Source organism: Streptomyces sp. NPDC002935, assembly GCF_040611295.1.
In the GTDB taxonomy this organism is placed as follows: domain Bacteria; phylum Actinomycetota; class Actinomycetes; order Streptomycetales; family Streptomycetaceae; genus Streptomyces.
Window position 1 is genome coordinate 57,114 of sequence record NZ_JBEXNW010000012.1, and the last position, 55,529, is coordinate 112,642.

Genomic DNA, 55,529 nt, shown 5'->3' on the forward strand with positions numbered 1-55,529 from the left:
ACTCGGTCAGCCACGCCGAGACGAGCCCGCTCCAGTCCGTGCCGAAGCCGATCGACAGCGCGTGCCGGTCGGGCGTGTAGGGCTCGGTGCGGATCTTGCGGATCGGGTCGAGGACGAGGAAGGTCTCGTCGGAGTCGACGTTGGCGTGCATGAGGTCGCCGACCCGCTCGTCGGCGGTGAGGAAGTAGTAGTAGCGCCGGTAGGTGGTGTTGGCGATGCGCTGCTGTTTGGCGCTGTCGGCGTAGTGCTGCACACCGTGCCGGGTGCCGAGTCCCGCCCACTGACCGAGGTGGTAGACGTCGACCTCGCCGGTGTGCCGGGTCATCGCCTCGGCGAAGCGGAAGATGTCCGCGCGGCCGCTGCGGAGGTAGGCGAACCACAGCCAGAGGTCCGGCGACAGTTCGGAGTTGTCCCAGGCGTAGCCGCCGACGTCGTAGCGCCACTGGTGCCGGACCGGGTCGTACGAGTGCATGATGTCGCCGTAGTCCCAGAAGCCGTACCAACGGCGCATCTCCACCTGGTCCTTGTAGTAGGTGAAGAGGAAGTCGAGGTGGTCCTCGATCTTCGCCTTGGCGGGCGTGGACCGGTCGGGCTCGGAGTAGAGGCCGGGGCCGAAGACCTGCGCCCCGATGAGCTGCTTGGGCGGGGCGGCGAGCTGGGGCAACACGCGTACGGCGTCGACCTGTTCGGCGAACTTCTCGGGCGTGGGTGTCGACTCGTTGGCCCAGAAGAGCAGTTCGGAGGTGCGGGCGATGCCGTAGGGGGTTCCGAAGCCCGGCTCGTAGTCCTCGTAGGTGATGTTGAGGCCTTCGAGCTGTTCGGCGTAGGTGTCCTGACCCATGCCGTCGTGGTAGAAGCGCAGGTCCATGGGCTGTGCCTCGGGCGACCAGAGCCAGAGGGTGACCTCGGCCTCGTCGGTGTGGGCGTCCCGGATGTCGAGCTGGGCGGGGAACTTCTCCCAGAAGTCCCGCAGTCCGAAGGAGAATCCGCCGCTCGGCCCGCCGACGTAGCCGAAGCCGGAGGCGCGTCGGCCGCCGCCGGCGCCGATCCAGCCGTGCCCCTTCTTCGTGCGCTTGCGCAGGGTGAAGCCGTCGGCGGAGAGCTGGGAGAGGGTGTAGTCGCCCCACTCGGGGATGTACTGGAGCCGGGTGGTGACCCGCTGGTCCCAGGTGGACGGGTCGGGCAGCTTCTCCCCCGCGAACTGGGCGGCCTGGACGGCCGCTCCGGGGTCGCGGCGCAGACCGGTGACGCCCTTGACGGCCTCGCGCAGCAGACCGGTGCCGTCGCCGCCGATCCGGATGTGCCGGTCGTAGGCGGCGTCCCGCATCGGCACGGTGAAGCGGACGCCGAGCCCGCGGACGAAGTCGCCGCTGCTCTTCCCGGGCTCCTGCTTTCCGTCGAAGGTGATCGTGTGCACCATGCGGAAGGAGTCGGCGCCCGCGTAGAAGTAGAGGCGGACCGAGAACGGCAGCCAGCTCCGGTCGCCCTTGCGGTGTTTGCCGTCGACGCGGACGACGGCCCGCACCGGGCCCTCCTGTTCGACCTCGACCGCGGAGATCGCGCTATCGAAGCGCTCGGACTTCTCGGCGCCCTGGTCCTCGTCCTCGATCTCCGGCCGGCGGATGAGGACGAGGCGGCCGTTCCTGGCGATCTCGGTCGTGCCGCGTGTCACGGACTTGACCAGCGTGGAGCCGCTCGTGCCGATCTTCGCGGTGATGACGCCGGTCGATACGCCGATGGTGCCGCCGCTCCTGTCGACGGTGACCTTCCGCTCCGGCGCGGCGGGTTCTCCCGCTGTCAGCGTGAGTTTCCCGGTGTCCGAACTCACCGCGTGCGCGGTCCATTTGAGGGAGCCGTCCGGCCAGTAGGCGATCGGCCAGGACTGCACGGGGACGGCCTTGCCGTCGGCATCCGTGAGCGCGAACGTCTGGTCCTGCTGGTACGTGCCCTTCGGCCAGGGAACGCCGACGGTGGAGCCGGGGGCGGCGCCGAGGCCGCCGTCCTCCAGCCAGTCCAGGGTCACCGGATCCGCGTCGGCGGACTCGGCTCCGGGGGCGGCCTGCGCGTTCGTGGTTCCCAGGGCCCAGCTGAACTGGGCGGCGGCTCCGGCGACGGCGGCCGCCTTGAGAAGGGACCTGCGGGGGATGGGGGACATGACCTTTCCTTTCCGTACGGGATGGTCAGGGGCATGACAGAGCCGAAGCGAGGGGCGAGGGCATGGTGGAGGGAGGCCGGGCGCTCAGGACGCCGGCCCGGGGTAGTGCGGACTCATCGGCGCCGTCGGCGCTCCTCGACGGCGACGGCCGCCGCCGCGACGGCCCCCAGGACGGGGACCGCCAACGGCGCGACGAGCAGGGCGGAGCAGGCCACCACGACCAGCCCGCCGACGAGCAGGAAGGACCCGGCGGGATCGAGGACGGTACGGCGCCCGGCGTCCGCGAGCAGGTCGCGCCACAGCGCCCCCGGCTCCCACACCGCGGCCGCGCGCAGTCCTGCGACGGCTCCCCCGATCAGCGCGAGGAGCCCGACGGCCCCGACGAGCGGACCACCGGGGATTCCGGCGCGCACGGCCTGGACGTCCACCCAGACCGCCGCCGCCCCGGCCCATCCGGCGACGCCGACGAGCCAGCCGCCGCGGACGGCCGCCCGGAAGTCGGTCACGAACTCCCGTGCACCGCCGCCCTCATGAGCCGTACGCCGGCGCAGATGCCGCGCGCCGGCCGCGAACGCGGCGGGAACGGTGACGAGGGGCAGCGAGGCCACCGCGATCCACACGCCGGTGAGCAGACACTCCGCGAAGACGGCGAACCTCTCGGCGAGGACGGATTCCCGAGGTGCCCTGCGGGCCTCGGCCGCCCTGCCGCGCCGCGTCGCACCGTTCCGCCGCATCGCACCGTTCCGCCGCGTCGCACGGCCCCGCGCGGTCGCCCCGGCTCCGGCCCGCGATCTCGGCTGGGTGACGGCCATCTCAGCCCTTCAATCCCGACGTCGCCATACCGTCGATCAGATACCGCTGGAAGGCGAGGAAGAAGAGGAGCACCGGCAGCAGCGCCACCAGCGACATCGCGATCATGCCGCCGTAGTTGGCGACCCCCTCCTGGTCGCGGAACATCATCATGCCGAGCGAGACCGTGTACTTGCCGGGCTCGTTGAGGTAGATCAGCGGGCCCATGAAGTCGTTCCAGGCGTTGATGAAGGTGAAGATCGCGCTGGTGATGAGGGCCGGGCGGCACAGCGGCAGCACGATCGACCAGTAGATCCGCGGATGGCCGCAGCCGTCGAGCCGCGCCGCCTCGTCCAGCTCGCGCGGCAGGTTCCGCATGAACTGCACCATGAGGAAGACGAAGAACGCCTCGGTGGCCAGGTATTTGCCGATCAGCAGCGGCACATAGGTGTTGACCAGCTCCACCTTCTGGAACATCACGTACTGCGGGATGAGCAGCACGTGATACGGCAGCAGAAGCGTGCCGATCATCAGCGAGAAGAGCAGGTTCCGGCCGGCGAACCGGATCTTGGCGAAGGCGTACGCCGTCAGCGAGCAGGAGATCAGGATGCCGACGACGGAACCGAGCGCGTAGAAGAGGGAGTTCTGGAAGAAGGTGGCGATCGAGATGTCGGCGATGCCGTCGGCCAGCCCCTTGAAGTTCGCGAGGATCGGACTCGTCGGGAACAGGTCCAGGCTGCCGATGATCTCGCGGCTCGGCTTGAACGAGGCACCGAGGACCCAGAGCACGGGGTAGAGGACGACCGCGAGGACCAGCAGGGCCCCGATGTGCCAGGCGATCGAGCCGGTGCGCTTGCGTCCCGGCTCGCGTGAGCGCCTTGAGGTGGTCGCGGTGCCGGAGCCGAACGCCTTGCCGGTGATGCTGCTCATCGGGCGTCCTCCTCGTAGTGCACCCAGCGCTTCTGCGACCAGAAGAGGACGGCCGTCACCAGCGCGACGGCGAGCAGCAGCATCCAGGCCATGGCGGAGGCGAAGCCCATCTGGGACTCCTTAAAGCCCTTTTGGTAGAGGTAGCAGGTGTAGACGAGCGTGGCGTCGGCCGGACCGCAGGTGGTGTTGGAGACCACGTACGCCGACCCGAAGATCTGGAACGAGTGGATGGTCTCCAGGAGCACGTTGAAGAACAGCACCGGTGAAATCATCGGCAGCGTGATGCTCCAGAACCTTCGCAGCGGTCCAGCGCCGTCCACCTCGGCCGCCTCGTACAGCTCCTTCGGGACCTGCTTGAGCCCGGCCAGGAAGATGACCATGGGGGCGCCGAACTGCCAGACAGTGAGCGCGACCAGGCTGTAGAGCACCCAGTTCGGGTCACCGACCCAGCCTCCGGTGTGCAGGCCGAAGAACGACTGGGCACGGTCCACGACGGCGTCGTCGGAGAACAGCGCGCGCCACACGAAGCCGACCGAGACGCTCGCGCCGATCAGCGACGGGGCGTAGAACGCGGCCCGGTAGAAGGCCTGGCCGCGGCGGCTCTGCGCGAGGAGCAGAGCCACGCCGAGCGCCAGCAACAGCTTGAGCGGTGTGCCGATGACGACGTACTTGGCCGTCACCTCGACCGACTTCTGCCACCGGGGGTCGTCGAACATCGTGGTGAAGTTGTCGAAGCCGATCCACTTCGGCGAACTGAAGAGGTTGTAGTCGGTGAAGGCGAAGTAGAGGGAGGCGGCCATCGGGCCCGCGGTCAGCAGCAGGAAGCCCGCGATCCACGGCGACATGAAGAGGTAGCCGGCGAGATTCTCCCGGCGCCCCCGCCGCCTCTCGGCGACGGGTGCTGCGGGGCTTGTCTCCGGTGCGTCGGCCGGAGAGTCCTTGACGAGCGTCACGGCGGTTCCCATCAGGCGGCGAGGGCGGTCTTCGCCTCGGAGAAGAACTGCTTCACCGCGTCGGAGACCTTGGTCGTGCCCTGCGACATGTCACCGCCGATGCGCAGGAAAGCGGATTCGACGGTGTCGGCACCGGCCGGGTGCGGGGTGATGGTGCCGAGCACACCGGCCGCGGCGACATCCTGCTCGTACTGCGCGATGGCCTTGCTGGGGGCGTCGGCCGGCTGGAACGCGTCGAACTGTTCGGTGGTGGCGAGGATGCCCCGGTCGTAACCCATGATCTTGCCGACCTCGGGGTCGTGGACCATGAAGTCGATGAACTGCGCGACTTCCTTGGGGTGCTTGGTGCGCGCCGAAGCGCTGAGCATCAGGGAGGCGAGGTACTGGCCGGTCTGCTTGCCGTCGGTCGTCGGGATCGGCGCCAGACCGTAACTGCTGTCGCCTTCCGCCGTGTAACGGACCGTGAAGTTGTCCCAGGTGAACTCGGAGGCCGCGTGGCCCGCCGAGAGCGAGGACTTGGGCTTGTCCTGCTCCACCCGCTTGGGATCGGTGATGATGCCGGCCTTGACGCGGTTGTATCCGTCGGTCCACCACTCCGTCAGATCGGCCTCGTCGAAACCGAGTCCGTCCTCGGTGAAGAACGCCTTGCCGTTCTGCCGGAGGTAGAGGTCGTACAGGTACATGATGCTGAAGTAGCCGGTGTCGCCCGCCGTCTTCCGGCTGTCGTGAATCTTCTTGAGCGCGGCGAAGTACTCGTCCCAGGTCCAGCCCTGCTTCGGCTTGACACCGGCCTTCTCGAACACCTTCTCGTCGATGACAAGTGACATGGTGTTGGATCCGACGGGAATGCCGAGCTGCTTTCCGTCGACCTGGCCGACCTTCTCGACTCCGGCACGGAAGTTTTCCAGGCTGAGATTTCCGGCGTCTATCTGGGACTTGAGGTCGAGCAGGATCCCTCGCTTGTCGTACTTCCGCAGAAATCCGACGGCGTTCTGGAATACGTCCGGCGGATTTCCGCCCGCGGCCTGGGTCTGGAACTTCTCCCAAAAGGCCACATAATCCTGGAAGTCCGTCTTCACCTTGATCTTCGGATACTTCTTCTCGAAGAGCGCGATGGACTGGTTGATCCGCTTCGCCCGCTCGTCCGCACCCCACCAGGCGTAACGGATCGTCACCGTCCCGTCCCCGGCACCATCGCTGTCCCCACCGCAGCCCGTCGTCGCGGCCAGCCCCAGCGTGGCCAGCGAAGCCCCGGCCACCTTGAGAACCGTCCGCCTCTCGACACTCCCGTTGTTTCCCACTGTCGGGCCTCCCCGCAACGTCGCCGCCGCCTGCATGAATCGTTTCAAGTAAGCGCTTGCTGGCACAAGGTACGGAGGGCTTCCGGGCGCGTCAATGATTCGGACAGGAATTGATGTGCGGCGCTTCGATCCCGTCGCTCCGGCCCCCGCGGCAGGACCCGCGCACCCGGACAGGAGTACGCAGGTCGGGAGTACGCGGTCGACCTGCCGAACATTCCCGTGACGGACGGGCGAGGTGAGAACGCGGCCGAAAACGTACTACCGCCGGGGGCCTTGAGGGCGGGAGAGAGCGGGCGAGGGAACAGAGCGTGAGGGGTGGGGGGCGATGTCGGGAGGGTCGAGGGCCGGAGGGGGTGGGGCGTGATGGGGCGTCGGGTGAGGGACATGGCCCGAACGGCCTGACCCTGCGGGGGCTCGGCTCGACGCTGCGGGCTTGACGTCGGGCGGCCTGGATGGGTTCGGCGTGGTCCTGCGGGACTTGGCTTGGTGTTGCGGGGCTTGGCTCGGCTCGGCCTGGCCCTGCGGGGCTTGGCTCGGCTCGGCCTGGCCCTGCGGGGCTTGGCTCGGCTCGGCCTGGCCCTGCGGGGCTTGGCTCGGCTCGGCCGGCTCGGTCCTGGGGGCTCGATCAGGTCGGCCCGGCGCTGCGGGGGGGGTGGGCGGGCGAGCCCGTCCTGTGTGCGTCGGCTTGGCTCGACCCTGTTGGTTCGGCCCTGTGCGTCGCTCGGCCCTGTGCGCTCGGCCCTGTTGGGCTCGGCCCTGTTGGGCTCGACCGGACTCGGCTGGATCGGCGATTCCTGCCGAATTCACTCGGGCGACTCAAGTGCCCAGGGCATGCAGCAAGGTGCAGTTCAGCGACGGCGAGCCGATCTGAAGGGCCATCAACGGTGCGTCGATCGGCGCGTCGTGAGCCCACGCCCGAGCGGCCGGGGTGGACCACCGACCTCCTGGATCAGCGCAGGTCAGGCGGCCGACCGACCCATTCAGACGGACCGCGAATCCGCCGCCGTACGGCAGAACGCGCGCGCCGCACCGCAACGCCCGCACGCCGTACGGAGGTGCCCCCACGCCGACACCCAACCGCCTGCCTGCTGCCCGCCTGCCTGCCTGCCTGCCGTACGACGATCTCCGCACCCGACCTCGAATCGACAGCGCCGGTCACCGCGCCGCGTACTGACCGCGCTGCCCCGCCACCCACCCCACACTCGCAACAGCGACGCCAATGCCAATGCCAATGCCAGCAGGAAGAGCACCGCGACGCGACAGCGACAGCGACAGCGGCTGGTCTTACCCCGGATCGAAACCGGGCCGGAGCTCCCATCCCGGAGACCGGGACGACAACGTACTGATCTTGACCATGCCGGTGACCGTCACGAACGGGGCGGGTTTCCTGCGGCACCGAGCGGCGAGCGTCACGCCCGAGCTCACGGCACCGGGCCGCCGGCCGGTCCGCCCCGGTCGGGACAGTCCGCCGGGCCGCGCGACAACGAGAACGGCCCCGGTCCACGGTGTCGTGGGCCGGAGCCGTCTGTCGTATGTGTGGGCGATACTGGGTTCGAACCAGTGACCTCTTCGGTGTGAACGAAGCGCTCTCCCGCTGAGCTAATCGCCCGGGCGCAGGGAGAACATTACCCCATGTCAGGGGGTGGCTTCGACCAGCGGAGACGGCTCGCAGGAGCCCCTGGGCGGCCTCGTCATTCCTTGATGTTCCAGGGCATCTCGAAGCCGAACTTCCAGAGGTACACGCCGACCAGGACGGCCACGATCACGAGGCCGATGGCGGTGAGGATGATGTTGCGGCGCCGGACCTTGGGGTCGAGTGCCCGCTGCGTGGCCTCCGTGACCTTGCGCTTCGTCCAGCGGAGCACCAGCTGGGCCCAGACGAACTCGGTCGCCCAGATCGCCATGCCGCCGAAGATCACCAGCCAGCCGGGACCCGGCAGCGGGAGCATGACCACGCCCGCCGCGACCACCGCGAGCCCGACGATGAAAACACCCACCTGCCAGCTCACGTGCAGCGCGCGGCGCGCCTTGATGAATTGCGGCGCCCGCGAACCGAGCGCTCGCTCATTCTTCGCCTCGTCGTCCGCCATGGCGACCTCGCCCGGCTCGTCACTCCCCGTATTCATACGACCAAACCCTACCCGAGAGAAACCGGTCACCGGAATGGCCCTATCCGGCGAACGCGCCCTCGGCCGGATGAGTTACATAAAGACACGCAAAACACTCAGAGGGGTTTACAACGGCACCGTAGGTGGCATGTCGATTTCGCCGACGTGCGAATCCCCGAGCGCACACTGAGCGAAAGGCCCTGGCGCTTATGAACACCACGGTCAGCTGCGAGCTGCACCTGCGCCTCGTTGTGTCGAGCGAGTCCTCACTGCCTGTACCCGCAGGACTGCGGTATGACACGGCCGATCCCTACGCCGTGCACGCCACCTTCCACACCGGAGCCGAGGAAACCGTCGAGTGGGTGTTCGCCCGCGACCTCCTCGCCGAGGGCCTGCACCGGCCCACCGGTACCGGCGACGTCCGAGTCTGGCCGTCCCGAAGCCACGGCCAGGGCGTCGTATGCATCGCCCTGAGCTCTCCGGAGGGTGAAGCCCTGCTCGAAGCCCCTGCGAGGGCCCTGGAGTCATTCCTGAAGCGAACGGACGCAGCCGTGCCGCCCGGCACGGAACACCGGCACTTCGATCTCGACACGGAGCTCTCACACATCCTGGCCGAGAGCTGACGCGTCACCAGAGCCGCCCGGCGCCGTCCACTCGGGGAGACGGCTCGGGCCTAGACAACCGCATAAGGAAGACATCGGCGCCGGCGTCGCGGAAAGTCCGCGACGGCGGCGCCGATGTGCGCCCACCGACCCGCCCCCAACAAGGCCGGGGCCCTTCGTGCGCCTACCCGACCTCAAGGCCGGAGACCTTGGCGCGCCGACCCGCCCCCCACAGCCGGGCACCTCCGTGCGGCGACCCGCCCCCACAACCGCGGGCACCTCCGTGCGCCGACCCGCCCCCCACAGCCGGGCACCTCCGCCCGACAATCTGATCCCACGGCCGGGCACCTCCGCCCGACAATCTGATCCCACGGCCGGGCACCTCCGCCCGACAACCTGATCCCACGGCCGGGCACCTCCCCCGGCGACCCGCCTCACATCCGGGCACCTCCCCCCGGCGACCTGTCCTCGGCGCGGCCCGGGTCGGGCCCCCGCTCTCCCCGCTCCCCCGCGATCACCGCCCGTCGCTCCTCGGATTCGTCGCCTCGGGCACCGACGGTCCCTCCCCGGAGTCGCTCCCCTCGGGCACCGACCGTCACCCCCGGAGTCGCTTCCCCTCGGGCATCGACCGTCGCCCCCGCAGGCGCCCCTCTCGGGCACAGCCCCTCGCCCCTCCTCAGGCACTGCCCGTCCGGGCCGCCCCAGGAGCTCGGCCGGGCATCCCCTCAGGGCCTTCCGGGCGCGGGCTCCCCGCTCTCGCGGACCCTCGCCCGTCTCCGCCGCGCCGGGAAGCCACTACGATCGGCCAGCATCGGGCGGGCGCCCTCGCCCGACCCCCAGGCCAGGGAGCGAAACGTGCTGATCACCCACGACACCCGGTGTGCGCTCGACGCCGTGGTGGATCTGGTGAACACCGCGCCGGAGGACGAGACGGCGGACGGGCTCGCCGATGTTCCGTCCCTCGCCGATTTCGTACGAAAGCACGAGATCAGCGATGTCGGTGTGCTGTCGGAGCGCGATCTCGCGGCCGTGCACGACATCCGCGGCCGGTTCGCCGGGATCTTCGCCGCCGACGATCCGCGGGTCGCCGCCTCGCTCATCAACGAGCTGGTCGCCGCCGCCGGCACCACACCGCGGCTGACGGACCACGACGGCTACGACTGGCACGTCCACTACTTCGCGCCGGGCGCGTCGGTCTCCGACCACCTCGCGGCCGACTGCGGGATGGCGCTGGCCTTCTTCGTGGTCGCCGGAGAGCAGGAGCGGCTGCGCCGCTGTGAGGCCCCGGACTGCCGTCGGGCCTTCGTCGATCTCTCCCGCAACCGCTCCCGCCGCTACTGCGACAGCCGCACCTGCGGGAACCGGCTCCACGTGGCCGCCTACCGGGCGCGTCGCAAGGAAGCCGCGGGCTGACGGGCCTGCGTCACCGGAACCGCGGCGACAGCGGCGACAGCGGCGACAGCGGCGACAGCGGCGACAGCGGCGAGCGTGACAACACCTGGGGCAGCGGGCGCCGACAGAGCACAGGGCTTTCTGCGGGTACCCGTGCCGGTCGCGTGACGAGTGACGAGAGGGTCGGCCGACGCTCCTGAGAGGCCGGACCGACGGAGCCCTCGGCGGGTGACGCCAGGGGCTCCGTGTACAGCTCAGAGCAGCAGCAGGTCGTGCAGCGAAGCCATGAGCAGCAGACAGCCGATCACCGCAAGGAAGATCATCAGCGGCGGCTGGGAGAGCGCGAAGAGACAACCACGCCGCTCCTCGGGCGGAGCAGCGGTGTCGCTCGGTGTTGTGTCCAGCATCTCGCGGGCGATGATGACGCAGGCGGCACCCGCTTGGCGATCAACACGCTCGGAATATACGGGAGTTCGCTGGATCATGTGACGGGGGCGCTCGAACGTGAACGGTTCCGCGCGTTCCGTGCGACGCGCGTGCGATCTTGTGTCGCGTCAGCCGGTCATATGCCGTGCTTCTTCAGGATCGCCTCGATGTCGCTGAAGTCGTCCCCGGAGCCGTTGGCCCGAGGGGTGGCGGCGGGCCGGACGGCGGCGCCCGTGCCCTGGCCCAGCGACGGGGCCGAAGCCGCGGGAGCCACCGGCTCACGCTGCGCGGCGGCCTTCGCGGCCTTGCGCTGCTTGCGCGTCCCGCCACCGCGACGCTCCACGGCACGGGTGATCATGAACAGCAGCCAGGCGCCGCCGAGCACCACGAAGCCTGCCCACGCGGTCGGACTGAACGCGGTGTCGGCCAGCCAGCCGACCACTCCGGTCATGACCAGGCCGATCGGCACCAGGGAGTAGGCCGCTATGCGAGCGGCCTTCAGGAAACGCTTCCGGTAGGCCGTCACCGCGGCGATGCCCAGGCCGGCGACGGAGACGGCGGAACAGACGGTCTCTGCGATCATTCCGGTCCTCCAGGCAGGGCTCGGTGGGACAGGGCCTCGTTCGTCCCTTCCATCCTGCACCGCAACATGCCCGGTATGCCATGGTCCGGGCAGACCTCAGGGACATCTCGGGGTCGCCGTCCTCCCCAGGTCCCGGTTGGGCCGCCCCCCTCCAGGGCTGGGAGACTGGATCCCATGAACGACTCCTCCGCCTCCTCCGACTCCTCGGCCGCGCGCCCGGCCCCCGTCGTCCTCGACGTGTGGTGCGAACTTCAGTGCCCGGACTGCCGTGGCGCTCTCGCCGACCTGCGCGCGCTGCGTGCCCGCTACGGCGACCGGCTGGAGCTGCGGCTGCGGCACTTCCCCCTGGAGAAGCACAAGCACGCCTTCGCCGCGGCACAGGCCGCCGAGGAGGCCGTCGAGCAGGGCAGTGCCTGGCCGTACATCGAGGCCGTGCTCGGTCGCGTGGAGGAGCTGGACCGCGAGGGCGAGGCCTTCCTGGTCGAGGTCGCGCGGGAACTCGGCCTGGACGCGGAGGAGTTCGACACGGCCCTGATCGACGGCCGGCACATCCTGATCGTGGACGCGGACCAGGCCGAGGGCAAGGCGATCGGCGTCACCGGCACCCCGACGTACGTCATCGGCGGTGAGCGTCTGGACGGCGGAAAGAGCCAGGAGGGACTGCGCGAGCGCATCGAGGAGATCACCGACCGGCTGCTCGCCGAGCAGGCCTGACACCAGCGCCGCGCGCCCCACAACCTGCCTGCCGCAAGGACTCCTTGCCGAGCCGCACGACCGGCGCGCGGCAAGGAACCCTCGCCGAGCCTTGCAACCGGCTTGCCGCAAGCGGTCGTTGTGGGGGTGGGTCCGGGGGCGGGGCCGTCGCTACAGAAGCTCCTTGCACAGGAAGTACTCCGTCGTCTCGTAGCCGAGTGACTCGTAGAGCCGCTCGGCCGGGGTGTTCCCCGCGAAGACGTTGAGACCGATGCGGTTCGATCCGGCGGCCGCCGCCTGTGCCTCGGCGAGCCGCATGAGCGTCCGGCCGTGACCGTGTCCGCGCCGGTCGGCGCGGACGCCGACGTCGTAGACGAAGGCGCGCCCGTCCCGGAGTCCCAGCCAGAGTTCGCCCACGGGGACGCCCTCGTGCTCCAGGACGCTCAGCCGCGTGTTCGCGGTGGCCGGGCCCTGCGGCAGCGCGCCGCCGAAGTCACGGCTCGCCTTGGCGAGCGCCTCGGCCTCCGGCAGACCACGCCGTATCCAGTTCTCGGCGTACGCCTGCCTGCCCGTCCTTTCCCAGATCTCGTACTCGTCCCAGGTCATGGGCCGGTCGGTGCTGCCGGCGGGCAGCACGGGCGCGGGGCCGTCGAGCGCCTTCTCCATCCTGCGGTTGCGCAGGACGTAACCGAGCGCCCTGGTGAGCTCCAGCGCCCCGGCGGCGTCGCCGGGGACGGTCACCTCGATCTGCCGGCAGCCCCAGCCGCGCGCCACCTCCTCGGCGGCCAGCGCGGCCACGGTGCCCCTGCCGCGCCCACGGTCCGGCTCCTCGATACGGAGCTCATGGATCTTGGCGACGGTGGGTCCGAAGCCGGGGTCCGTCGCGAGGTGTACCGCGCCCACGGGACGGCTGTTCACACACACGTGGAAGCGGCGTGAACGCGTCCCGTCGGCGGCGTGCTGAAGCGGCTCGGTCGGCCGCAGGGTCGTGGTCATCAGGGCTGTTGTACCCGCTGACGCGTGCGAGGGCAGCCGAATTACCCGACGATCGAAGGCAGGTGGCCGGAGGCAGGTGGCCGGTGACCCCGGGACCGGGACCGGTCAGGGATCGAGGTCGTCCCCCGCGCGCTCGTCGAAGACGCGCATCGCCTTGGCGGTCACCGGGCCCGGCGCGCCCGGCAGTTCACGGGCGTCGACCCGGTGCACGGCCTGCACATCGCGCAGCGTGGAGGTCAGGAAGATCTCGTCGGCGCGCTCGAGGACGTCCAGCGGCAGGTCGGTCTCCCGGGCACCGGTCCATTCGACCGCGAGGGCGCGGGTGATGCCGGCGAGGCAGCCGGAGGCGACCGGCGGGGTGTGGATCTCGCCGTCGAGGACGACGAAGACGTTGGACCCGGTGCCCTCGCAGAGTTGGCCCACCGTGTTGGCGAACAGCGCCTCGGACGCGCCGTGTTCGCGCGCGCGGGCCAGGGCGACGACGTTCTCGGCGTACGAGGTGGTCTTGAGGCCGGTCAGGGCGCCGCGCTCGTTGCGGGTCCAGGGGACGGTGACGACGGCGGTGGAGTCGGGGCGCCGGTCGGAGGCACCGAGTGCGACGACGAGGGTCGGACCGTGCTCACCGCGGTCGGAGCCGAGCGGGCCGTGGCCGCCGGTGTAGGTGATGCGGAGCCGGCCGAGCGGCATCGGGTTGGCGTCGAGGACGGCGGCGCAGGCACGGCGCACCTCGTCGGCGTCGGGTTCGGGCAGACCGAGGCCACGCGCCGAGCGGGCCAGCCGGTCGAGGTGGCGGGTCAGCGCGAAGGGCCGGCCGTCGACCGCCTTCACGGTCTCGAAGATGCCGTCACCCACGGTCAGTCCGTGATCGAAGACGGAGACGCGGGCGGCCTCGATGTCCTGCAGCCCGCCGTCGAGCCAAAGCTTCACTGGTCCCTACCTCGCATGATGTGCCGGAGCGTCGTCCGGCGTGGCGTTGCGGCCGCGGTCCGGGCACGGTCCCCGGGATCGGTTCAGGACGGGGGAGTCCCGTCACCCGCCTCGTACTTTCCCGACGCTACCGCGAGCAGCCGGGACGCCTTCAGCTCGGTCTCCCGCCACTCCCCCTCCGGGTCGGACCCCCACGTGATGCCGGCTCCCGTACCGAAGCGCAGGACGCCCTCGGCGCGGTCGATCCAGAAGGTCCGGATACCGACGGCCAGCTCTCCGGTGCCGCGGTCGGCGTCGACCCAGCCGATGCCCCCGCAGTACGGGCCGCGCGGCACGGTCTCCAGGGCGTCGATGATCCGCAGGGCGCTGGACTTCGGTGCACCGGTGACGGAACCGGGCGGGAAGGCGGCGGCGAGGAGTCCGGGCCAGCCGACGTCCTCGCGCAGCTCGCCGTGGACGGTGGAGACGAGGTGCACGAGCCCCGGGTGCTTCTCGACGACGCACAGGTCGGGCACGGTCACGGTGCCGGTGGCGCACACCCGGCCGATGTCGTTGCGGACGAGGTCCACGATCATCACGTTCTCGGCGTAGTCCTTGTCCAGGAGGTCCGCCTCGGTGCGTCCGGTGCCCTTGATCGGGCCCGACTCGACGGAACGGCCCCTGCGGCGCAGGAAGAGTTCCGGGGAGGCGGTGGCGATCTCCACGCCGTGCGCGGGCAGCCGAATCGTTCCCGCGTACGGTGCCGGGTTGCCGCGGGCCAGCAGAGCGGTCAGCGCGTCCACGTCCGCGTCGGCGGGGACGGTTGCGTGGAGCACACGGCAGAGGTTCGCCTGGTAGACCTCGCCGGCCGCGATGTGCTCGCGTATGCGTCGTACACCGGTGGTGTACTCGGCGTGGTCGAGGGACGACTTCCAGTCACCTGCCGCCGGGCCGTGCCACCGCCCGGGCACCGGCGCGGGCACCGGCTCCTCTCGTACGTCCTGGAAGCGGGCGCAGGTCAGACGCCCCTCGAAGTCGGCGGAGACGGCCCAGAAGCCGGTCGAGTCCAGGGCCGCGGGATCACTGGTGACATCGAGGAGACCGGTCGCGACGAGGCCACCGAAGCGGGCGAGAGGAGGGAGGTCGAGCACGCAGACGAGTCTAGGGCGGGTGTGCGGCAGGTGCCCTGACCATGTCCTCGGGGGGACAGACCGCAGCACGCTGCACAAACGCGTTTTTGTGCTGGCCCGGGAATCCGCTAGAGTTCAACTCGTCGCCGGGACGCGCAAGCGCAACGGAAACGACAAGCGGACGTAGCTCAGTTGGTAGAGCGCAACCTTGCCAAGGTTGAGGTCGCCAGTTCGAACCTGGTCGTCCGCTCGCAGGATGAGGGGGATCTTCCCGAACCCCCGCACTCCTGGTGGAGTGGCCGAGAGGCGAGGCAACGGCCTGCAAAGCCGTCTACACGGGTTCAAATCCCGTCTCCACCTCCAAGGACGATTAGCTCAGCGGGAGAGCGCTTCCCTGACACGGAAGAGGTCACTGGTTCAATCCCAGTATCGTCCACTGGTCCGCAAGGACTCGATCCGCGAGGATCCCCGCGCGATTAGCTCAGCGGGAGAGCGCTTCCCTGACACGGAAGAGGTCACTGGTTCAATCCCAGTATCGCGCACGCAGCACCAGCAGCAAGCGAGGCTCCGGCCCCGTGACCCGCGCGATTAGCTCAGCGGGAGAGCGCTTCCCTGACACGGAAGAGGTCACTGGTTCAATCCCAGTATCGCGCACCAGCAAAGCCCCCGGCCGTCTCGTACGGTCGGGGGCTTCGTCGTGTTCCGGACACGACGGCCCGTGTCCGGAACACCGAAGCGCCGAATCGCCGAATCGCCGAATCGCCGAATCGCCGAATCGCCGAAGCACGGAGCACGGAGCACCGGAACGCGACGAAGGGGCCCCTCCGCTCGGAGAAGGCCCCTTCGGTCGTTCAGGACGATTCAGGACGAGAAGAGCATGTGGCCGAAGCTCTTGTGCCGGTGGTGGCTGCCGTGGCCGCCGTAGTGACCACCGTGGCCGCCGCCGTGCTGCGGGGCGCCCCAGGCCGGCGCCGGGGTGGACGGGTAGGCCTGCGGGGCGCCCTGGGGCGGCGGCGCGGGCTGGGACCACTGCGACTCCACGCGGGTCAGTGCCTCCAGCTCGCCGTAGTCGAGAAATATCCCGCGGCAGCCGCTGCACTGCTCGATCTGGACGCCATTGCGGTTGTACGTGTGCATCGGCGCATGGCATTTCGGACACTGCATGCTCGGCTCAACTCCTCGCCAGTCGGTACTGCTTCCGCCAGGACAGACTCTGCCCCGCTCCGGTCGGTTGCACCCTACGTTGCGAAACCTTGCGTCAACTCGGGCGGGACCGCACTCATTCGGTCACAGGCGTCGACAACGGCCCGCTGCACCTCGTCCAACGGGCGGTCCGCGGCGGCGGATTTGGCGACGGCCAGGGCCGCGGTCTGCACGGTGAGAGCGCGGGCCGCGACATCCAGGGCGGGCCAGGGATCGCCCGCGGCGGGAACGGCCGGGCCGCCCGCGCCCCGGTAGGCGCTCAGGAAGCGGAGCCACTCGTCGGGCGGGAGCAGCCCGCAGGCGTACCAGGCGGCCGGACGGGCCAGGTCCCAGGTCGGGTCGCCGACGCCCAGGTCGTCGACGTCGATGAGGGCCCAGGGACCGTCCGGCGCGGGGTGGCGTACGAGCTGGCCGAGATGCAGGTCACCGTGGCACAGCGTCTTGGCGTCCGGCATCGGGGCCTCCGCCCGCGCCCAGCCGGGCAGGGCGGCCCAGGCGCGCAGCACCGGGACGGCGCCCGGGTGCGGTCCCGCCGCGCGCAGGCGGGCGATCGCGCGGGCCGCCTTGACGGGGCCCCGCATGGGCGGCAGGCCCTCCGGGGCCGGGGCCCGGTGCAGGTGGGCCAGCAGGGTCGCGGCGGCCTCCCAGGGGGCCGCGTCGGGGGTGTCGGGGTCGACGGGGCCGCCGTACGGCCAGAGCGTCATCCGGCGGCCGAGAAGGTCGGCGGGGGTGGGGTTCAGCGGCGGCAGGAGGATGCCGGGGAGGCTCGCGGCCACGGAGACACGGAGCGCGAGCGCGGCGGGGTCCGTGTCCGGAGCGTGGGCCTTGGCGACGATGTCGCCGTGGCGGACCACTGTGCCGTCGTCCCGGTCCGCGAGGAGCGCGTCCTCGGCGCCGCAGGGGCAGGCCGGAGCCGTCGCCGGGTGGGCCGCGTGGCGTACCGCGGCGGTGAGTGCGGGCAGCAGGGTGTCTGCGGTCACGGGTCCCCCTGAGGCTGTACGACGTCTGTCGGTGAGGGTACGCAGGTGGGGGCGCCCCCGGTGGCCGGCAGCACTCCAGCGCTCCGTCACCGCGTCACTCCAGCACCCCGGCGCCCGTCACCCCGGCGCACCCGGCGCCCGTCATCACAGCACCCCGGCACCCCGGCGCCCCGTCATCACAGACCCCCAGCACCCCGTCACCCCGCAGCACCCGGCACCCGTCACCCGTCACCCGTCACCCCCGCACCCCCGCACCCGGAAAAAGAAGAATGCCCGCGCAGCTCCCCAGCTGCGCGGGCATTCTTCGTGCCGTCCGCCGCACCCCCGTCCCCACGGGGTTTCATGGCCGGATGTCCCCGCCCGGACCGCTCTTCCGGGCCTGGGGCGCCGCTCAGCGCCCCAGCATCACGCCCACGGACGACGCCTGTGTGACCACCGCGTCCCAGCCGCCGAAGACGACTACGAGCAGGGCCGCCAGGGGAAGGACCATCGCTGTCGCCACCAAGGGGTGGCGCTGACCCTGGCGGGTGCCGAACGCGGCGCTGTACGCCTTGCGTCCCTGCGTGCGGAGCGCTGTCCGCGGTGCCGTGTGGGCCATGGTCCCTCTCCTGACCGAGCTTCTGTTGTGTCTGGCAGCGGCGGGTGTCTGACCTCGGGGGACGAGTGCTGCACCCGCCGCTTGACTTCAAATCTAGGCGCGCGGCGAGGGCGGGTCGTCATGCCCTCGTACCGATTGCCAGGCCTCCCGGAGGATGAGCGATGACCTGCGGAGTACTCCCCTGGGTGGAGACGAGGACCTAGGTCTCAGGGTCTTCCCGGAGGGGGCGCCCGATGTGCCCCTACTGTTCCGAGCTGTCCTCCCGGGGGACCGGCTGCTCGACGAGCGCCAGCACCCGAGTCGCCATGAAGCGGGCGGTCCGTACCACTGATCCGCTTCGGGTGACTTCGCTCACTTCTACTACACCTCGGCGCACCGCCGTCTCCACCCGGCGACCCGCCCTGCTCGCCACCACCTCGTACGTACGCGTCGTGTCCCCTGCGTCCACGACTATCTCCACGCGGTCACCCTTCACGGGCTCAATCCCCCTTCTGCGATGGATGGTTGGGATCACAGGAAGCCCAAAGAGGCTCTGTTCGTACGCTCCCTGACCACCTCTCAAGTTTCCCACCCGGCACTGACAATCGATCGGAACGAGAGGGCGCGGCCTCTGCGCGCACCCGGCCGGGGAAACGTAAGCTGTGGCTCGTCAAACGGACCGGGCAGCGGGGATGGACATGGCGATGATGCGCCTGAGGCGCGAGGACCCGCGTGTCGTCGGCTCGTTCAGGCTTCACCGACGGCTCGGCGCGGGCGGGATGGGTGTTGTCTACCTGGGCTCCGACCGGCGTGGCCAGCGGGTCGCCCTGAAGGTGATCCGGCCCGATCTGGCGGAGGATCAGGAGTTCCGCTCACGGTTCGCACGCGAGGTCTCGGCGGCACGGCGGATCAGGGGCGGCTGCACGGCCCGGCTCGTCGCCGCCGACCTGGAGGCGGACCGGCCCTGGTTCGCCACGCAGTACGTGCCCGGACCCTCGCTGCACGACAAGGTCGCCGAGGAGGGGCCGCTGTCGGCCTCCGACGTGGCCGCCGTCGGTGCCGCCCTCTCCGAGGGGCTGGTCGCGGTGCACGAGGCCGGGGTGGTCCACCGCGACCTCAAGCCGTCCAACATCCTGCTGTCCCCGAAGGGGCCGCGGATCATCGACTTCGGCATCGCGTGGGCGACCGGGGCCAGCACGCTCACCCATGTCGGCACGGCGGTCGGGTCCCCCGGCTTCCTGGCGCCCGAGCAGGTGCGCGGCGCCGCTGTCACCCCGGCCACGGACGTGTTCGCGCTCGGGGCGACGCTCGCTTACGCGGCGACCCAGGACTCGCCCTTCGGACAGGGCAGTTCCGAAGTGATGCTCTACCGGGTCGTGCACGAGGAGCCCCACCTGCACGGGGTTCCGGACGCCCTCGCACCGCTCGTCCGGGCCTGTCTGGCGAAGGATCCCGAGGAGCGGCCCACGACGCTCCAACTGTCCTTGCGGCTCAAGGAGATCGCGGCCCGCGAGGCCCACGGCATGACGGACGTGCGGCCCCCCGCGCCGCGCACGGACCCGGACCGGCCGACAGGGCGCCTGGCCGAGCAGTACGCCGAGCAGCGCACCCAGCGGCGCCCGGGGACCACTCCCCCACCGCGCACCGGCGGGACGAACGGCGGATCGCGGTCGGGATCCCGCCCGGCGCCCGTCCGCAACACCGGCCGTTCCGGGAGCAGGCCCGCGCCCCGCAGCGGCACCGGGCGGCCCGGGCCTCGGACCACAGGAACCGGCAGACGGCCCGCCAATCCGCGGCTGCTGCGCCAGCGGCTCGTCGTGTTCGTGGTGGTGACGCTGCTGGTCGCGCTCGGGATCGCGGCGGCCCAGGGGTGCCAGGGACCGGCCCGGGGGCTCGGCGGCGGGGTCCCGCGCGAGGACGTACGTCAGGAGCAGTCGTCGTACGAGCCACCGGCCACCTCCGGCTCGACGGCCGAGCAGGACCGGAGCGAGCTCCACCAGGACGACTAGGACCTGTCCGGTCGCTCACACCGAAGATGTGGGGTCCGGCCCGCGGTTCCGGGGTGCGGGCGGCACAGGCGCCCGCGCGACGGTCGGCTCCCGGGGGCAGGCGTCAGCACTGCCGACGGGTCAGCTTGCCGGGCGGCCCGTCGCCACCGCGTAGAAGGCGACCGCGGCCGCCGCGCCGACGTTCAGGGAGTCGACGCCGTGGGCCATCGGGATGCGGACCCATTCGTCGGCCGCCATCAGGGCCTGGGTGGACAGGCCGTCGCCCTCCGCGCCGAGCATCAGCGCGACCCGGTCCATGCGGTGCGGGGCGGCCTCGTCGAGGGAGCTGGCCTTCTCGTCCGGAGTGAGGGCGAGCAGGTTGAACCCGGCCTCGCGCACCGACTCCAGGCCTTTGGGCCAGGCTTCGAGACGGGCGTAGGGGACCGAGAAGACCGCGCCCATCGAGACCTTCACGGAGCGGCGGTACAGGGGGTCCGCGCAGTCCGGGGAGAGCAGGACCGCGTCCATGCCGAGGGCGGCGGCGGAGCGGAAGATGGCGCCGATGTTGGTGTGGTCGTTGACCGACTCCATGACGACGACCCGGCGCGTGGACCGCAGCAGTTCCTCCGCCGTCGGCAGCGGCTTGCGCTGCATCGAGGCGAGCGCTCCCCGGTGCACGTGATAGCCGGTGACCTGCTCGGCGAGCTCCGGGCTGACCGCGTAGACGGGGGCCGGGAGTTCGTCGATGACGTCGCGCATGACGTCGACCCACTTGGCGGACAGCAGCATCGAACGCATCTCGTACCCGGCGTCCTTGGCCCGTCTGATGACCTTCTCGCCCTCGGCGATGAACAGGCCTTCGGCGGGTTCGCGCTTGCGGCGCAGTTCCACGTCGGTCAGGCCCGTGTAGTCGCGCAGACGCGGGTCGTCGGGGTTCTCGACGGTGATGAGATCGGCCACAGGGTGATACTGCCTTGTCCTGGGTGCGGTGCCAACGGCTGGGAACGGGTGGGTTACCCGTGGTTACTCGGGAAGTCCGGAGCCGACGTTCACGACCTCGCCGATGACGATGACCGCGGGCGGCCGCACGTCCTCGGCGCGAACGGTCTCGGCGACGGTGGCCAGGGTGGCGTCGACGCGGCGCTGTGCGGCGGTCGTGCCCTCCTGGACGAGGGCGACGGGGGTGTCGGCCGGCTTGCCGTGTGCCACGAGGGTGTCGGCGATCCTGCCGATCTTGTCGACGCCCATGAGGACGACGAGGGTGCCGCGCAGCTTGGCGAGGGCCGGCCAGTCGACGAGGGAGCGCTCGTCGTCGGGGGCGACATGACCGCTGACCACGGTGAACTCATGTGCGACACCCCGGTGGGTGACGGGGATGCCCGCCGCGCCCGGAACCGAGATCGAGCTGGAGATGCCGGGGACGATCGTGCAGGCGATGCCCGCCTCGGCGAGCGCCTGGGCCTCCTCCATGCCCCGGCCGAAGACGAACGGGTCGCCGCCCTTCAGCCGGACGACGGACTTGCCCTGCCTCGCATGCTCGATGAGCGCGTTGTTGATGGCCTCCTGGGCCATGAACCGGCCGTACGGGATCTTCGCCGCGTCGATCACCTCTACGTGCGGCGGGAGTTCGGCGAGCAGGTCACGGGGACCGAGGCGGTCGGCGATGACCACGTCGGCCTCGGCGAGCAGCCGACGGCCGCGGACCGTGATCAGGTCGGGGTCGCCGGGACCTCCGCCGACCAGGGCGACGCCGGGGGTACGGCTGCGGTGGTGCGGCGCGACGAGGGTGCCGTCGCGCAGGCCCTCGACCACGGCGTCGCGGATCGCGGCGGTGTGGCGGGGGTCGCGGCCCTTGGCGTTCGTGGTGAGGACGGCGACGGTCACGCCCTCGCTGTGGCCGGTGGCCGGGGTCCAGGCCGTCGCCGCGTCGGCGTCGTCCGAGCGGACGCACCAGACGCGGTTGCGCTCCGCCTCGGCCGAGGCGTCGGCGCCGGCCTGGGGATCGCTCGTGGCGATCAGCGCGTACCAGGCGTCGGCGAGGTCGCCCTCCTGGTACGGGCGCCGCGTCCAGGTGATCTCGCCCGCGTCCGCCATCGCTTCGACGGACGGTGTCGCCTGCGGTGAGACGAGGTGGATGTCCGCCCCCGCCGCGATGAGCGCGGGGAGCCGGCGCTGGGCCACCTGGCCACCGCCGAGGACGACGACGCGACGGCCGGCGAGGCGGAGGCCTACGGGGTAGGCGGGGTGTTCGGCCATGGAGGTGCGGCTCCCTCGTACGGGCAGGCGGTGCGGGCGGGCGCGCTGCGGCTCTGGAGCGGCCCTGACGTGGGGTTTTTCGGTAGGTGTCCAGACTACGGCGGGGCCGGGTGGGCAGCTCGGAACACCTGCCCACCCCGTCGGCCCCGCCGGCCTACTTCTCGGTCACCCCGGCCGAGTCGAACGTCGCGACCTCGTGCATCGCCCGCGCCGCGCTCTGGACGATGGGAAGGGCCAGCAGGGCGCCGGTGCCCTCGCCCAGACGCAGATCGAGGTCGATCAGGGGGCGCAGGCCCAGCTTGTTCAGAGCGGCCACATGACCGGGCTCCGCGCTGCGGTGACCCGCGATGCAGGCGGCCAGGACCTCGGGGGCGATGGCGCGGGCCACCAGTGCGGCGGCGCCGGCGCTGACGCCGTCCAGGATCACCGGCGTCCGCAGGGACGCGCCGCCGAGGAGGAGGCCGACCATGGCGGCGTGTTCGAGGCCGCCGATCGCCGCGAGGACGCCGATCGGGTCGGCCGGGTCCGGCTGGTGGAAGTCGATGGCGCGGCGGACGACCTCGGTCTTGCGGGCCAGGGTCTCGTCGTTGATGCCGGTACCGCGGCCGGTCACCTCGGCGGGGTCGGCGCCGGTGAAGACCGAGATCAGGGCCGCCGAGGCAGTGGTGTTCGCGATCCCCATCTCACCGGTCAGCAGTGCCTTGTTACCAGCGGCGACCAGGTCGCGGGCCGTCTCGATGCCCACCTCCAGCGCCGCGATGGCCTCTTCCCGGGTCATGGCGGGACCGGTCGTCATGTCGGCGGTGCCCGCGCGGACCTTGCGCGGCAGCAGGCCCGGCGTGGCCGGCAGGTCGGAGGCGACGCCCACGTCGATGACACAGACCTCGGCGCCCACCTGGTTGGCGAACGCGTTGCAGACAGCGCCGCCGCCCAGGAAGTTGGCCACCATCTGCCCGGTGACCTCCTGCGGCCAGGGGGTGACGCCCTGGGCGTGCACACCGTGGTCGCCCGCGAAGATCGCGACGGCGGCCGGCTCCGGGATGGGCGGCGGGCACATCCGGGACAGGCCCGACAACTGCGCGGAGATGATCTCCAGCATGCCGAGGGCGCCCGCGGGCTTGGTCATCCGCTTCTGGCGCTCCCACGCCTCGCCCAGCGCCTTGGCGTCGAGGGGGCGGATGTTGGAGACCGTCTCGGCGAGCAGGTCGTGCGGCTCCTCGCCGGGCAGGGCACGGCGGCCGTACGTCTCCTCGTGCACGACCCACGACAGGGGGCGGCGCTTGGACCAGCCGGCCTGCATCAGCTCGGGCTCGTCGGGGAACTCGTCGACGTAGCCGACGCAGAGGTAGGCGACCACGTCGAGGTGGTCGGGCAGGCCCAGCGCGCGGACCATCTCCCGCTCGTCGAAGAAGCTGACCCAGCCGACGCCGAGACCCTCGGCGCGGGCCGCGAGCCACAGGTTCTCGACCGCGAGGGCGGAGGAGTAGGGCGCCATCTGCGGCTGGGTGTGCCGGCCCAGGGTGTGGCGGCCGCCCCGAGTCGGGTCGGCGGTCACGACGATGTTGACCGGGGTGTCGAGGATGGCCTCGATCTTCAGTTCCTTGAACTGCTTGGCGCGGCCCTTGGGAAGCGACTTGGCGTAGGCCTCGCGCTGGCGCTGGGCGAGTTCGTGCATGCTGCGCCGGGTGTCGGCGGAGCGGATGACGACGAAGTCCCAGGGCTGGGAGTGGCCGACGGACGGCGCGGTGTGCGCGGCCTCCAGGACACGGAGCAGCACGTCGTGCGGGATCGGGTCGCTGCGGAAGCCGTTGCGGATGTCACGGCGCTCGCGCATCACGCGCAGGACGGCCTCGCGCTCGGCGTCGTCGTAGCCGGGGGCCGCAGGGCCGGTGGACTCTCGTACGTCTTCCACTGCGGCCGTGCTCTCTTCCTGGTCGGCGACCTGGGTGCGCAGGTCCTCCGCTTGCTGTGCGACTACGGGTTCCGGCTCCGCGGTGAGCGGTTCCGGTACGGGGGTGGGCTCGGGAGTGACCTCGGGCGCGGCCTCCGCTTCCCGGGGGGCGGGCACGGGTGCCGGGGCGATCGGCTCCGCCTGTGCCGCGTCGGTCTCCGCGACCGCTTCGGTGGTCTCCTCGACCGGCGCGGGTGTCACGACGATCGCGGGCTCCTGGACCGTCGGCTGCTCCTCCTCGACGGGGAGGGGCGGCACGGTCATGGGGTGCGGCGGGGTCGGGGCCAGGTGCGGAGTCGTCGGCACCGTGCCCTCCACGGGTACGAACCGGCCGAGGCTCTGGTCGGCCAGGGGCACCGGGGGCGCGCCGGGGAATCCGGGGGCGACCTGCGCGTCCAGGGCACTCGCGTAGTGCTGGTCGCCGTGGGACTGGCCGGCGGTCGGGTGGGAGGCCTCGGCGTGCGCGGCCACGCCCACCGGTACGCCGTGCAGGGCCTCGGCGGTGCCGGGTTCGGGGTGGGCGACGCCGTTGTGGGCGAAGGCACCGTCGGCGGGGAGAGCGGCGGCGTCCTCGGAGGGGGCGGCTCCGTTCCCGGCGAACGCGGCCTGGTCCGTGAACTGCTGGGCCTGGAACTCTTCGGAGCCGGCGTCCGGCCCGCCGTGCGAGGCCTCCGCCGAGCGCGCGGAGAGTGCCGACAGCGCGGATTCCGGGGCCTCGAAAGCGTGCGGGGCGGCGACCGTGAGGGGCTGCTCGGCCTCCGACTGCGGCACCTCGTCCACGAATCGGACGGCCGGTTCCGGCATGTGGACATCGGGTTCGGCGAACAGGGCGTCCGCGGCTCCCGGCTCGGCCGGGTCCGCTCCGTACATGTCCTGGTCGGCGATCTGCGGCGGGGCCGCGTGCTGGGCCTGCGCGGCGGCGAGGTCCTCGGCCGGGGTGAAGTGCTGCGCGGGCGTGACGTGCTCCACGTCCGCGGGGATCTGCGCCGGTGCGGCCTCGTGCGCGGGCGGCTCCTCGGCGGCGGCCTGCTCGGCGAATCCGGCCGGCTCGGCGGCCTCGGGGGTGTCCGGCGTGCCGAGAGTGTGAGGGGCGTCCGGGAACTGCGGGGCGTCGGGCGTCTGCGGGGCCGGCGAGCCGTCCGCCACGGGCGCGGCCTCGGGAGCCTGTCCGTCCGCGAGGTCGTGGAGGTCGAGCGACACGTCGTCGGCCTGCGGCACCGGCACCTGGACGGCATCCTGCGCGAGAGCCACGTCATGGGCGAAGGGCGCCGCCACGAATCCGGGCGCCTGCTCGGCTTCCGCGGCCTGCGGGGCCTCGGGGACCGGTCCGGCCGCCACGCCCACCACGGCCCCGGGCAGCTGTCCCGCCTCCGGGACGACCGTTTCTGCGGCCGTCGCCTCAGACCCGACCTGCGGAGTCCCCCACGGGACCGCGCCCAGGGGCGGAGCCTCGCCGAGCTGGGGCACGTCCAAGTACTCGGGACCGGCCGTCGGCGGGCCGGCGTGGCGCACGGGAGTGACCGGAGCGGCCACGGAGCCCCGGCGCGAGCCCGCGGGTCCGCGGTCGGCCAGGGAGCGCACCGGGCTGGAGGAGCCGTCCGGCGTGGGCGGGCCGAGGTGCAGCGGGCGGCGCGGCTGCACGGGCTGCGGGGCGGGCACCGGGTTCGGCGCGCGGACGGCGCCGAGGTCGACCGCGCCGCTGTCCCGTCCGGCCGTCTCGTGCGGGCCGGGCTCGTCGGTGAACGGCATCGGGGCCGGCGGCGGTACCTCGTTGCCCCAGGCACCCTGGGCGCCGGGCGCGCCCGGCATCAGAAGAAGGTCGTCGTCCTCGGCGGGGTTCTCGGAGGGGTCGAGGAAGGTGTACGCGCCCGGCGTGGTGACGCCCGGCTGCTCCACCATGCCTGCGTTCTCCGGCAATCCCTCGCCCGGGACCTGGCCGGTGTCGGTCATGCGTACCCCTCGCCCATCGGTTAGTGCTTCCAAGTCCAGCTCGCCCGGAACGGCGCACCGACCGCCCCACAGTGAAGAACGAGCGTGCGTGCCCAGCGGCACGAATGACCGGCCAACAAAGACGACAAAGCCATTAACTGGCATTGTCCCGGTCATCCCGCCCTCGCGACAGCGTGATCCGCGAGTGCCCGCTGTGGACTGCGCCACGTTGCGCGTCCCCCGGTTCTGCCGTACCACACACGCCTCAAAACGGGCGGGTTTTCCGGACATTGGCCTACGAAAGGCCGACACCCCGGGAGCGGTACAACGATCGGCCAGCCTACCGCGCGCAGTACGACAACAGGATCACGGGGCGCGATCCGGCAAACGGCCGCTGAGCAGGAACGCGACGCTCCGCTCCTTCTCCGTCCAGGCCCTTGTATCGAGTTCTACGGACTGAATGAGGGCGCACTCGACCTCATAGCCGTGCTCGGTCAGGTCGCGGCCGATGAGTTCGGCGGCGTCACGGGTGGCGGCGTGCGTGACGATGCGCTGCGGCCGGCGGTCGGCGACGGCGGAGACGACCGCCGCTCCCCCGCCGCCGATGCGGACGACATCGGGTTCGGGCAGGTCTTCCAGGACGTGCGGGGCGCTGCCGTGCACGATCTGCATCTGGACGCCGAAACGGCGGGCGGAGTGCTCGGTGCGGGTGCAGGCGCCCGGGCTGCGGTCGACCGCGATGACGGCGGCGCCGGTGCGGGCGGCCTCGGTGGCGAAGGCGCCGCTGCCGGAGCCGATGTCCCAGACCAGGTCGCCGACGCGGGGCCCCAGACGGGCGAGTTGGGCGGCCCGCAGCAGATCCGTCTCCCCCTCGCCGAGTGCGCCGCCGTACGCTCCGGCGGGCAGCGCCCAGCCGCGCGGTCCGCCGGCGGGCTCCCGGCCGGCGATCCAGCCGCCCCCTTCGGCCGCGGCCACGAAGCCGCCGATGACGATCACGACGTTCGGGTCGCGCCAGGTGTGGTCGGCCGCCTTGTCGGAGGTCAGGATCGTGACCTGTTCGCGGGTGGTGCCGAGCTCCTCGCAGATCACGAAGGTGCGGTGGACACCTTCGAGAAGCAGCCCGAGTTCGGCGGGTCCGGCGCCGGGTGAGGTGAGGACAGCGACTTTGGTGTGGGCTCGGCATACATTCACCGCGCGTCGCAGGGTGCGGCTATGTGCGACGACCACTTGTGCGTCGTCCCAGGGCATTCCGGCGCGGGCGAAGGCGGCGGCCACCGGGGAGACGGCGGGCACGACTTCGACCTCCAGGCCGAACTCCGGTGCGCGCAGGGTGCGTACGACGCCGAAGAATCCCGGGTCCCCGTCGGCGAAGACGACGGCGGAGCCCCGGTGGCCCGCGATCCGGCGGGCGGCGAGGGCGACGCTGCCGAGACGCATGCGTTCGGCGCTCTCGGGCACTTCGGGGAGTGCGAGATGGTGTGCCGCGCCGGCCACCAGCGTGGCGGCACCGAGAGCGGAGCGCGCCGCGACGGTCAGCGGCGAGCCGTCCCAGCCGATCACCGTGACCCGGTCGGCCATCGTCGTCAGTCTCCAGAGGGTCTTCGCAGGTCGTCAGGTGCAGCCCGGGCGGGCTTCGTGAGGGTACCTGGTCGCCGCCCGGCGGCGCCGTGCCGGGATGCGTGGCGTTGGGAGCGGTCCCGCCGTTCCCGGACCGTGGTTCCGGTCCATGGCACCGGGGGGCCGGGGAGAGGAATCCCGTACACGCATATGACTCGACGCGGCCGGTTGTGACGCGACGCGACCGTTCCCGTTCGTCGGTGAGGGACCGGCACACGCAGTGTCGTGCGCCTGCCCGGCCCGTTCAGCTCCAGTCGGAGAACGATGTGTAACCGCCGGTGTCGGCGAGGCGCCCGCCCACACCGTCGAGGTCCTCGGGCAGCAGGCTCCACACGATGAAGTCGGTGCGCAGGTCGACCCAGCCGCCGTCCTCGGTCCGGGTGCGGGCTATGCAGGCATTGCGCAGCACGCCCTCGCTGATGCAGCCGATCTTCTGGGCGACCTGCTGCGAGGCGGTGTTGTCGGCGGCCGTGCGCAGCTCGATGCGCTCGAACTTCTGGTCACGGAAGAGCCATCGGGCGGTGGCGAGCGCGGCCTCGGACGCGTAGCCCTCGCCGCGCGCCCAGGGGGCGATGATGTAGGAGAGTTCGGTGGAGCGAACGCGCCAGTTGGTCTTGCCGAGTTGGATGATGCCGACCAGGCGCTGGGTGAGGAACTCGGTGACGGCGAGGTCGAGTCCGCGGCCCTCCGCGCGTTCCGTGGGCGCGTAGTCGGTGACCCAGTCGCGGGCACCGTCCTCCGTGAACGGCTGCGGGATCGACGTCCAGGCCGCGACCATCTCGTCGTTCATCATCTCGGCCAGCGCGGGCACGTCGTCCTCGTCGAGCGCACGCAGGACCAACCGCTCCGTGCTGATGGAGATGTCGGGGAAGGTGCTCGTCATGCGACGCTCCGTAACCGTCGGGGACTTCGGACCTGATATACCGTCGGGTCCGCTGAACTGCCCAGCATGCAGCATGAAACCACTGAACGGCACAACGGGGTCCACTCCGGGTAATGGAGTGGACCCCGTGCGGTGACGAGGGAGGCCGCCGGCCGTAAGTGGCCCTCGGGGCCGGGCTCTTGTCCCTGCCCCCGTCCCTGCCCTCGGCTCTGTTCTTCCCCCGGTTCCGGTCCTACTTGAAGGACGGGATGACGGAGCCGGCGTACTTGTCCTCGATGAACTTCTTGACCTCGGGCGAGGTGAGGAGCTTCGCGAGCTTCTTCACGCGCGGGTCGTCCTCGTTGCCCTTCTTGACGGCGAGGAAGTTGCCGTAGGGGTTGTTCGTCGCAGACTCCAGGACGAGGGCGTCCTTGGCGGGCTTGAGGTCGGACTCGATGGCGTAGTTGCCGTTGATCACCGCGGCGTCGACGTCGTCCAGGGAGCGCGGGGTCTGGGCCGCCTCCAGCTCCGTGAACTTGAGGTTCTTCGGGTTCTTCGCGATGTCGTTGGGCGTCGCGCTGTTGCCCGCCCCGTCCTTGAGCGTGATGATCCCGTTGGCCGCGAGCAGCTTGAGCGCGCGGGCCTCGTTGACCGTGTCGTTCGGGACGGCGATCGTCGCACCGCTCTTCAGGGCGTCGACGCTCTTCACCTTGTGGGAGTAGAGGCCGAGGGGCTCCAGGTGCACCGTGACGACGGGCGCGATGTGCGTGCCCTTCTTCTGGTTGAAGTCGTCGAGGTACGGCTGGTTCTGGAAGTAGTTGGCGTCCACGGACCCGTCCTCGGTCGCCGTGTTCGGCGTGACGTAGTCGGTGAACTCCTTGACCTCCAGGTCCAGTCCGGCCTTCTTCGCCAGGTGGTCCTTGACGTAGTCGAGGATCTCGGCGTGCGGGACCGGGCTGGCGGCCACGACCAGCGGGCCGCTGGTGTCCGAGGAGGCGGAGGAGGCGGAGTCCTTGTCGGAACCGCAGGCGCTGAGGCCGAGGGTGAGGGCTCCGGCAGCGAGGACGGCGGTGGTGATCTTGGCGGTGTTACGCACGAAAAGTGCCTTTCCATAAGGGTGGAGCGACCCCGCGAAGGGTGTGCGGGGAAACTGGGGGGATGCGCGCAGGACGCTCAGGCGACCTTGCCGATGTCGGTGGCCGAGGGCTTCTTCGCCTTCAGCAGCCGGAGTTTCGGTGCGGGGCCCGATCGGCCGCCGCGGCGGTCCAGGGTGCGGGCCGCGTAGTCGCCCGCGAACTGGATGGCGGAGATGACCACGGCCAGGATGGCCACGATGATCCACATCAGCTCGGTCTCGAAGCGCTGGTAGCCGTAGCGGATGGCCAGGTCTCCGAGGCCGCCGGCGCCGACGGTGCCGGCCATCGCGGAGTAGCCGATGAGCGCGACGATCGTCGTGGTGGTGCTGGAGATCAGCGACGGCAGGGACTCGGGGACGAGCACCTTGCGGACGACGGTCCAGACATTGCCGCCCATCGCCTGCACGGCCTCCACGAGCCCGCCGTCCACTTCGCGGACGGCCGTCTCGACCAGGCGCGCGAAGAACGGGATCGCGCCGATGGCGAGCGGCACGATGGCCGCCTCACGGCCGATGGTGGTGCCGGTGATCCAGCGGGTGAAGCCCATCAGCGCGACCATCAGGATGATGAACGGCATCGAGCGGGCCACGTTCACGATCTGCCCGATCACCCGGTTGGCGAGGACGTTCTGCAGCAGGCCCCCACGGTCCGTGAGGACCAGCAGGACGCCGAGCGGCAGGCCTCCGACGATCGCGATGAGGGTGGACCAGCCGACCATGTAGAGCGTGTTCCAACACTCCTCGGACAGCAGCGGCTGCATCTCCGACCAGGTCACAGGGCACCTTCCTTCACCAGAACGGGCTCCTGGCCCTGGATGTCGATCTGCAGGCCCTGCTCGCGGAGGAAGCCGATGGGCACGACGTTGTCCTCGTAGCGGCCGGGCAGTTCGATGCGCATCCGGCCGACCTGCTTGCCCGCGACGGTGTCCATCGCGGCGCCGAGGATCGAGATGTCGATGTTGTAGGTGCGCGAGAGCTGCGAGATGACGGGCTGGGTCGCCGCCTCGCCGTGGAACGTGACGTCGATGACGGTGCGGTCGTCGCCGGAGGCGTCGCCGCTGACCGGGAAGAGCGCGGCGGCCAGCTCGGAGCCGGGCGTCGCGAGGAGCTCGCTGACGGTGCCGGACTCGACGATGCGGCCCTGTTCCATCAGCGCGGCCGAGTCGCAGACCGTCTTGACGACGTCCATCTCGTGCGTGATGAGCAGCACGGTCAGGCCCAGTTGCCGGTTGAGGTCGCGCAGCAGCTGGAGGATGGAGCGGGTGGTCTCCGGGTCGAGGGCGCTGGTCGCCTCGTCGGAGAGCAGCACCTTCGGGTCGCCGGCCAGGGCGCGTGCGATGCCGACGCGCTGCTTCTGACCGCCGGAGAGCTGGGCCGGGTAGGACTTCGCCTTGTCGGACAGGCCGACCAGGTCGAGCAGTTCGAGCGCCTTGCGGGAACGTTCCTTCCCCGATGTGCCGAGGATTTCCAGCGGCAGCTCGACGTTGTCCTGGACCGTGCGCGAGGACAGCAGGTTGAAGTGCTGGAAGACCATGCCGATGCGGCTGCGCGCCGCGCGCAGCTCCCGGCCGGCCCGCGGGCCGCGCCCGGCCAGCGCCGTGAGGTCCTGTCCGGCGACGGTCACCGTGCCGGCGGTGGGGCGCTCCAGGAGGTTGACGCAGCGGATGAGCGAGGACTTGCCGGCGCCGGACTGTCCGATGACGCCGTACACCTCGCCTTCGCGGACGTGCAGGTCGACGCCGTCCAGGGCGATGACCTCACGGCCGCGCGAACGGTAGACCTTCGTCAGGCCCGATGTCGTGATCACTGGGGGTTTCCGTCACTGTCGAGTGCAGGGCGTGGATGTGCCCGGGCACGGGTGCATGCGGTCGGGAACGCGGCACGGTTCTCGCGATGGCGATGGAACCGGGAGGAGAACGTGTGCGCGGGGCAGCCCGGTCACGTACGCGGTACGGACACAGGGCGCGGCGATCCCGCTTCGGGGCGCGGGATCAGGCGGTGGTGCGGGGGCCCTCTAGCAGGCGCACATTCGACACATACAACGAGCACCGGGCGTCGTGGTCGCCTCGGTCGCAAGGATGCGGCAGCTCGTCGTGGTCATGGAATGAAGTAAAGCAGACCGGGGGCCGGGGCCCGCCACCGCTGTCCGAATAGCGGACAGCGGTGGACACGGCTCAGCCCCGGACGGAGATCTCCACTCCGTCGTCCGTGACCAGTACGGACAGGGCGGAGAGGTCCTCGACGACGAGGTCGGCGTCCAGCTCGCCGGCCTGGTGCGTTGTGGCCAACGCCACGGTGGTCATGCCGGCGGCGCGGCCCGCCTGGAGCCCGGCGGGGGCGTCCTCGAAGACGACGCAGCGGGCCGGGTCGACGCCCAGTTCGCGGGCGGCGAGCAGATAGGGCTCGGGGTCGGGCTTGCCCCGGGTGATGTCGTCGGCGGTGATCAGCGTCTTGGGGCGGATCCCGACCTCGTCGAGCCGGGCCTCGGCGAGCCGGCGGGTGGCCGAGGTCACGACGGCCCAGCGTTCGGCGGGCAGCGCGGCGAGCAGCGCGAGGGTGCCGGGCAGCGGGTCGACCCCGCCCGGCACGTCCTCGACCTCCAGCTGCTCGATGCGGGCGAGCGCTTCGGGGACGAGGTCGGCGGGCAGCAGGTCGGCGGCTATCTCGACGGCGGGGCGGCCGTGCAGGGCGATCCGGGCGAAGTCCTCGGCGGTGATCCCGTACTCCTGCGCCCAGCACGTCCAGCAGCGGTTCACCGACGCGAGGGACGAGACGAGGGTTCCGTCGTTGTCGAACAGGAGGGCTTCAGCGTGGATCTTCATGCCTTCGACCCTACGGGGCAGCCCGGGGGCGAGCGCATCGGGCCTTTTGGCCCGTAATAGGGTCGCGGCATGTTTGATGCCCTGACGGTCGCGACGGCCGTCGCCGCGCTCGCGCTCGCCGCCTGGTGCGGCTGGGCCGCCTACTGCGATCAGCCCACCAAGGACTGGCACTTCATCGGCATGGCCGTGGTGTCGCTGCTCGCCGTGATCCAGCTGGTGATCGGCGTCGTCCAGCTGGCACGCGGCGAGAAGCCGGAGCAGGGCACGACGATCTTCGTGGCGTATCTGCTCGGCGCCTTCGCGTGCGTTCCCGCCGCGGGGTTCATGTCACTGGCGGAGCGCACCCGCTGGGGTTCGGTCACGGTGGCGGCCGGCGGCGTCGTCCTCGCCGTGCTCGAAGTTCGGCTCTACGACATCTGGGGAGGCTGAGATGACGGCCACGGAGGAGAACACGACCGTGCCTCGGGACGAGCGGAGCGAGCAGACCGAGAAGCCGCTGGAGCCGCTGGAGCCGCTGGAGCCGTTGGCGGAGAAGAAGCGCACGCGGCTCATCAGCGGCCCCGGCATCCTGCTGGTATGGCTGTACGGAGTGATGGTGGTCGGCGCCGTCTCGCGGTCGGCCGTGCAGATCTCCACGGAGTTCGGCAAGGCGCCGCTCGCCTACTCGCTCTCCGCGGTCGCCGGTCTCGTCTACGGCTTCATCACGTACTCGCTGGTGCGCGGCGGCGAGACGGCGCGCAGGGCGGCGCTGGTGTGCTGCGCCGCCGAACTCGCGGGTGTGCTGATCGTCGGGACCTGGACGCTGGTGGAGCCGTCCGCCTTCCCCGACGCCACGGTGTGGTCGGACTACGGCATGGGCTATCTCTTCATCCCGGTGCTGCTGCCGCTGTCGGCGATGTACTGGCTGCGCAAGGCGCGTACGACCGCCGACTGACGGCTGCTGCCGAAGGTGGCCGTGTTCAGGCGCTGGTGGCGTACGCGCCGGTGTCGGCGCCCTTGGCCAGTGTCACCAGCGTCATGCGCTCGCCCACCCGCTCCTGCGAGACGGGCGCGTAGCCGTGCTTGCGGTACAGGCGCAGGTTGCGCTCACTGCGGTGGCCGGTGAAGAGCTGGAAGGACTTGGCCCCGCCGTCGGCGCCGAGCCGGGTCTCGATCGCGTCGAGCAGACGTCCGCCGAGGCCGTGCCGCTGCATGCGCGGATGCACGATGAGTTTGTTGATGCGGGCCGTGCCGTCGGCGTCGACGGCGCCGCGTACCGAGGCCACCACCTCGTCGCCGAGCCGCGCCACCAGTACGGTGCCGCCCGCCAGTTCTGCCCTGAGCGAGTCGAGCGGCTGCGTGAGCGGCTCGATGCCGTAGTCGCCGTACAGCTCGGCCTCGCTCTGGTAGCAGAGGTACTGCAGCTTCAGGATCTGTTCCGCATCCTGCTCGGTCGCCGCCGAGATGGTCACGCTCATGCCCATGTGTGCATGCCTCCCGCTCACCTGTTCCGGTCGTCCCTCACTCCTATCCCCGTCGTCAGCGAGCCGCAACCTCCGGCGTCAGCAATCGACGTAGACATCCCAGGCATCTGGAACGTTCCGGACCAAGACTGCCCTGTGAGATACCCAACTCACCTGCGATCTCCCGGTAGGTGAGGTCGTCCGGGGAGAGCAGGGCGGCCATCAGGCTCGGGCAGCGGCCGGGCAGCCGGCGCACGGCCTCGTGCAGCTCACGGCGGCGGGCGGCGGTCATCGCCCGCTGCTCGGGTCCGGGACCGCTGTCGTCCGCGGGTTCGGTGGCGTAGGGCTGCTCGACGCGGGTCGTACGGCGGCTGCGGCGGGCCTCGGAGCGCACGGCCCGGCGCACCCACCGCTGCGGGTCGACGGGCGGTCCCGCCGTGTCCAGGCGCTCCAGGAGGCGCAGCCAGACGGCCTGTTCCAGGTCGTTCGGCTCGGCGCCGGTCGCGTGCGCCTCAGCCGATGCCTCGGCTGCGAGCAGCGGCCGCAGCGTGGAAACCATCTCGTGGGTCATGTGCGGCACGACGCGGCCGCCCCGGCGAGAGGTTGCCGGGGCGGCCGGTTGTCACCCCATCCGGGGTGAGCGGGTCATCCGTTGACGGTTGCGGACGCCGGTCTCGTTCCTCGGACGCGTCGTCCGCCGACGGTCCGGGGAGCCGGACTCAGCCCTTGAGGAAGTCGGCGCGGGCCAGCACCGCGGTGTCCGCGTTGTCGGAGAACACGCCGTCGATCCCCGTCTCGAAGTAGACCTTGAAGGCTCCGAAGGCGTCCCCGTAGGCGTCCACGGCGGTGCCCTTGCGGAAACTCGCGGGCAGGAAGGGGTTCTCGTTGCGCATGGTGTACGGGTGCAGGATCAGGCCCGCGCGGTGCGCGTCGGCGACGAGGGTGGTCGGCTGGGTGAGGTTGCCGGCCGCGTCCTTCGGGATCACCAGGTCGAGCGTGGGGCCGATGCCCTGCGCGTACGAGGCGATCCACTTCAGTCCCTCGGGTGTGACGAGGTCGGCGACCGTGCGGGGGTCGCCCGCCGCGACGAAGTCCCAGGGGCGGGTGTTCGCGGCGGACAGCAGGACGACGAGCGGGTTGCCGACGAGCTTGTCGAGCCGCTCGATGCTGCTCGGCTCGAAGGACTGGAGGATGACCGGCGAGTCCTTCCTGTCCTTGCCGTACTTGCGCAGCAGCTTGGCGACCCGCTCCTCCAGGCCGAGGCCGAGCCCCCGGAAGTAGGTGGGGTGCTTGGTCTCGGGGTAGATCCAGACCTGCTTGCCGCGCTTGCGGGTCTGCTCGTCCTGCCAGCGGAGCACCTCTTCGAAGGTGGGGATCTCCCAGCGGCCGTTGTAGAGGGTGTTGTGCGGACGGTTGGCGGGGATGCGCTCGACCGCGCGCAGGGTCTTCAGCTCGGCGAGCGTGAAGTCCTCGGTGAACCAGCCGGTGGTGGCGACCCCGTCGAGCGTCTTGGTGGTCTTGCGGTCGGCGAACTCGGGGTGCGCCGAGACGTCGGTGGTCCCGCCGATTTCCGGCTCGTGACGGCATACGAGGTGGCCGTCCTTGGTGGGCACCAGGTCACCGGCCTCGACGACGTCGGCGCCCAGGTCGAGGGCCAGCTGGTACGAGCCGAAGGTGTGCTCCGGCCGGTAGCCGCTGGCTCCGCGGTGGCCGATGACGGTCGGTCTGGGCAGGCTCCGGTAGCCGCCGCCTCCGTGGCGTTCGTCCGCGCTCGCCGCGCCGGGGAGGCCGAGGACCGCTCCGCCCGCCCCGAGCACCGCGGCTCCGAGCAGCGTCCGCCGCGCCGTGCCCCGCTCCTGACCGTTCGACTCCTGCGCTCCCATGAGCGCTCCTCCCGCCGTAGGTGCCCTGCCTGTCGAAGCGGGACGATCGTAGGTGCCCCGGCGTGACGGGAGGGAGGCCTGCGACGGAACACGTGGGTGACCCTGGATGTCGTACGGGATGCGGAACATGACGGTCCGTCGGCATCGGTCCGGCGGTCCGGGGTAGGCGTGAGACTGCGGCGAACGAGCGGCGAACCCTGGCGGGGTCACCCGTTCGCCGGTGCGGCGCGCGATGTCCGTCACATCGTGTCGCCCCGATGTCGGCCGCTCACGCGCAGGCCACCGCAGGTAAACGTGCGTCAACAGTGCGTATCCAGTCGATGAACCCGATGTGCAATCATCCGGGAACCGCGAGTATCGTCCTCACCTGCACAGACTCCATACCGATCCCTTGACACCGGAGGGCCCGTTGTCCCGCTTCGCGCTCATCAAGGCAGTGCTCGGACCGATCATGCGCCTGATGTTCCGCCCACGGGTGGAAGGCGTGGAGCACATCCCGGGCGACGGTCCGGTGATCCTGGCCGGCAACCACCTCACGTTCATCGACTCGATGATCCTTCCGCTGGTCTGCGACCGGCAGGTGCTCTTCATCGGCAAGGACGAGTACGTCACGGGCAAGGGCCTCAAGGGCCGCCTGATGGCGTGGTTCTTCACCGGCGTCGGCATGATCCCGGTGGACCGGGACGGCGCCAACGGCGGCGTCGCGGCGCTGATGACCGGCCGCCGCATCCTGGAGGAGGGCAAGGTCTTCGGGATCTACCCCGAGGGCACCCGCTCCCCCGACGGCCGCCTGTACCGCGGCCGCACCGGCATGGCCCGGCTCACCCTGATGACCGGCGCCCCGGTCGTCCCGTTCGCGATGATCGGTACCGACAAGCTCCAGCCGGGCGGCGCGGGCATCCCGCGGCCGGGCCGGGTCACGGTCCGCTTCGGCGCGGCCATGGAGTTCTCGCGGTACGAGGGCATGGACCGCGACCGGTACGTGCTGCGCGCCGTCACCGACTCCGTGATGACCGAGGTCATGCGGCTTTCCGGCCAGGAGTACGTCGACATGTACGCCACGAAGGCGAAGGCGGCCTAGCCCCCTCCGCCGGGCCCCGCGACACCGAAAACGGGTGGGCCCCGACCGGCAGTTGCCGGTCGGGGCCCACCCGTTTTGTACGGTTCCGGCGGGTGTCGATCGCAGCCGTCCCGGATCGGGACGGGCCGCGCTGCGCTCCCCGCCCCGGTGGCCCGGACTTCGGCCGGCCCCCTCACGCCTCCAGCTTCTGGCCGCGCAGCAGGAACCACGCCGCCACCGCGGTGGCGAGCAGGACCGCCGCGCCCGCGCCGGACGCGAGCGCCAGGCCGTCCACGAAGGACTCCCTGGCCGCGCTCAGCAGCGCCTCGGAGGTGTGCTCGGGCAGACTCCCGGCGGCCTCCACCGCTCCGCCGAGGGAGTCGTGCGCCTCGGCCGGTGTGCCCGCGGGGCCGGTGAAGCCCGCGTAGACGCCGGTCACGACGGAGCCGAGCAGGGCGATCCCGAGAGCGGCGCCGAGTTCGTACGCCGTCTCGGAGACCGCGGACGCGGCGCCCGCCTGGTCCTTGGGCACGGCGGAGAGGATGACGTCGGCGGTGACGGTGAACGAGAAGCCCGCGCCGACGCCGACGACCAGCAGGGCCGCGCCGAGCAACGGATACCCGGTGGACCGGTCGAGCAGGGTGAGCGTGCCGAGCGCGAGGCCCACCGCGGCGAGTCCGCCGGAGACGACGGTACGCACGGAGAACCGCCGCGCGAACCTTCCCGCGACCAGGCCCGTCGCCACCGCACCCACAGCGGCGGGGATTTCGGCCAGACCCGCCTCGAACGGCCCCCTGCCCTGCACGAGTTGCAGGTACTGGGAGAGGAAGAAGACAAGTCCGGACAGGCCGAGCACGGTGAACAGGTCGGCGAGCACGGCACCGGAGAATCCGCGGTTGCGGAACAGACGCACGTCCAACAGCGGCGAGGGAAGCGTCAGTTGGCGGCGTACGAACCAGAAGAGCGCGGCGGCGCCGAGCAGTCCGGTGACGAGCGCCTCGCCGCTCGGTCCGTGCGCGGCGAGTTCCTTCACCGCGTACACCACGCCGATCACACCGACGAGCGAGAGCGTGACGCTGATCAGATCCCACGGTCCGGGGTTCGGGCTCTTCGACTCGGGCAGCAGCCTGCCGCCGACGAGGACGAGCACCACCATCACCGGAAGGTTGATGAGGAAGACCGAGCCCCACCAGAAGTGTTCGAGCAGGAAGCCGCCGACCACGGGGCCGACCGCCGTGCCCGCGGAGGCCGTCGCACCCCAGATGCCGATGGCGAGGCTGCGTTCGCGCGGGTCGTGGAAGATGTTGCGGATCAGGGCGAGGGTGGCGGGCATCAGGGTCGCGCCCGCGACACCGAGCAGCGCCCGCGCCAGGATCATCGTCTCGGGTGTCGTGGCATAGGCGTTGAGCACGGATATCAGGCCGAACGCCGTCGCGCCGACGAGGAGCAGCTTCTTGCGGCCGATGCGGTCGCCGAGGCTGCCCATGGAGACGAGCAGACCGGCGATGACGAAGGAGTAGACGTCACCGATCCACAGGAGCTGGGTGCCGGAGGGCTTCAGGTCCTCACTGATGTACGGGGTCGCGAGGCCGAGGACGGTCGCGTCCACGGCCACCAGCAGCACGGCCAGGACGAGGACGCAGAGCGCGAGCCATCGGTCGGGGCGCTTGTGCACCTCCGTCACGAGCGCCGGCTGCAGGGTGCTGGTCATGGTTCCTCTCTCCTGAGCGCGCCGCCGAGCAGCAGCTCGACGATCATGTGGTGGAAGTCCTTGGCGGCGACCCGGCCTTCGGTCACGGCCCATGCCGCCGAGGCCATCAGCCCGTAGAGCGCCTCGGTGAGCCAGGCCGGGCTGAGGTCGATACGGAACTCGCCGTCCTCCTGTCCGCGCCGGAACAGCGCGGCCATCCGGGCGTCGAGCCGGGCCCAGCCCTCGTGCTGCCCGTCGCCCTCGAAGAGCTGGTTCTCCGTGTAGAGGAAGGCGAGCAGTCCGGCCACCTTCTCCAGCTCCCTCACCAGGCGGCGCACGGCCTCCTGGGCCGTGCCGTCGTCGAGGCGGGCCGCGTCCAGAGCGGCCTCGCACTCCTCGATGCCGAGCGCCTCCAGCGCGCGCACGAGCGCGTCGCGGCCGGCGAACTGGCGGTGCAGCGTGGCCCGGCTGATCCCGGCGGCCTTGGCGACCTCGTCCATGGTCGCGGTGGATTTCCGGGTGAGCAGGGCTGCTGCGCTGCGCAGCACGTGGTCACGGTCGACAGCCATGAGACAACTGTACCGCAGGTGAGACACTGATGTCTCATAAGGAGCGCACGCGTCTCACATCCTCCGTGTTCCGGGGGTGCTCGAAGCGCTGGTGGCGTTTCTCCTGGCGCTCAGTGCCAGGGCAGCTGCCCGCGTCGCTCCCAGTACGCCCGCGGTTCCTCCGCGAGGGCGGCGATCCGGGACAGCTGGTCGTCGTCGAGGTCGACGACCGCGGCGTGCAGGTTCGAGGCGAGCTGGTTGGCGGTGGCCGCCCCCGAGAGCACGACGCCCGCCCAGGGTTGGCGCAGGATCAGCGCGAGGGCGACCGCGTCGCAGCCGAGGGAGGTCTCCGCGGCAACGGCCCGCAACGCGTCCGGCGCGTGGGGCTGCGCGAGCCGGCCGTTGGCCATGCCCTCTTTGACGATGACCGTGAGTCCGGCGTCGTGGGCTTCGGCGAGCGCTGAGGCCGCCGAGGTCTCCAGGACGTTGAACGTGGCCTGGACGGTGCGGAAGAGCGGCGTGCCGTCGACCGTCACGGCGAGCGCGGCACGGATCGCCTCGGCCTGGGCGGGCCCGCTGGTGGAGAAGCCGATCGACAGGCCGCCGGCGGCCGCTTCGGCGAGTGCCGCGTGCAGCTCCTTGTCGGTGAGGGCCGGGCTGTCCGGGGTCACCGAGTGGATCTGGTAGAGGTCGAGCCGGTCGCCGAGCAGCGCCGCGGTCTCGGCGCGCTGCCGTTCGTACGTGGCGAGGCCGTGGTCCTTGACCTCGTGCGCCTCGGCGTCGGTGCGCCAGTCCGCGGTGTACGTGTAGCCCCATTTGCTGCCGACGACGATGTCGTCGATGTCGGGGCGGTGATTGAGCCAGTCGGCGAGGAACTCCTCCGAGCGGCCGTAGGAACGGGCCACGTCGAAGTAGCGCACTCCCTGGGCGTAGGCGGCTTCGAGGAGTTCGTGGGTGCGCTCGCGCAGGGCGTCGACACTGCGGTCGGCCGGCAGGTCCTCCTCGCGGCCGAGGTTGATGTACCCGGGGCGGCCGACGGCGGCGAGCCCCAGGCCGAGGTGGGCGGTGGGAGTCGTGGCTGAGGCGAGGCGTGCGAAGGGCATCGCGGCTCCGTTCGGTCGGCTCCTTTACGGCTCCCGACCAACGTAACCCGCGACACCCTCCGTCGTGCGGCACCCGCTCCCGCACGCGATCCGCTTCCGCTCTCCCGCGCTCGTCCACACGCCCAGGAAGCTACTTCTTCCGCTTGGCCTCGGCCCACGCCTGCTGGGCGGCGACGTCCGCCTTGATCTCGGCGAGCTGGACAGCGACCGCGCTGGGCGCCGTACCGCCGCGGCCGTCGCGGGAGGCGAGGGCGCCGTGGACGTTGAGGACGGACCGCACCTCGGGCGTCAGGTGCGCCGAGATCTTCGCGAACTGCTCGTCGGTCAGCTCGTCCAGTTCCTTGCCGTCCGCCTCGGCGACCTTCACGCACTCACCGGCGACCTCGTGCGCCACACGGAACGGCACACCCTGCTTGACCAGCCACTCGGCGATGTCGGTGGCGAGCGAGAAGCCGGCCGGCGCCAGCTCCTCCATGCGCTCGCGGTGGACGGTCAGCGTGGCCATCATGCCGGTGAAGGCGGGGAGGAGGATCTCCAGCTGGTCGCAGGAGTCGAAGACCGGCTCCTTGTCCTCCTGGAGGTCGCGGTTGTACGCGAGCGGCAGCGCCTTGAGCGTGGCCATCAGCCCGGTCAGATTGCCGATCAGACGGCCCGACTTGCCGCGCGCGAGCTCGGCGATGTCCGGGTTCTTCTTCTGCGGCATGATCGACGAGCCGGTGGAGAACGCGTCGTGGAGGGTGACGAAGGAGAACTCCTTCGTGTTCCAGATGATGACCTCCTCGGCGATCCGGGAGAGGTTCACGCCGATCATCGCGGTGATGAAGGCGAACTCCGCCACGAAGTCGCGGGAGGCCGTGCCGTCGATGGAGTTGGCGACACTGCCGTGTTCGAAGCCGAGGTCCTTGGCCACCGCCTCCGGGTCCAGGCCGAGGGAGGAACCGGCCAGGGCACCGGAGCCGTACGGCGAGACGGCCGTCCGCTCGTCCCACTGGCGCAGCCGCTCCGCGTCCCGGGACAGGGACTGGACATGGGCCAGGACATGGTGGGCGAACAGCACCGGCTGGGCGTGCTGGAGGTGCGTACGGCCGGGCATCGCCACGTCCGGGTGGGCCTCCGCCAGGCCGATCAGAGCCTCCTGGAGGTCGGCGATCAGACCGCCGACGATCCGGGCGTGGTCACGCAGGTACATCCGGAAGAGCGTGGCCACCTGGTCGTTGCGGGAGCGGCCGGCGCGCAGTTTGCCGCCGAGGTCGGGGCCGAGGCGCTCAAGCAGGCCGCGCTCCAGGGCGGTGTGGACGTCCTCGTCGGCGATCGTGCCCACGAAGGAGCCGTCGGCGACATCGGACTCCAGCCGGTCGAGGCCCTCGATCATCCGGCCGAGCTCGTCCTCGGTGAGCAGGCCCGCCCCGTGCAGCACGCGCGCGTGGGCACGCGAACCGGCGATGTCGTACGGCGCGAGGCGCCAGTCGAAGTGGACCGACGCGGACAGCTTGGCCAGGGCCTCGGCGGGACCGTCGGCGAAACGTCCGCCCCAGAGCCGTACGTCACCGCTGTTGCTGCTCACTTGCGTTACTCCTCGAAAGGTCTGGATGTGCCGCCGCCTCCCCACGCGCGACGGAGGAGGCGGCTGTCAGGCTAGTGCTCGGGAGGCTTCGAGGCGGCGGACACGACACGCCCCCGCCAAGTCCCGTACGGCTTACGCCAGGTCCCGCTTGGCGGCGATCTTCGACGACAGGCTGTAGATGTCGATGAAGCCCTTGGCCGCGGCCTGGTCGAAGGTGTCGCCCGTGTCGTACGTCGCGAGGTCGAAGTCGTACAGCGAGGTCTCGGAGCGCCGGCCGGTGACGACGGCGCGGCCGCCGTGCAGGGTCATCCGGATGTCGCCGTTGACGTGCTGGTTGGCCTCGTGAATGAAGCCGTCCAGGGCGCGCTTGAGCGGGGAGAACCACTGGCCGTCGTAGACCAGTTCGCCCCAGCGCTGCTCGACCTGCCGCTTGTAGCGGGCGAGTTCACGCTCGACGGTGACGTTCTCCAGCTCCTGGTGGGCGGTGATCAGCGCGATCGCGCCCGGAGCCTCGTACACCTCACGGGACTTGATGCCCACGAGCCGGTCCTCGACCATGTCGATCCGGCCGATGCCCTGGGCGCCGGCGCGCTCGTTGAGCTGCTGGATCGCCTGGAGCACACTGACGGGCTTGCCGTCGATGGCGACCGGGGCGCCGTGCTTGAAGGTGATGACGACCTCGTCGGCCTCGCGGTGCTCGGCCGGGTTCGAGGTGTACTCGTAGATGTCCTCGATCGGGGCGTTCCAGATGTCCTCCAGGAAGCCCGTCTCGACCGCGCGCCCGAAGACGTTCTGGTCGATGGAGTACGGGGACTTCTTGGTGGTGGCGATCGGGAGCTGCTTGTCCTCGCAGAAGGCGATCGCCTTGTCCCGGGTCATAGCGTAGTCGCGGACCGGGGCGATGCACTTGAGGTCGGGGGCGAGGGCGACGATGCCGGCCTCGAACCGCACCTGGTCGTTGCCCTTGCCGGTGCAGCCGTGGGCGACCGTGGTGGCGCCGTGCTTCTGCGCGGCGGCGACGAGGTGCTTGACGATCGTGGGCCGGGAGAGGGCGGAGACCAGCGGATAGCGGTCCATGTAGAGGGCGTTGGCCTTGATCGCCGGAAGGCAGTACTCGTCGGCGAACTCGTCCTTGGCGTCCGCGACCTCGGCCTCCACGGCACCGCAGGCGAGCGCGCGCTTGCGGATGACGTCCAGGTCCTCGCCGCCCTGGCCGACGTCGACCGCTACGGCGATGACCTCGGCGCCCGTCTCCTCGGCGATCCAACCGATGGCGACGGAGGTGTCCAGACCGCCTGAATAGGCGAGTACGACGCGCTCGGTCACGGGATTCTCCTCACAGTGCATTCGCTGACATGCATGAGTATGCAGGAGTCTGCATGGTTCGTCAATCCGGGCCGGCTCGGCGACGGAATCTTCCGGGGGCTTGAACGGGGGAAACCGCTTTCGCGTATCTCCCGCTGAACGCAGGCGCCGCGTTCACGAACGGCAGGAACGCAGGAACGCAGGACCGCAGGACCGCAGGACCGCAGGACCGCAGGACCGCAGGACCGCAGGACCGCAGGACCGCAGGACCGCAGGACCGCAGCAACACGGACACCGGACCGCCCGGACGACCACCGGACGGTCCCCCACCCCCGACCCGAATGAGGCTTCCGCATGTCCAGGGCTCTTCCGAAGTACAACAAGCGGCGCGTCGTGATGATCGGCGGAGCCTCCGCCGTCGTGCTGTCCGCCGCGGTGATCGCCGGCAGCGCCCTTGCGGGCGAGACACCCGGGAGCGGCGCCAAGAACGCCACGACGAAGGCCGCCGCCGCGGGCACGGTGAACTGCCCGGCGGTGGCCCCGAGCCTGCCCGCGGTCCCCGCGTCCGCGAAGGCCGAGGTCGACCGCAACCTCGCCCTGCTGAACACCCAGATCGCCGAGGCGAACAAGCGACTGGTCGACACGGTCGGGCAGGGCGGGCCCAACTTCGTCCAGAACGCGATCCTCGGCCCCCTCAAGGACAAGCGCGTCGCCACCGTCAACCGCATCGCGACGGCCATCGGACGCACGGCCGCCAAGCCGCAGGGCCTGGACTCGCTCGCGCCGTGCACGCTCAACGCCGCCGGAGGTGCGGTCACGGGCGGTGCGGCCACCGGCACCGCCGCGCCCAGCGCGACGGCCACAGCACAGGCGGGCGGGGCCGCCGGCGACACGGGCGCCGCCACCGCCGCCGGCACCATCACCTGCCCGGACGTCGCGTCCAAGCTGCCCGCCGTCCCCGCCTCCGCCAAGGCCGAGGTCGACCGCAACCTCACCCTGCTGAACACCCAGATCGCCGAGGCGAACACGCGCCTGGCCAACACGGTCGGACAGGGCGGGCCCAACTTCGTCCAGAACGCGATCCTCGGCCCCCTGAAGGACAAGCGGACCTCGACCATCGACCGCATCGCCATCTCCATCGGCCGTACCGCCGCCAAGCCGACGGGGCTGGACTCCCTCGCCGCCTGCACGCTCACCAAGTGACGTGACAGACCCCGTGGCCGCCCCGCCGATGCCGGACGGGGCGGCCACGGGGTTCCGGCGATGCTCCCGAACGATGTCGCCGGAACCCGGAATTCCTTAGACAGGCGAAAGGCTTTCCCGGATAATAGTTAGACATGGGAAAGACCTATGAGCACATCGACGGCCGCCTCCGCACGTTCATCGAGGCGCAGCCCCTCTTCTTCACCGCGACCGCGCCCCTGTCCGGGGACGGCACGGTCAATCTCTCCCCCAAAGGGCTCACCGGTTCCTTCGCCGTGCTCGACGAGCGGACCGTGGCCTATCTGGACTTCGCCGGGAGCAACGCCGAGACGATCGCGCATCTGCGCGAGAACGGCCGGATCACCCTGATGTGGTGTGCCTTCCAGGGCCCGCCCAACATCGTCCGGGTGCACGGTCGCGGCGAGCCGGTCTTCCGCGACGACCCTCGCTTCAAGGAACTCCTCACCCACTTCGCCGCCATCGATCCGGTCCCGCACGGCCTGCGCGCGATCATCGTCGTGACCGCCGAGCTCGTCCGCGACACGTGCGGCTACGCGGTGCCCTTCATGTCGTACGACGAGGACCGCGATCTGCACGCCAGGCGCTTCGCGCGCGAGGACGACGCCTCACTGAGCGAGTACTTCACCAAGAAGGAGCACATCGCGACAAGCCTGGACGGACTGCCCGGGCTGCCGCTGCCGTTGCCCCCCAGTACGGTCTGAGCCATGCGCCCAGGGCCCGTTCGGCGGATCATGCCGCAGACGCGGGGCCCGGCACGCCCTCGCGCAAGCCGCACAGCGCCGTCGGCACGACGAGCGGGCCGAACGGCGCTCACCCGCTACTGAGCTCACCCGCTACTGACGGAACCGGCGGACCGCGGTTCAGGCCGTGGGGAGCCGGACCGTGAACGTGGTGGCTCCCGGGCGGCTCTCCAGGCCGACCGTCCCTCCGTGCGCCTCGACCACGGCCGCCACGATCGACAGGCCGAGGCCCGCTCCGGTGCCGCCTCCGTCCGCACGGCGGCGGTCAGCCCGGGTGAAGCGTTCGAAGACGCCGGGCCGGACGTCGTCGGGAACCCCGGGTCCGTCGTCGTGGACCTTCAGCAGGGCGGCGGTGCCGACCTCTTCCAAGGACACCGTCACCCGGGTGCCGACAGGTGTGTGCACACGCGCGTTGGCCAACAGGTTCGCCAACACCTGTTGGAGCCGGTGGGCGTCGCCCGTCACGGTCACCGGCTCCTCCGCCAGCTCCAGGACCCAGCGGTGGCCGGGGCCCGACGCACGGGCGTCGGTGACCGCGTCGAGGACGAGGTGGGTGAGGTCGACGGGAAGCCGTTCGAGGGGGCGGCCGGCGTCGAGGCGGGCGAGCAGCAGCAGGTCGTCGACCATCTCGCCCATGCGCGCCGACTCGGCGGCGATCCGTTCGAGGGCGCGGGTCACCTTCGGGGGCACCGGGCCGGGGTGCAGGAGCGCGAGCTCGGCGTGGCCGCGGACCGAGGCGACCGGGGTGCGCAGCTCGTGGCTGGCGTCGGCGGCGAAGGTGCGCAGCCGTTCCTCGCTCGCGTGCCGCTTGGTGAGCGCGTCCTCGACATGGCCGAGCATGCGGTTGAAGGCGCCGGCGACACGGCCCACCTCGCTGCGCGGGTCGGACTCGGGCGCGCGCGGGGGCAGCGCCACCTCGCCGCTCGCGAGCGGGAGTTCGCTGACCCGGGTGGCGGTCGCGGCGACCCGGTTCAGCGGGCGGAGCGACCAGCGCACCCACAGGGCCCCGGCGACTCCGGCGACGACGAGGGCCACGCCGAAGACCAGGGAGGCGACGAGTTCCAGACGGTGGACGGCCGCGTCGACCGGCTCCAGGGGCAAGCCGGTGATCAGCACGTCGCCGTCCTGGCCGGGCGTCGCCAGCACCCGGTAGTCGCCCAGCGTCGACAGACAGACGGTGTGGGCACGGCCGTCCGTCGGGACCGCGGCCAGCACCGCCTCGTCGCGGGCGGTCGGTGCCACGTTCCGGACGGCCGTGGTGGTGCCGGACGGCACGACCGCGGCGTTGGTGACGTCGTCGCCGACCAGGCGCGCTCCGAAGGTGCCGGTGCTCTGTCGGCGGGTGTCGCCGTGTTCGTCGCCGTCGTGGTCGGACGGCTTCGGCGAGCTGTGCTCCAGGCTCGCCGGGAACCGGGCCCCGGCATCCTGCAGCTGCTGGTCGAGGCGTCCGGTCAGGAAGCCGTTCAGTTCGTAGACCGCGGCCACGCCGACGGCGGCGCAGCTGACGGCGAGCAGCACCACGAGCCCGGCGGTGAGGCGGGCCCGCATCGTGCGCGGGCGCGGCAGAGCGCGCAGGGCCGCCGCCGTCCGGAGCCGCCACCGCCTGCCCCGGGCCCGGATGGTCGCTCTCACCGGCCCGCCGCGGGTTTGATGACGTACCCGGCGCCCCGGACCGTGTGGATCATGGGCTCACGGCCCGCGTCGACCTTCTTGCGCAGATAGGAGATGTAGAGCTCGACGACATGGGCCTGGCCCCCGAAGTCGTAGGACCAGACGCGGTCGAGGATCTGCGCCTTGCTGAGCACGCGGCGCGGGTTGCGCAGGAGGAAGCGCAGCAGCTCGAACTCGGTCGGCGACAGCTCGATCAGGTCGCCGCCCCGGGTCACCTCGCGGGCCTCCTCGTCCATCGCCAGGTCCCCGACGACCAGTCGCGGGCCCTCGTCGATCCGGCGGGCCATGCCCGCGCGGCGCAGCAGTCCGCGCAGCCTGGCGACGACCTCCTCCAGGCTGAACGGCTTGGTGACGTAGTCGTCGCCGCCCGCCGTGATACCGGCGATACGGTCCTCCACGGCGTCGCGGGCGGTGAGGAAGAGGACGCAGACGCCCGGCAGCACGGTGTGCAGGTCGCGCAGCACGGCGAAGCCGTCGGTGTCCGGGAGCATCACGTCGAGGACGACGGCGTCGGGCAGCAGTTCGCGTGCCTCGCCGGCCGCGGTTGCGCCGTCGCCCGCGGTACGGACCTCCCAGCCCTCGTAGCGCAGGGCACCGGAGAGGACCTCGGCCAGGTCCGGATCGTCGTCGACGACGAGGACGCGCACGGGGGTGCCGTCGGGCCGGGTGAGCGAGGGCGCCCGGGCGGCGCCCCGGGAGGAGACAGCGCCGACGTCCGGGACACGGCCGGCACCGGGCTCCGGGGCGCGGGCACTGCCGGACTCCGGGGCGTGGTCGGCACTGGTGCCTCGGGCGTGCGGGGCGCCGGTGTCCCGGGGGCGGGGCGCGCCGGTGGCTGGGGTGGGAGAGTTCATGTCGTCTTCCAGCATCGCCCCTCCCGAGGGGCGTGCCCTGCCTCGTGGCCTCTGAGTTTCCTCTGAGTCACCTCTTCCGGGCAGCGCCGTACGACATCCTGCGACGCTCACCGGAACGGACGCGCGACCCGGCCGGAACGTGTCGTGGCCGTGGGCGCCCTCGGCCTGCCCCGCACGGACCACGTCTGCCCGACAGGTGCACACGCACGCTCTGAGTTTGCTGTGAGTCCGCGCCGGACGCGCCCGTTCAGAGCCTCCTCAGAAGTTCAGGACGCACTGTTTCCTCCCGGACCGCCGGAAGAAGGACGGAAACATGACCACGGTGTACGAGCGGGCGGCCGACCCGCGCCCCGCACGAGGACGCGGGCGGCCTCGGCCCTCACCGGCCGGACCGCTGCTGGCCCTCCTGTGGGCGGGAGCGGCCGCGGTCCTCGCCCTGTGGTGGACCGACACACGGTCGGTGGTGGGCCTCGCCGGCTGGCTGACGGACGCCGGGCGGATCGCCGGGCTGCTGTGCGGCTACAGCTGCGCCGTCCTGGTGGCGCTGATGGCCCGGGTCCCGCTCCTGGAGCGGCGCATCGGCTCCGACCGGGTGGCCCGCTGGCACGCCATGGCGGGCCGCTACACGATCTGCCTACTGGTCGCGCACGTCACGCTGATCCTCTTCGGCTACGCCGCCCAGGACGGGACGGGCATCGTGCACGAGACGCTGAGCGTGGTCCTCGACTACCCGGACATGCTCAAGACGACGTTTGGCACGGTCATCCTGTTCGCCGTCGGGATCACCTCGGCGCGCCTGGCCCGCCGCCGGATCAGCCACGAGTTCTGGTACTACGTGCACCTGCTGACGTACCTGGCGGTCTTCCTGGCCTTCTTCCACCAGCTCTCGCTCGGCTCCGACCTCGTCGGCAACCGGGCCGCGCAAGCCGCCTGGTACGCGCTCTATCTCGGTACGGCCGCGCTCGTCGTGTGGTTCCGGCTGCTCGCCCCGGTACGGCTCAACCGGCGCCACCGGCTGCGCGTGGAGTCCGTGCACCGGGAGTCTCCCGGAGTCTTCTCCGTCGTGATCCGCGGGGAGGCTCTGGACGAACTGAACGCCCGGGCGGGCCAGTTCTTCCGCTGGCGGTTCCTCGCGGACGGGATGCGGTGGACCTCGACGCCGTACTCGCTGTCGGCTCCGCCCCGGCCGGACCGGATGCGGATCACCGTGAAGGCGCTCGGCGACCACAGCGCGGCCGTGGGGCTGCTGCGGCCCGGCACCCGTGTGTGGGCGGAGGGCCCCTACGGCTCGCTGACCGCCGACCGGAGCACGGGATCGAAGGCCCTGCTGATCGCGGGCGGCGTCGGCATCACGCCGCTGCGCGCCCTGTTCGAGACGCTGCCCGGTCAGGTCACGCTTCTCTACCGGGCGCGCACGGCCGAGGACCTGGCGCTGGGCGGCGAGCTGGAGGCCATCGCGCGGTGGCGCGGGGCACGCGTCCTGTACGCGGTCAACGCCGCCGACGGCACCCGTCCGCGGCTGACCGCCGAGTCGCTGCGCGAGACCGTGCCGGACATCGCCGAGCACGACGTCTATCTCTGCGGACCTCCCTCGATGGCGCAGGAGTTGTACGGGGCGCTGCGCACAGCGGGTGTCCCCGACCGCCGTATCCACCACGAGTCGTTCGAGCTGTGAGGCCACCGTGCACGCCCTGAAGAAGAACCGTCCGCTGCGCCGGGTCATGCTGGCGGCCGCCACCACGGTCACCGGTGTCGTCCTGCTGCTCTCGCTGAAGCCGCACACGCCACCGACGCCGGCCGAGGCGTCCTCGTCCGGAAGCCATTCCCCTTCGTCCTCCTCTTCCTCTTCCTCTTCCTCTTCCTCGGGAGGCTCGTCCGGGGGCTCCTCCGGGAGTTCCTCGGGATCGTCCGGGGGCACGAAGAGCACGGGGACCAGGACCGTCACCGGCGATACCGTGCAGACCCGTTGGGGTCCGGTCCAGGTGCGGATCACGCTGAAGAACGGCAGGATCACCGAGGTGACCGCGGTCGCCTACCCCTCCGAGAATCCCAAGGACCAGGAGATCAACAGCTACGCGATTCCCCAGCTCAGGCGCGAGGTGCTGGCCGCGCAGAGCGCGCAGATCGACTCGGTCTCCGGGGCCACCTACACCAGCGACGGATACAGGCAGTCCCTGCAGTCGGCACTCGACTCGGCGGGCCTCTGAACGCACGGGCGTCGTGGACCGTATCTCTGGGCCAGGGGGCCACTCCCCTCACCCCGTCTCCAGGACGAACACGGAGGAACCGTGTCCACGATCGCCGGTGGCCGCGCCGCGCGGCGCCAGACCATGCGCCGAATCCGCCCTCGCCGCTCGCCCGCCGTCCCGCTGCTGATCGCCGTCTGGGCCGGCGCCGCCGCGGTCCTGTGGCTGTGGTGGAACAACACCCCGTCCATCGCGGACAACAACAGCAGAATCCTCAACGCCGGCCGCATCACCGGGCTGCTCGCCGGATATCTGATGGCGCTCGTGGTGCTGCAGATGGCCCGCGTCCCCGCCCTGGAACGCCGGGTGGGATCCGACCGGGTGGCGCGCTGGCACGCGATGACCGGCCGCTACACGATCTGTCTGGTCCTCGCCCACCTCTTCCTGACGATGTGGGGCTACGCCCTCCAGTCCGGCAACGGGCTCGGCGGGATCGTGCAGCAGACCGTCGACTCGGTCAACCAGCTCCCCGACATGGGCAAAGCCGCGATCGGCACGGGCCTGCTCGTGCTCATCGGGTTCATCTCCATGGGCTGGCTGCGCCGGCTGATCCCGTACGACACCTGGTACCACGTCCACCTGCTGACGTACGCCGCGGTGTTCCTGACGTTCTGGCACCAGCTCTCCACCGGCAACGACTTCGCGGTGGAACCCGTCGCCAAGACCGTCTGGTACGGGCTGTACGGGTCGGTGACGGCCCTGGTCCTCTGGTACCGAATCCTTTCTCCTATCCGGCTGAACATGAAGCACCGGATGCGGGTCGAGGCGGTCATCGAGGAGACGCCCGGCATCGTGTCCGTGCTGATCAGCGGGCGCAAGCTGCACCGGATGGGCGCGGAGGCCGGGCAGTTCTTCCGCTGGCGCTTCCTGGCGCCCGGGATGCGTTTCAGCTCCCACCCGTACTCGCTCTCGGCGTCGCCCCGCCCCAACATGCTGCGCATCACCGTGAAGGCGATCGGCGACCACAGCGCCGCCCTGCGTGACCTGGAGCCGGGCACCCGGGTCTGGGCCGAGGGCCCGTACGGCGCGCTGACCGCCGGCAAGCGCAGTCGCGGCAAGGTGCTCCTGGTGGCGGGCGGTGTCGGCATCACCCCGATGCGGGCGCTGTTCGAGACCCTCCCCGGCGCGTCCGGCGACCTGACGCTGCTCTACCGCGCCAACACCACCCAGGACCTGGCCCTGTGGGACGAGCTCGCCGCCATCTCCAAGGAGCGCGGGGCGCGTCTGATGTACGCGGTGAACAGCCCCGACGGCGAGCGCCCGGACATCTCGGCGGATTCCCTGCGCCGCAAGCTGCCCGACATCGAAAGCCACGACGTCTTCATGTGCGGGCCGCCCGGCTTCGCGCAGCAGGTGTACGACGCATTGCGCGGCGCGGGGGTCCCCGCCCGCCGCATCCATCACGAGTCGTTCGAGATGTGAGCGACGGGAGTCAGGAACGATGAAGAAGAGTCACCCCATTCGGCGGTTCGTGCTCGCGAGCGCCGCCACCGTGTCCGGGATCGTGCTGCTGCTCGCGCTCAAACCGGCGTCCGATCCAGCCGCCGCGGCGGCGCAGGGCGGAGCCGCGCCCCAGCAGACGGCGGCCGGGCAGGAGGCGCCGCAGGGCGGCAGTGCTCAGCAGTCGGGTACCCGGACGGTCGCCGGTGACGTGGTGAAGACCCAGTACGGGCCCGTCCAGGTCCAGCTGACGATGAGCGGCGGCAAGATCACCAAGGCGGACGCGGTCCAGGCCCCCAAGGGCGGGACCAGCGACCAGAAGACCGCGTTGGCGGTACCCAAGCTCAATCAGGAAACCCTGACCGCGCAGAGCGCCGACATCGACGCCGTGTCAGGGGCGACCTACACCAGCGACGGGTACAAGCAGTCCCTGCAGTCGGCGCTGGACAAGGCGAAGGCCGCCGGCGGCACGTCGGAACCGTCGGGAGCGGCCGGGTCCTCCGCGTCGCCCAAGGCCCCGGCCGCGCAGGCCCGGATCATCACCGGAAAGATCGCCCAGACCCAGTACGGCCCCGTCCAGGTCCGGCTCAGCGTCACCGGCACCAAGATCACCAAGGCGGAGGCCGTCCAGGCCCCCAGCGGCGGGCGCAGCACGGAGATCACCGGTAACGCCGTACCGAAGCTGAACCAGGAGGCCGTCGCCGCGGGCAGTGCCGACATCGATGCCGTCTCCGGCGCCACCTACACCTCCGCCGGGTACAAGGAGTCCCTGCAGTCGGCCCTGGACAAGGCCGGTGGCTGAGCCCGCGGAGGAGGCACCGCCGGCGCTGCGCCATGCCGAGGAAGTGATGGGCACCGTCTTCTCCTTCGACGTGCGCGGCGGCGAACCGGCCGCCGTACAGGCGGCGTTGGAGGAGGCGATCGCCCGACTCCACCGTGTGGACGAGGTGTTCAGCACCTACCGCGAGGACAGCCAGATCTCGCGGCTGGTGCGAGGAGAGCTCACCGTCGAGGAGTGCGACCCGGAGGTCGCCGAGGTGCTCGAACTGGGCGCGGAGGCGGAACGGGTCAGCGACGGCTGGTTCAGCACACGGTACGAGGGACAGCTCGACCCGACGGGGATCGTCAAGGGCTGGGCGGCCGAACGGGCGGCCCTTCACCTCGCCGCGGCCGGGGCGAGCGGAGTGAGCGTCAACGGCGGCGGCGACGTCCAGCTGTGCGGTGTCCCCGGGCCGCACCGCCCCTGGCGGGTGGGCGTGTCGGATCCGCTCCGCCCGGGCTCGCTCGCCGCGGTGATCTCCGCGGCCGGCGTCGACGAGCTGGCCGTGGCGACCTCCGGCACCGCCGAACGCGGCGCCCACATCGTCGACCCCCGCACCGGAAGGTCGGCGGTCACCGACCTGTTGGCCGTCACTGTGGTGGGCCCCCGCCTGACCTGGGTGGACGCCTGGGCGACCGCGGCCTTCGCGATGGGCTCCCGGGCGGGCCTCGACTGGCTGGAGTCGCTCCCGGACGTGGAGGCCCTGCTCGTCACGGCGGGCGACGAGGTCAGATGCACGGGAGGGCTCGCACAGCGCCTGGGGTGACCGGCGGTCCTTCAGGAGCGCGGATCACCGCACGGCCGGCCCCGCCCAGCCCGCACCCGCACCCGCACCCGCACCCGCACCCGCACTCATGGCATAGACGTAGGCGCAGGCACGCGGATACGACGGTGGAGGCGCACCCCGCTTCGGGGTGCGCCTCCACCGTCGTGTCCGTCAATGATCGTTCTGAGCCAGCCGCAGCAGATGATCGGCCAGCGCCTGCCCGCCCGTCGGACCACGGCTGATCAGCAGCAGGGTGTCGTCCCCCGCGATCGTCCCGAGGATGTCGTGCAGTTCGGCCTGGTCGATCGCCGAGGCGAGGAACTGCGCGGCCCCCGGAGGGGTGCGCAGGACCACGAGATTCGCCGAGGCCTCCGCGGAGATCAGCAGCTCCGAGGAGAGCCTGCGCATCCGCTCCTCCTTCGCCGACTCCCCCAGCGGCGCGCGCGGGGTGCGGAACCCGCCCTCGCTCGGCACCGCGTAGATGAGGTCGCCGTCGTTGTTGCGGATCTTCACCGCGTTCAGCTCGTCGAGGTCCCGGGAGAGCGTCGCCTGGGTGACGTTCAGCCCGTCGTCGGCGAGAAGCTTCGCCAACTGGCTCTGTGAGCGCACCGGTTGCCGGTTGAGGATGTCCACGATCCGGCGGTGGCGTGCGGTGCGGGTGTGCGGCACGGCAGGCCCTGCGTGCTCGTGGTCCTGCGCCTGACTCATCGTCGTCGTCCCATTTCTCGGGATCATCCGTCCCCGTTGGCTGCGTCGAGGATGCCGGGAAGGGCCCTGAGGAACGCGTCCACTTCGTCATCGCCGAGGTTCAGCGGCGGCATCAGCCGTACGACATCGGGGGCGGGCGCGTTCACCAGGAAACCGGCGTCCTGAGCCGCCTGCTGCACCTGGGGCGCGAGCGGCTCGGTGAGCACGATACCCAGGAGCAGCCCCGCACCCCGGACATGGTCGATCAACGGATGGCCGGAACCGTCGCCGGCGCCCTCGATCCCGTCCCGCAGTTTCTCGCTCGCGCGCTTCACGTTCTCCAGGAGTCCCTCGGACTCGATCGTGTCGAGCACGGCGAGTCCGGCGGCGCAGACGACCGGGTTGCCGCCGAAGGTCGTGCCGTGGTGGCCGGGTTTCAGCAGCCCGGCGGCGCGGCCGAAGGCGACGGTGGCGCCGAGCGGCAGTCCGCCGCCGAGGCCCTTGGCGAGGGTGACGATGTCGGGCAGGACACCCTCGTGGGCCTGGTACTCGAACCAGTGGCCGGTACGGCCGATTCCGGTCTGCACCTCGTCCAGGACGAGCAGGGCGCCGTTGGCCGCGGTGATCGCGCGGGCGGCCTTGAGGTAGCCCGGGGGCGGCACGACCACGCCGTTCTCGCCCTGGACCGGCTCGATGATCACCAGCGCGGTGTCCTGGGTGACCGCCTCGGCGAGGGCCTGCGCGTCCCCGTACGGGACATGCGTGACGTCGCCGGGCAGCGGCAGGAAGGGCTCCTGCTTGCCGGGCTGGCCGGTGAGTGCGAGGGCGCCCATGGTCCGGCCGTGGAAGCCGCCGGTGGTGGCGACCATGTGGGTCCGGCCGGTCAGCCGGCCGATCTTGAAGGCGCCCTCGTTGGCCTCGGCCCCCGAGTTGCAGAAGTACACCCGGCCGTCGCGCCCGAAGAGCTGGAGCAGCCGTTCGGCGAGCGCGACGGGCGGTTCGGCGACGAAGAGGTTGGAGACATGGCCGAGGGAGCCGATCTGCCGGGTCACGGCCTCGACGATCGCGGGGTGGCCGTGTCCGAGCGCGTTGACCGCGATGCCGCCGACGAAGTCGAGGTACTCGTTGCCGTCGGCGTCCCACAGCTTGGTTCCGGCGCCGCGGACGAGCGGCAGCCGCGGGGTGCCGTAGTTGTCCATGAGCGAGCCCTGCCACCGCTGGGTGAGCTCTGCGTTGGTCGCGGTGCCGGTCATACGACGTCCCCCGTCTCCTCGTCGTCCGGCACGACCATCGTGCCGATGCCTTCGTCGGTGAAGATCTCCAGCAGGATCGAGTGCTGGACCCGGCCGTCGATGACACGGGCGGTGGTGACGCCGTTGCGCACGGCGTGCAGACAGCCCTCCATCTTCGGCACCATGCCGCTGGCCAGCTCGGGAAGGAGCTTCTCCAGCTGGGTGGCGGTGAGGCGGCTGATCACCTCGTCGCTGTTCGGCCAGTCCTCGTAGAGGCCCTCGACGTCCGTGAGGACCATGAGGGTTTCGGCACCCAGTGCGGCAGCGAGTGCCGCAGCCGCCGTATCAGCATTGACGTTGTAGACATGTCCGTCGTCCTGGCTCCGGGCGATCGAGGAGACGACCGGGATACGGCCGTCGGCGAGCAGCGCCTCGATCGCGCCCGTGTCGATGGCGGTGATCTCGCCCACCCGCCCGATGTCGACCAACTCCCCGTCGATCAGGGGCTGGTGTTTGGTCGCGGTGATGGTGTGCGCGTCCTCGCCGGTGAGGCCGACGGCGAGCGGTCCGTGCTCGTTGAGGAGTCCGACCAGTTCGCGCTGGACGTGTCCGGCCAGCACCATGCGGACGACGTCCATCGCGTCCTCGGTGGTGACGCGCAGGCCCGCCTTGAACTCGCTGACGATGCCGTGCCGGTCGAGGGCGGCGCTGATCTGCGGACCGCCGCCGTGCACGACGACCGGCTTGAGGCCCGCGTGGTGCAGGAACACGATGTCCTGGGCGAAGGCGGCCTTCAGCTCGGCGTCGATCATGGCGTTGCCGCCGAACTTGACGACGACGGTCTTGCCGCGGTGCCGGGTCAGCCAGGGCAGCGCCTCGATGAGGATCTGCGCCTTGGGCAGAGCGGTGTGCTTGCGGGTCACATTGCTCATGAGGAGTACGCGCTGTTCTCGTGGACGTAGTCGGCGGT

At 71.1% G+C, this 55,529-nt stretch carries 52 protein-coding genes and 6 tRNA genes (2 of these 58 cut by a window edge); 19 read left to right on the forward strand and 39 right to left on the reverse strand.

Annotated features, from left to right (window positions below):
- The 7 genes from ABZX90_RS18185 to ABZX90_RS18215 all read right to left on the reverse strand — a co-directional run.
- Positions 1–2,155: the 5' portion of a Tat pathway signal sequence domain protein gene (locus ABZX90_RS18185; protein ID WP_355205978.1), read on the reverse strand. The gene continues 584 nt to the left of window position 1, outside the view; only the first 2,155 of its 2,739 coding nucleotides appear in the window; the start codon lies at positions 2,153–2,155; its stop codon lies off the left edge, out of view.
- A gap of 113 nt (positions 2,156–2,268) precedes the next feature.
- The gene (locus ABZX90_RS18190; protein WP_355205981.1) at positions 2,269–2,889 is read right to left on the reverse strand and encodes a hypothetical protein; all 621 of its coding nucleotides are present in this window, start codon (positions 2,887–2,889) and stop codon (positions 2,269–2,271) included.
- A gap of 79 nt (positions 2,890–2,968) precedes the next feature.
- Positions 2,969–3,874 (reverse strand): carbohydrate ABC transporter permease, encoded by a 906-nt coding sequence (locus ABZX90_RS18195; RefSeq protein WP_355205984.1) that lies wholly within the window; start codon positions 3,872–3,874, stop codon positions 2,969–2,971.
- Positions 3,871–4,827 (reverse strand): sugar ABC transporter permease, encoded by a 957-nt coding sequence (locus ABZX90_RS18200; RefSeq protein ID WP_355205987.1) that lies wholly within the window; start codon positions 4,825–4,827, stop codon positions 3,871–3,873. The genes ABZX90_RS18195 and ABZX90_RS18200 overlap by 4 nt, the downstream gene beginning before the upstream one ends.
- Positions 4,828–4,838: 11 nt before the next feature.
- The gene (locus ABZX90_RS18205) at positions 4,839–6,128 is read right to left on the reverse strand and encodes an extracellular solute-binding protein (RefSeq protein WP_355205990.1); all 1,290 of its coding nucleotides are present in this window, start codon (positions 6,126–6,128) and stop codon (positions 4,839–4,841) included.
- Between the two features lie 1,537 nt (positions 6,129–7,665).
- Positions 7,666–7,737: transfer RNA gene (locus ABZX90_RS18210), tRNA-Val, on the reverse strand.
- A gap of 82 nt (positions 7,738–7,819) precedes the next feature.
- On the reverse strand, positions 7,820–8,254 hold the full coding sequence (locus ABZX90_RS18215; RefSeq protein ID WP_351130281.1) for a TIGR02611 family protein: 435 nt from the start codon (positions 8,252–8,254) through the stop codon (positions 7,820–7,822).
- A gap of 191 nt (positions 8,255–8,445) precedes the next feature.
- Between ABZX90_RS18215 and ABZX90_RS18220 the strand changes: the two genes are divergently transcribed.
- Together ABZX90_RS18220 and ABZX90_RS18225 are read left to right on the forward strand one after the other, a co-directional pair.
- Positions 8,446–8,859, forward strand: coding sequence for an SsgA family sporulation/cell division regulator (locus ABZX90_RS18220; protein ID WP_003959770.1), 414 nt, complete (start codon positions 8,446–8,448; stop codon positions 8,857–8,859).
- 834 nt (positions 8,860–9,693) lie between these two features.
- A complete protein-coding gene (locus ABZX90_RS18225; protein ID WP_351130280.1) occupies positions 9,694–10,251 on the forward strand; it encodes a CGNR zinc finger domain-containing protein in 558 nt (185 codons plus the stop codon).
- Between the two features lie 233 nt (positions 10,252–10,484).
- On the opposite strand, the gene ABZX90_RS18230 is transcribed toward ABZX90_RS18225, so the two are convergent.
- On the reverse strand, positions 10,485–10,637 hold the full coding sequence (locus ABZX90_RS18230; RefSeq protein WP_266756592.1) for a hypothetical protein: 153 nt from the start codon (positions 10,635–10,637) through the stop codon (positions 10,485–10,487).
- Positions 10,638–10,792: 155 nt separating this feature from the next.
- Positions 10,793–11,239 (reverse strand): hypothetical protein, encoded by a 447-nt coding sequence (locus ABZX90_RS18235; RefSeq protein ID WP_355205994.1) that lies wholly within the window; start codon positions 11,237–11,239, stop codon positions 10,793–10,795.
- Positions 11,240–11,413: 174 nt separating this feature from the next.
- Between ABZX90_RS18235 and ABZX90_RS18240 the strand changes: the two genes are divergently transcribed.
- Complete coding sequence (locus tag ABZX90_RS18240; RefSeq protein WP_351130278.1) at positions 11,414–11,953, forward strand: DsbA family protein; 540 nt, start codon at positions 11,414–11,416, stop codon at positions 11,951–11,953.
- Positions 11,954–12,103: 150 nt separating this feature from the next.
- Here ABZX90_RS18240 and ABZX90_RS18245 read toward each other — a convergent pair whose 3' ends face one another.
- The 3 genes from ABZX90_RS18245 to ABZX90_RS18255 all read right to left on the reverse strand — a co-directional run bounded on the left by ABZX90_RS18245 (position 12,104) and on the right by ABZX90_RS18255 (position 14,985).
- Entirely contained in the window at positions 12,104–12,928 is an 825-nt protein-coding gene (locus tag ABZX90_RS18245; protein WP_355205997.1) for a GNAT family N-acetyltransferase, read from the reverse strand.
- 105 nt (positions 12,929–13,033) lie between these two features.
- Complete coding sequence (locus ABZX90_RS18250; RefSeq protein WP_351130275.1) at positions 13,034–13,855, reverse strand: aminodeoxychorismate lyase; 822 nt, start codon at positions 13,853–13,855, stop codon at positions 13,034–13,036.
- Positions 13,856–13,938: 83 nt separating this feature from the next.
- Complete coding sequence (locus ABZX90_RS18255) at positions 13,939–14,985, reverse strand: chorismate-binding protein (RefSeq protein WP_355206000.1); 1,047 nt, start codon at positions 14,983–14,985, stop codon at positions 13,939–13,941.
- Between the two features lie 156 nt (positions 14,986–15,141).
- On the opposite strand from ABZX90_RS18255, the gene ABZX90_RS18260 reads away from it, so the two are divergent.
- From ABZX90_RS18260 to ABZX90_RS18280, 5 genes are all read left to right on the forward strand, one after another.
- Positions 15,142–15,214: transfer RNA gene (locus tag ABZX90_RS18260), tRNA-Gly, on the forward strand.
- A 39-nt stretch (positions 15,215–15,253) separates the two neighbouring features.
- Positions 15,254–15,327 (forward strand) — tRNA-Cys (locus ABZX90_RS18265).
- A 1-nt stretch (position 15,328) separates the two neighbouring features.
- A tRNA-Val gene (locus ABZX90_RS18270) sits at positions 15,329–15,400 on the forward strand.
- A gap of 34 nt (positions 15,401–15,434) precedes the next feature.
- Positions 15,435–15,506: transfer RNA gene (locus ABZX90_RS18275), tRNA-Val, on the forward strand.
- 40 nt (positions 15,507–15,546) lie between these two features.
- Positions 15,547–15,621, forward strand: a tRNA-Val gene (locus tag ABZX90_RS18280).
- A 204-nt stretch (positions 15,622–15,825) separates the two neighbouring features.
- Here ABZX90_RS18280 and ABZX90_RS18285 read toward each other — a convergent pair.
- The 4 genes from ABZX90_RS18285 to ABZX90_RS18300 all read right to left on the reverse strand — a co-directional run bounded on the left by ABZX90_RS18285 (position 15,826) and on the right by ABZX90_RS18300 (position 18,220).
- Entirely contained in the window at positions 15,826–16,128 is a 303-nt protein-coding gene (locus tag ABZX90_RS18285; RefSeq protein WP_351130270.1) for a zf-TFIIB domain-containing protein, read from the reverse strand.
- 74 nt (positions 16,129–16,202) lie between these two features.
- Complete coding sequence (locus ABZX90_RS18290; RefSeq protein ID WP_355206003.1) at positions 16,203–17,147, reverse strand: aminoglycoside phosphotransferase family protein; 945 nt, start codon at positions 17,145–17,147, stop codon at positions 16,203–16,205.
- A 391-nt stretch (positions 17,148–17,538) separates the two neighbouring features.
- Complete coding sequence (locus ABZX90_RS18295) at positions 17,539–17,745, reverse strand: hypothetical protein (RefSeq protein WP_351130265.1); 207 nt, start codon at positions 17,743–17,745, stop codon at positions 17,539–17,541.
- A gap of 241 nt (positions 17,746–17,986) precedes the next feature.
- Complete coding sequence (locus tag ABZX90_RS18300) at positions 17,987–18,220, reverse strand: hypothetical protein (protein WP_081223398.1); 234 nt, start codon at positions 18,218–18,220, stop codon at positions 17,987–17,989.
- Between the two features lie 196 nt (positions 18,221–18,416).
- On the opposite strand from ABZX90_RS18300, the gene ABZX90_RS18305 reads away from it, so the two are divergent.
- A complete protein-coding gene (locus ABZX90_RS18305) occupies positions 18,417–19,733 on the forward strand; it encodes a serine/threonine-protein kinase (protein WP_351130361.1) in 1,317 nt (438 codons plus the stop codon).
- A 120-nt stretch (positions 19,734–19,853) separates the two neighbouring features.
- Here ABZX90_RS18305 and ABZX90_RS18310 read toward each other — a convergent pair whose 3' ends face one another.
- From ABZX90_RS18310 to ABZX90_RS18350, 9 genes are all read right to left on the reverse strand, one after another.
- Complete coding sequence (locus ABZX90_RS18310) at positions 19,854–20,672, reverse strand: RNA methyltransferase (protein WP_355206007.1); 819 nt, start codon at positions 20,670–20,672, stop codon at positions 19,854–19,856.
- 63 nt (positions 20,673–20,735) lie between these two features.
- Positions 20,736–21,968, reverse strand: coding sequence for a uroporphyrinogen-III C-methyltransferase (gene cobA / locus ABZX90_RS18315; RefSeq protein WP_351130261.1), 1,233 nt, complete (start codon positions 21,966–21,968; stop codon positions 20,736–20,738).
- 154 nt (positions 21,969–22,122) lie between these two features.
- Positions 22,123–25,869, reverse strand: coding sequence for a nicotinate-nucleotide--dimethylbenzimidazole phosphoribosyltransferase (cobT, locus tag ABZX90_RS18320; protein ID WP_355206010.1), 3,747 nt, complete (start codon positions 25,867–25,869; stop codon positions 22,123–22,125).
- A gap of 345 nt (positions 25,870–26,214) precedes the next feature.
- Positions 26,215–27,426 carry a precorrin-6y C5,15-methyltransferase (decarboxylating) subunit CbiE gene (gene cbiE, locus ABZX90_RS18325; protein ID WP_351130257.1) on the reverse strand — a complete coding sequence of 404 codons (1,212 nt, stop codon included), beginning with the start codon at positions 27,424–27,426 and terminating at the stop codon, positions 26,215–26,217.
- A gap of 283 nt (positions 27,427–27,709) precedes the next feature.
- Positions 27,710–28,348, reverse strand: a complete 639-nt coding sequence (locus ABZX90_RS18330) for a GNAT family N-acetyltransferase (RefSeq protein WP_351130254.1) — start codon at positions 28,346–28,348, stop codon at positions 27,710–27,712.
- Between the two features lie 232 nt (positions 28,349–28,580).
- Entirely contained in the window at positions 28,581–29,423 is an 843-nt protein-coding gene (locus ABZX90_RS18335; RefSeq protein ID WP_351130252.1) for a MetQ/NlpA family ABC transporter substrate-binding protein, read from the reverse strand.
- Positions 29,424–29,500: 77 nt separating this feature from the next.
- Positions 29,501–30,238: a methionine ABC transporter permease gene (locus ABZX90_RS18340; RefSeq protein ID WP_351130249.1), complete on the reverse strand. Its 738-nt coding sequence runs from the start codon at positions 30,236–30,238 to the stop codon at positions 29,501–29,503.
- Positions 30,235–31,269, reverse strand: coding sequence for an ATP-binding cassette domain-containing protein (locus tag ABZX90_RS18345; protein ID WP_351130246.1), 1,035 nt, complete (start codon positions 31,267–31,269; stop codon positions 30,235–30,237). The genes ABZX90_RS18340 and ABZX90_RS18345 overlap by 4 nt, the downstream gene beginning before the upstream one ends.
- Before the next feature lie 367 nt (positions 31,270–31,636).
- Positions 31,637–32,284 (reverse strand): HAD family hydrolase, encoded by a 648-nt coding sequence (locus tag ABZX90_RS18350; protein ID WP_355206016.1) that lies wholly within the window; start codon positions 32,282–32,284, stop codon positions 31,637–31,639.
- Between the two features lie 69 nt (positions 32,285–32,353).
- On the opposite strand from ABZX90_RS18350, the gene ABZX90_RS18355 reads away from it, so the two are divergent.
- A complete protein-coding gene (locus tag ABZX90_RS18355) occupies positions 32,354–32,713 on the forward strand; it encodes a hypothetical protein (RefSeq protein WP_355206019.1) in 360 nt (119 codons plus the stop codon).
- 1 nt (position 32,714) lies between these two features.
- Positions 32,715–33,218 carry a hypothetical protein gene (locus ABZX90_RS18360; RefSeq protein ID WP_355206022.1) on the forward strand — a complete coding sequence of 168 codons (504 nt, stop codon included), beginning with the start codon at positions 32,715–32,717 and terminating at the stop codon, positions 33,216–33,218.
- A gap of 25 nt (positions 33,219–33,243) precedes the next feature.
- Here the strand turns inward: ABZX90_RS18360 and ABZX90_RS18365 are convergent, their stop codons facing one another.
- The 3 genes from ABZX90_RS18365 to ABZX90_RS18375 all read right to left on the reverse strand — a co-directional run bounded on the left by ABZX90_RS18365 (position 33,244) and on the right by ABZX90_RS18375 (position 35,609).
- Positions 33,244–33,747: a GNAT family N-acetyltransferase gene (locus ABZX90_RS18365; RefSeq protein WP_351130236.1), complete on the reverse strand. Its 504-nt coding sequence runs from the start codon at positions 33,745–33,747 to the stop codon at positions 33,244–33,246.
- 55 nt (positions 33,748–33,802) lie between these two features.
- Positions 33,803–34,297, reverse strand: coding sequence for a sigma-70 family RNA polymerase sigma factor (locus ABZX90_RS18370; protein WP_355206025.1), 495 nt, complete (start codon positions 34,295–34,297; stop codon positions 33,803–33,805).
- 148 nt (positions 34,298–34,445) lie between these two features.
- Complete coding sequence (locus ABZX90_RS18375; protein WP_355206028.1) at positions 34,446–35,609, reverse strand: glycerophosphodiester phosphodiesterase; 1,164 nt, start codon at positions 35,607–35,609, stop codon at positions 34,446–34,448.
- Between the two features lie 409 nt (positions 35,610–36,018).
- On the opposite strand from ABZX90_RS18375, the gene ABZX90_RS18380 reads away from it, so the two are divergent.
- Positions 36,019–36,690, forward strand: a complete 672-nt coding sequence (locus ABZX90_RS18380) for a lysophospholipid acyltransferase family protein (protein WP_351130230.1) — start codon at positions 36,019–36,021, stop codon at positions 36,688–36,690.
- A gap of 172 nt (positions 36,691–36,862) precedes the next feature.
- Here ABZX90_RS18380 and ABZX90_RS18385 read toward each other — a convergent pair whose 3' ends face one another.
- The 5 genes from ABZX90_RS18385 to ABZX90_RS18405 form a co-directional block, all read right to left on the reverse strand.
- The gene (locus tag ABZX90_RS18385) at positions 36,863–38,380 is read right to left on the reverse strand and encodes an MFS transporter (RefSeq protein ID WP_355206031.1); all 1,518 of its coding nucleotides are present in this window, start codon (positions 38,378–38,380) and stop codon (positions 36,863–36,865) included.
- Positions 38,377–38,928 carry a helix-turn-helix domain-containing protein gene (locus ABZX90_RS18390; RefSeq protein WP_355206033.1) on the reverse strand — a complete coding sequence of 184 codons (552 nt, stop codon included), beginning with the start codon at positions 38,926–38,928 and terminating at the stop codon, positions 38,377–38,379. Before ABZX90_RS18390 ends, ABZX90_RS18385 begins: the two co-directional genes overlap by 4 nt.
- Positions 38,929–39,038: 110 nt before the next feature.
- Positions 39,039–40,010: an aldo/keto reductase gene (locus ABZX90_RS18395; protein ID WP_351134937.1), complete on the reverse strand. Its 972-nt coding sequence runs from the start codon at positions 40,008–40,010 to the stop codon at positions 39,039–39,041.
- A 130-nt stretch (positions 40,011–40,140) separates the two neighbouring features.
- Positions 40,141–41,574: an argininosuccinate lyase gene (gene argH, locus ABZX90_RS18400; RefSeq protein ID WP_351134935.1), complete on the reverse strand. Its 1,434-nt coding sequence runs from the start codon at positions 41,572–41,574 to the stop codon at positions 40,141–40,143.
- 132 nt (positions 41,575–41,706) lie between these two features.
- A complete protein-coding gene (locus ABZX90_RS18405; RefSeq protein ID WP_351134933.1) occupies positions 41,707–42,900 on the reverse strand; it encodes an argininosuccinate synthase in 1,194 nt (397 codons plus the stop codon).
- Positions 42,901–43,233: 333 nt separating this feature from the next.
- On the opposite strand from ABZX90_RS18405, the gene ABZX90_RS18410 reads away from it, so the two are divergent.
- Both ABZX90_RS18410 and ABZX90_RS18415 read left to right on the forward strand, forming a co-directional pair.
- Entirely contained in the window at positions 43,234–44,082 is an 849-nt protein-coding gene (locus ABZX90_RS18410) for a hypothetical protein (protein WP_355206038.1), read from the forward strand.
- Between the two features lie 134 nt (positions 44,083–44,216).
- Positions 44,217–44,804: a pyridoxamine 5'-phosphate oxidase family protein gene (locus tag ABZX90_RS18415; protein WP_351134929.1), complete on the forward strand. Its 588-nt coding sequence runs from the start codon at positions 44,217–44,219 to the stop codon at positions 44,802–44,804.
- A 159-nt stretch (positions 44,805–44,963) separates the two neighbouring features.
- On the opposite strand, the gene ABZX90_RS18420 is transcribed toward ABZX90_RS18415, so the two are convergent.
- Together ABZX90_RS18420 and ABZX90_RS18425 are read right to left on the reverse strand one after the other, a co-directional pair.
- A complete protein-coding gene (locus ABZX90_RS18420; protein WP_355206270.1) occupies positions 44,964–46,391 on the reverse strand; it encodes a HAMP domain-containing sensor histidine kinase in 1,428 nt (475 codons plus the stop codon).
- 80 nt (positions 46,392–46,471) lie between these two features.
- The gene (locus ABZX90_RS18425) at positions 46,472–47,383 is read right to left on the reverse strand and encodes a response regulator transcription factor (protein ID WP_351134927.1); all 912 of its coding nucleotides are present in this window, start codon (positions 47,381–47,383) and stop codon (positions 46,472–46,474) included.
- Between the two features lie 298 nt (positions 47,384–47,681).
- Between ABZX90_RS18425 and ABZX90_RS18430 the strand changes: the two genes are divergently transcribed.
- From ABZX90_RS18430 to ABZX90_RS18450, 5 genes are all read left to right on the forward strand, one after another.
- Positions 47,682–49,043 (forward strand): ferredoxin reductase family protein, encoded by a 1,362-nt coding sequence (locus ABZX90_RS18430; RefSeq protein ID WP_355206042.1) that lies wholly within the window; start codon positions 47,682–47,684, stop codon positions 49,041–49,043.
- Between the two features lie 7 nt (positions 49,044–49,050).
- Positions 49,051–49,575: an FMN-binding protein gene (locus ABZX90_RS18435; RefSeq protein WP_355206045.1), complete on the forward strand. Its 525-nt coding sequence runs from the start codon at positions 49,051–49,053 to the stop codon at positions 49,573–49,575.
- Between the two features lie 123 nt (positions 49,576–49,698).
- Positions 49,699–51,036 (forward strand): ferredoxin reductase family protein, encoded by a 1,338-nt coding sequence (locus ABZX90_RS18440; protein WP_351134945.1) that lies wholly within the window; start codon positions 49,699–49,701, stop codon positions 51,034–51,036.
- Positions 51,037–51,055: 19 nt separating this feature from the next.
- The gene (locus ABZX90_RS18445) at positions 51,056–51,856 is read left to right on the forward strand and encodes an FMN-binding protein (protein ID WP_355206048.1); all 801 of its coding nucleotides are present in this window, start codon (positions 51,056–51,058) and stop codon (positions 51,854–51,856) included.
- On the forward strand, positions 51,849–52,640 hold the full coding sequence (locus tag ABZX90_RS18450) for an FAD:protein FMN transferase (protein WP_355206051.1): 792 nt from the start codon (positions 51,849–51,851) through the stop codon (positions 52,638–52,640). The genes ABZX90_RS18445 and ABZX90_RS18450 overlap by 8 nt, the downstream gene beginning before the upstream one ends.
- A 171-nt stretch (positions 52,641–52,811) precedes the next feature.
- Here ABZX90_RS18450 and ABZX90_RS18455 read toward each other — a convergent pair whose 3' ends face one another.
- The 4 genes in view from ABZX90_RS18455 to argJ are tightly spaced (at most 23 nt apart) and all read right to left on the reverse strand, a layout consistent with a single transcriptional unit that may run on beyond the window.
- Positions 52,812–53,348, reverse strand: a complete 537-nt coding sequence (locus ABZX90_RS18455; protein WP_351135320.1) for an arginine repressor — start codon at positions 53,346–53,348, stop codon at positions 52,812–52,814.
- A 23-nt stretch (positions 53,349–53,371) separates the two neighbouring features.
- On the reverse strand, positions 53,372–54,580 hold the full coding sequence (locus ABZX90_RS18460) for an acetylornithine transaminase (protein ID WP_351135318.1): 1,209 nt from the start codon (positions 54,578–54,580) through the stop codon (positions 53,372–53,374).
- Positions 54,577–55,491, reverse strand: a complete 915-nt coding sequence (argB, locus tag ABZX90_RS18465) for an acetylglutamate kinase (RefSeq protein WP_351135316.1) — start codon at positions 55,489–55,491, stop codon at positions 54,577–54,579. The genes ABZX90_RS18460 and argB overlap by 4 nt, the downstream gene beginning before the upstream one ends.
- Positions 55,488–55,529 carry the 3' end of a bifunctional glutamate N-acetyltransferase/amino-acid acetyltransferase ArgJ gene (argJ, locus tag ABZX90_RS18470; protein ID WP_355206055.1) on the reverse strand. The gene runs 1,137 nt beyond the window's last position, so the window shows 42 of its 1,179 coding nt (coding positions 1,138–1,179); its start codon lies off the right edge, out of view; the stop codon is at positions 55,488–55,490. Before argJ ends, argB begins: the two co-directional genes overlap by 4 nt.

What these genes read in the sequence shown, in the direction of transcription:
- ABZX90_RS18190 (WP_355205981.1), bottom strand. Translation starts at nt 2,889, where the DNA reads ATGCGGCGGAACGGTGCGACGCGGCGCGGCAGGGCGGCCGAGGCCCGC.
- ABZX90_RS18195 (WP_355205984.1), bottom strand. Translation starts at nt 3,874, where the DNA reads ATGAGCAGCATCACCGGCAAGGCGTTCGGCTCCGGCACCGCGACCACC.
- ABZX90_RS18215 (WP_351130281.1), bottom strand. Translation starts at nt 8,254, where the DNA reads ATGAATACGGGGAGTGACGAGCCGGGCGAGGTCGCCATGGCGGACGAC.
- ABZX90_RS18220 (WP_003959770.1), top strand. Translation starts at nt 8,446, where the DNA reads ATGAACACCACGGTCAGCTGCGAGCTGCACCTGCGCCTCGTTGTGTCG.
- ABZX90_RS18230 (WP_266756592.1), bottom strand. Translation starts at nt 10,637, where the DNA reads ATGCTGGACACAACACCGAGCGACACCGCTGCTCCGCCCGAGGAGCGG.
- ABZX90_RS18235 (WP_355205994.1), bottom strand. Translation starts at nt 11,239, where the DNA reads ATGATCGCAGAGACCGTCTGTTCCGCCGTCTCCGTCGCCGGCCTGGGC.
- ABZX90_RS18240 (WP_351130278.1), top strand. Translation starts at nt 11,414, where the DNA reads ATGAACGACTCCTCCGCCTCCTCCGACTCCTCGGCCGCGCGCCCGGCC.
- ABZX90_RS18245 (WP_355205997.1), bottom strand. Translation starts at nt 12,928, where the DNA reads ATGACCACGACCCTGCGGCCGACCGAGCCGCTTCAGCACGCCGCCGAC.
- ABZX90_RS18285 (WP_351130270.1), bottom strand. Translation starts at nt 16,128, where the DNA reads ATGCAGTGTCCGAAATGCCATGCGCCGATGCACACGTACAACCGCAAT.
- ABZX90_RS18295 (WP_351130265.1), bottom strand. Translation starts at nt 17,745, where the DNA reads ATGGCCCACACGGCACCGCGGACAGCGCTCCGCACGCAGGGACGCAAG.
- ABZX90_RS18305 (WP_351130361.1), top strand. Translation starts at nt 18,417, where the DNA reads ATGGACATGGCGATGATGCGCCTGAGGCGCGAGGACCCGCGTGTCGTC.
- cobA (WP_351130261.1), bottom strand. Translation starts at nt 21,968, where the DNA reads ATGGCCGAACACCCCGCCTACCCCGTAGGCCTCCGCCTCGCCGGCCGT.
- cobT (WP_355206010.1), bottom strand. Translation starts at nt 25,869, where the DNA reads ATGACCGACACCGGCCAGGTCCCGGGCGAGGGATTGCCGGAGAACGCA.
- cbiE (WP_351130257.1), bottom strand. Translation starts at nt 27,426, where the DNA reads ATGGCCGACCGGGTCACGGTGATCGGCTGGGACGGCTCGCCGCTGACC.
- ABZX90_RS18330 (WP_351130254.1), bottom strand. Translation starts at nt 28,348, where the DNA reads ATGACGAGCACCTTCCCCGACATCTCCATCAGCACGGAGCGGTTGGTC.
- ABZX90_RS18350 (WP_355206016.1), bottom strand. Translation starts at nt 32,284, where the DNA reads ATGAAGATCCACGCTGAAGCCCTCCTGTTCGACAACGACGGAACCCTC.
- ABZX90_RS18355 (WP_355206019.1), top strand. Translation starts at nt 32,354, where the DNA reads ATGTTTGATGCCCTGACGGTCGCGACGGCCGTCGCCGCGCTCGCGCTC.
- ABZX90_RS18360 (WP_355206022.1), top strand. Translation starts at nt 32,715, where the DNA reads ATGACGGCCACGGAGGAGAACACGACCGTGCCTCGGGACGAGCGGAGC.
- ABZX90_RS18365 (WP_351130236.1), bottom strand. Translation starts at nt 33,747, where the DNA reads ATGGGCATGAGCGTGACCATCTCGGCGGCGACCGAGCAGGATGCGGAA.
- ABZX90_RS18370 (WP_355206025.1), bottom strand. Translation starts at nt 34,297, where the DNA reads ATGACCCACGAGATGGTTTCCACGCTGCGGCCGCTGCTCGCAGCCGAG.
- ABZX90_RS18375 (WP_355206028.1), bottom strand. Translation starts at nt 35,609, where the DNA reads ATGGGAGCGCAGGAGTCGAACGGTCAGGAGCGGGGCACGGCGCGGCGG.
- ABZX90_RS18385 (WP_355206031.1), bottom strand. Translation starts at nt 38,380, where the DNA reads ATGACCAGCACCCTGCAGCCGGCGCTCGTGACGGAGGTGCACAAGCGC.
- ABZX90_RS18390 (WP_355206033.1), bottom strand. Translation starts at nt 38,928, where the DNA reads ATGGCTGTCGACCGTGACCACGTGCTGCGCAGCGCAGCAGCCCTGCTC.
- ABZX90_RS18395 (WP_351134937.1), bottom strand. Translation starts at nt 40,010, where the DNA reads ATGCCCTTCGCACGCCTCGCCTCAGCCACGACTCCCACCGCCCACCTC.
- ABZX90_RS18410 (WP_355206038.1), top strand. Translation starts at nt 43,234, where the DNA reads ATGTCCAGGGCTCTTCCGAAGTACAACAAGCGGCGCGTCGTGATGATC.
- ABZX90_RS18415 (WP_351134929.1), top strand. Translation starts at nt 44,217, where the DNA reads ATGGGAAAGACCTATGAGCACATCGACGGCCGCCTCCGCACGTTCATC.
- ABZX90_RS18420 (WP_355206270.1), bottom strand. Translation starts at nt 46,391, where the DNA reads ATGCGGGCCCGCCTCACCGCCGGGCTCGTGGTGCTGCTCGCCGTCAGC.
- ABZX90_RS18425 (WP_351134927.1), bottom strand. Translation starts at nt 47,383, where the DNA reads ATGCTGGAAGACGACATGAACTCTCCCACCCCAGCCACCGGCGCGCCC.
- ABZX90_RS18430 (WP_355206042.1), top strand. Translation starts at nt 47,682, where the DNA reads ATGACCACGGTGTACGAGCGGGCGGCCGACCCGCGCCCCGCACGAGGA.
- ABZX90_RS18440 (WP_351134945.1), top strand. Translation starts at nt 49,699, where the DNA reads ATGCGCCGAATCCGCCCTCGCCGCTCGCCCGCCGTCCCGCTGCTGATC.
- ABZX90_RS18445 (WP_355206048.1), top strand. Translation starts at nt 51,056, where the DNA reads ATGAAGAAGAGTCACCCCATTCGGCGGTTCGTGCTCGCGAGCGCCGCC.
- ABZX90_RS18455 (WP_351135320.1), bottom strand. Translation starts at nt 53,348, where the DNA reads ATGAGTCAGGCGCAGGACCACGAGCACGCAGGGCCTGCCGTGCCGCAC.
- ABZX90_RS18460 (WP_351135318.1), bottom strand. Translation starts at nt 54,580, where the DNA reads ATGACCGGCACCGCGACCAACGCAGAGCTCACCCAGCGGTGGCAGGGC.
- argB (WP_351135316.1), bottom strand. Translation starts at nt 55,491, where the DNA reads ATGAGCAATGTGACCCGCAAGCACACCGCTCTGCCCAAGGCGCAGATC.